Origin of the sequence: Nocardioides marinquilinus, from assembly GCF_039543705.1 — a bacterium.
GTDB lineage: Bacteria > Actinomycetota > Actinomycetes > Propionibacteriales > Nocardioidaceae > Nocardioides > Nocardioides marinquilinus.
In genome coordinates, this window is the sequence record NZ_BAABKG010000001.1 from 336,919 (window position 1) to 392,498 (window position 55,580).

Genomic DNA, 55,580 nt, shown 5'->3' on the forward strand with positions numbered 1-55,580 from the left:
CGTCGAGAGCAGCACCACCGTCGGGTTCACCGACGCGCTGGACGGCGTCACCGTCTCGCTGCGGCTCACCTCCGACGCGGCATGTCCCGACTGCCAGGGCACCGGCGGCAAGCCCGGCACGAAGCCGCGCATCTGCCCCGAGTGCGAGGGCGCGGGCTACGTGGTCTCCGGCGTGGGCGGGGCGTTCTCGATGAACGAGACCTGCCCGCGCTGCGGCGGCCGCCAGCTGATCTACGACGAGCGCTGCCCCACCTGCCAGGGCTCGGGCCGCGGCACGTCGGCGCGCACCATCCAGGCCCGCATCCCCGCGGGCGTCAAGGACGGTCAGCGCATCCGGCTGCGCGGCAAGGGCGCCCCGGGCGAGAACGGCGGCCCGGCCGGCGACCTCTACATCACCGTCAAGGTCACCCCGCACCGCGTCTTCGGGCGCAGCGGCGACAACCTGACGATCGACGTCCCGGTCGGCTTCGACGAGGCCGCGCTCGGCGCCGAGGTGAAGATCCCGACGCTGGGCGGCGCCCCGGTCACGCTCCGCGTCCCCGCCGGCACCCCCAGCGGCCGCACCTTCCGGGTGCGCGGCCGCGGCGCCACCCGCAAGGACGGCACCCGCGGCGACCTGCTGGCCACCGTCGAGGTGCAGGTGCCCGCGGTGCTGGACGCCGAGGCGCGGGCGGCCGTGGAGGCCTACCGCACCGCCGTCGCCGGCAAGCCGCTGCGGGCCGGGCTGTTCGAGGACGTGTCGTGAACGTCGGTCACGGCACGCCCCCGCCCGACGCCGCCATCCAGTGCACCCCACGACGTTCTCCGGCTCCCCCGCTTCGCTCCGCCGCCGGACAACGCTGCGGGGACCCCGCCGAGGGTGAGGTCCGGTCATGACGACACCTCCACCCGACGCGGCCATTTATGTGATCTCGGTGGCGGCCGAGCTGACCGGGCTGCACCCGCAGACGCTCCGCACCTACGAGCGGCTCGGGCTCGTGACGCCGGGCCGCACGGGCGGCGGTGGCCGCCGCTACTCGCTGCACGACATCGAGCGGCTGCGCTCGATCGCCGAGCTGACGTCGTCCGGCATCGGCCTGGAGGGGGTGCGTCGCATCCTCGAGCTGGAGCACCGCGTCGCCGCGCTCACCGCGCGCAACGACGAGCTGCAGGCCGAGCTGGCCGCGACCCGCGAGTCGCTGCGCGGCGCGCTCAGCGCGCGGCCCGCGACCGAGGTCGGCCGGCCCAACCGGCTGCCCGTGCCGCACCAGCCGGCCGTGCCGCAGTCGATCGTGGTCTGGCGCCGGGGCCGCTGACGCGCCGTCGGCGCCGCACCGCACGACGTCCCGTGCCCCGGCCTGCCGCCGTGGCGTGCAGGCCCGCGGCGGCGTCGGCCAGCACCGCGAACACCGGGTCGTCGCTGCCCACCAGCACGCCGTACCCGTCGGTGTCCTGCACGTTGAGCTGCCAGAGCAGGTAGCCCGACGCGCCCGCCGCGAACGCGGCGGCGATCTTGCCGCGGAACAGCCCGGCGCGGCGCTCCTCGCCGCCCACCTTGGCGGGGTCGAGGCCGGCCTCGCCGACGACGATCGGCAGCCCCAGCTGCTGGGCGATCGCGAAGGAGCAGCCGATCTCGGCGTCGAGGGCGTCGCAGTCGTCGGGGTCGGGCAGCGTGCCGTCGGCGTCCGCGCCGGGCATGGCCTCGTCGTCGGAGCCGTAGAAGCCCCAGTCGTGCACCTCGGCGAAGTCGACCCCGTCGACGCCGTAGACGTCGCGGAAGTCGGCCCCGCTCGTGCCGGGGGCGCCGTTTGACTGCGTGCCCACCGTGACGAGGTGGTGCGGGTCGGCCGCCCGCACGACCGCGGCCATGTCGCGGGCGAACCCGACGAGCACGCTGCGGCCGTCGGCGGTGCGCGCGTAGGTCTCGCCCTCGTTGAGCAGCGACCACCCGATGATCGTCGGGTCGTCGCGGTAGTGCCGCGCGACGGTGGCGGCGTAGTCGCGGTAGGAGACGGTGGCGGTGCCGTAGGGCACGCGGTAGCCCTCGGAGTACCAGTCGACCCCCGCCATCCGCAGCGGGACGGCGGGCTCGCCCGTCGAGCAGTTGCCCTGGCCGTCCTCGAGCACCGGCAGCACCCGCAGGCCGTGCGCGCGGGCGGCGTCGAGCACCCGGTCGACCCCGGAGAAGTCGGTGCCGCCCGCGGTGTAGGGCTGGAAGACCCAGAACCGGACGACGGTGCCGCCGGCGTCGGCGACGCTGCGCATGGCCTCGTCGAGGGCGGCGTCGTCGAGCCGGGTCGACGGTGAGCAGGAGTACAGGTCGGACGCGGCGGCGTCGTACAGGTTGAAGCCCACGAAGCGGAACGGGGCGCCGTCGACCTGCAGGGTCGTGCCCGACCGGGTCACGAACGCCTCGGTCGGGGGCGAGCAGCCTACGAGCCCGCCGAGCAGGCCGACGACCGCGGCGACCAGGGCCGACGTCACCGTGGTCGCGAGCCGCCGGGGGCCCTCAGCCACGGCGTCGCGCCAGCAGCCGCTCGTAGAGGTCGTCGAGCCGGGCGGCGGCCTCGCGGGCGCCGTAGGTGCGGCTCACCGACGTCGGTGCGCCGGCCCGCCCGTGGGCCGGGGACGACGCGAGCGCCGCGGTCACCGCGGCCCGCAGCCGCTCGGCGTCCAGCTCGTCGTCACCGGACGGCGGCACGCGGTGGGCGAGCTCCGGCACCTCGGGCAGCTCGTCGAGGGCGGGGCACTCGGCGTAGACCACGGGCAGCCCGGTGCCGAGGGCCTCGACGACCGCCATGCCGAACGTCTCGTCGGCCGAGGCGCTGACCAGCACGTCCATCGCGGCCAGCACCGGACCCATCTGCTCGCGCGGGCCCAGCCAGCGCACCGCGTGCGCGACGCCGAGCCGGTCGGCCAACGCCCGCAGGTCGGCCGCGAGCGGACCGTCACCGGCCACGACGAGCACGGTCCCGGCGCCGGCCCCGCCGGCCCCGTCGGCCCCGTCGGCCCCGTCGCGCAGCAGCGGCGCCAGGGCCCGGAGCACCACGTCGAGGCGCTTGACCGGCGCCAGTCGTCCCACCGCGCCGACGACGCGGGTGTCCGGGCCGACGCCGAGCTCTGCGCGCAGCCCGTCGCGGGCGGCGTCGTCGAAGGCGAGCGCGTCGAGGTCGACGCCCAGCCGGGTCACCGCGACCCGGTCGGGCCGCACCCCCCACCGGTGCAGCCGGTCGGCCGTGGCGGCCGAGACGGCGACGGTGTGGGTGGCGAGCCGCTCGACCGCGAGGTAGAGCAGCCGCAGCCACCACGTCAGGGGCCGGCCCTCGAGGGTGTCGGCCATCAGCGAGTGCTCGGTCGAGACGACGACGGGCACGCGGGCCAGGCGGGCGGCGGGGATGCCGATCACCTGCGCCGAGAGCAGGTGCACGTGCACGACGTCGGGCCGCAGGCGACGGATGTGGCGCGCCAGCAGCAGCGGCGCGAAGGGCTTGCGCCACCCGGTGGCCCGCAGCTCGGTGACCTCGACCCCGCCGGCGCGGATGGCGTCGGCGACCGGCCCGCCGGCGTACAGCGTGACCACCGCGCTGCTGTGGCGGGTGCGTGCGGTGACCAGCTCGAGCTGCCGCTCGGCCCCGCCGGTGGTGAGGGTGGTGATGACGTGCAGCACCTGCACCGGGCGGTGCGGCCGCAGCACCGCCGCGGCCCGTCGTCCGAGCGTGCTGGTCACCGTCGGCCCCGCAGCACCCGGCGGTAGACGGCGGCGACGCCCTCGGCGGTGGTCTCCCAGGTCGGCAGGTCGACGGCGCGGCGCTCGTGCGGGCCCGGGCGGGCCGCGGTGGCGCGCAGGGCGTCGACGAGGGCGTCGGCGACCGCGAGCGCCGAGGCGTCGGCCGGCACGCCGGTGACCAGGCCGTCGGCCACCAGGTCGCCGGTGCCGGCCACGTCGAGCCCGACGACGGGCAGCCCCACGGTGACCGCCTCCATGACGCCGACCGGGTGGGCCTCGTACGACGACAGCGCCGCCATCACGCCGGCGGTCGCGAGCTCGCGGGCCATCGCGGAGCGGTCGTGGGGCGGCAGGTGCCGGATGGTCACGGCGTCCTCGACCCCGAGCCGCGCGGCCATCGAGCGCAGCGCCGGCTCGTAGTCGCCGCTGCCGAGGATCAGCAGGTCGGCCTCCGGCACGACCTGGCGCACCAGCGGCAGGGCCTGGATGGCGCGGTGGTGGCCCTTGTAGTGCTCGAGGCGACCGGCCGAGACGATGCGGCCGGGTCGCGGCGAGACCGCCTCGGGCAGCAGCGGCAGGGCCCCGCCGTTGGGCACGACGCTGAACCGGGTCTCGTCGATGCCGGTGGCGCCGGCGAAGTGCGCCCGCTCGAAGCGGCTCACCGCGATCAGGTGCTCGGCGCGGCGCAGCATCGGGGTGAGGGCGCGCCACTGCAGCCGGCGCGCGTCGCGCCGGGCGGGTGAGGAGTGCCCGCCGCTGTGGAAGGTCACGACGTACGGCGTCCGCGAGGCGCGGGCGGCCGCCATCGCCACGGGCGGCACGAAGGTGTGCACGCCCTGCACGTGCACCAGGTCCCACCGCCCGCGCGCCACGTCGGCGGCCACGCCGGGGGAGAGGTAGTAGTCGCGCTCGGCCGGCCACGAGCGCCGCCGCAGCACGCGGTAGCCGTCCCGGGTCTCGGATCGGTCGAGGGCGCCGCTGCGGTCGGTGGCGAGCACGGTCACGTCGAACTCGCCGGCCGCGGCGAGCCGGGAGGCCACCTCGGCGACGTGGGTCTCGGTGCCGCCCATCTCGGGCAGGAAGCGCTGCGTCACCATCAGCACGCGCGGCCGGTCGGGGTTCGGGTCGGGGCTGGTCGGGCTGGTCGGGCTTGTCATGAGGATCACCTGTCGAGGACCAGCGTGCGCAGCGGCTGCGTCTGGTCGGGGTAGCTGAGGGTGACGACGAATCGTCCGGACGGTGGGAGCGAGACGGTCACGGTGGTCGTGCCGCCCGCGGCGACGTCGATGAGCGGGTAGCTGACCTCGTTGCCGTCGGTGGCGGTGCGCACCTCGAGCGGGCCGGTGCTGCCGGGGCCGGTGTCGCCGGTGTCGCCGGCGCTCACGACGACCTCGACCTGGCTGCCCGAGACCCGGCCGAACGACAGCTCGAGCGGTGCCCGGGTCGCCTCGGACTGCGACGTGGCCGAGGTGTTCACCGCGACGACGACCACCACGGCGGCGATCGCGACCCAGGGCACCAGGCGGACGGCGGTGCGCAGGCCGGGAGGCGGTCGCGGCGGCCGGTGGCGCTCGTCGGGCGGGACCGGCCGCCGCACCCCCCGCAGGGCGAGGACGGCGTGCCCGGCCAGCCCGGCGGCGGCGGCCGTGAGCAGGGCGAGCACCCAGGTGCGATGGCTCAGGCCGAGCCCGGTCGAGCCGAGCAGCAGGCCGACCAGCACCAGCGTCACGAGCAGGCCGCCGACGGTCACGAGCAGCCGGTCGGCCGGCCCGAGCCGGCGACGTCCGGCCAGGGCGTCGACGACGACGGCGAGCGCGAGCAGGGCCAGTCCCCCGACGACGGCGTCGGGGGCGCCGAGCAACGGCGCGAGCCCGGCCGCGAGCAGGACGGCGGACCGCGCGGCCAGGTCGGCGGCGGTGCGGGTCAGGTCACGGGGTCGGTCACGTGACAGGTCAGGGAGCAGGTCAGGGAGCAGGTCAGGGAGCACCGAGGGCCTCCAGGTCGTAGATCACCACGGAGCCGTTGTCGTAGATCGCCTGCACCCCGGGCACGTCGCCGAACTTGCGCAGCGCGGCGGCGGGCACGGGCGCGACCCGACCGTCCTCGCCGAACTCGCCCGACTCGACGTAGACGCCCTGGTTCGGCAGGCCGTTGGCGTCGCGGCGGTCGGCGATCAGGTAGCGGATGCCGGCCTCGCGCACGAGGGCGACGTCGGCCGGCCCGAACTCGGGGTCGAGCAGCAGCCGCGAGGCGTCGATGCCGGTGCCGACGTGGGTGACGACGTACTGACCGGCGTAGGGCCCGGCCAGGCGGCCGCCGACCCGGTCGCCGTAGACGACGCTGTCGGGGGGCAGGTGGGTCGCCATCCACGCCGTCGCGGCGAGGTTGTCGGCGTCGACGCTGCGGGCGTCGTCGGAGACCCGGAACGCGCCCGGCAGCTGGTTGACGACGCTGCCCGCGCCGAGCACGACGCTGCCGACGAACGCCACGGTCGCCACGGTCGCGAGCACCACCGTGCGGCCCCGGCCGGCCTCGCGCTGCCAGCACCACCACGCGACCACGAAGGCCACGCCGAGGAAGACGAAGCCGGCCGAGCGGTCGCCGACCTCGGCGGTGGCGACGGTGAGGTGCCCGGCGGGGATGAGGGGGTAGAGCAGCGCGACCAGCAGCAGCAGGACGACGACCGAGCTGCGCTGCGCCAGCAGCCGCCGCGCGCGCCACAGGGCCACCAGCAGCACCACCAGAGTGACGACGAGCGAGGCGAGGATGGCGTAGCGCTCCCACGCGGCGGTGCGCACGCCCGCGGCGTTCTCGAACAGCGGCCGCGACTCGCCGCTGCCGATCACGCCCTCGACGGCGCTCACCGACCCCCCGGCGATGTCGCCGAGGTAGCCGCCGAGCGGGTTGCCGGGGTTGAGGGCGAGCAGCGCGAAGGCGACCGCGCCGGCACCGGCCACCACCAGCATCGGGGCGACCGAGCGGGGTCGCCCGCGCCGCAGCAGCCACTCGAGCACCGCCCAGACGAGCAGGGCGATCACGAGCAGCGCGGTGGTGAGGTGGTGGCTGACCGCCACGGCCCCGACCGCCGCCACCGCGGGCAGCAGCGCGAGCCGGGTGCCGGGTCGCCGGCTGAGCACGAGGTAGACGGTCAGGGCGGCCAGCGGGAGCGCCATGGTCTGGTAGGAGTACTGGGCGTTGAAGGCCAGCAGCTGCAGGTTGCACGCGTAGAGGACGACGGCCGCCGCACCCACGCGCAGCGACCCGGTCACCCGGGCCACGACCAGCAGCACGGCCAGCGCGAGCACCAGCCGGCAGGCGAGCAGGACGGCGACGGCGCTGGCGTGGTCGCTCGCCCCGGTGAGGGTGCGCACCGCGTCCGTGGCCAGCTGCAGCCCGGGGTAGTACGACGTCACCGGCAGCAACGGGTTGTCGCCGAAGAGCCGGCCCGACTGCTCGATCAGCCGCAGGCCGTTGACGTGGGTCAGCTCGTCGTGGCGCACGAACCGCACCGGGTCGACCACGAGCCGGGTCAGCTGCAGCAGCATCAGCATGGTCACCGCGAGCACCGCGCGCGTCGAGGAGCGCAGCCGGGGCCAGAACACGCCGATCGCGGCCGGGGCGAAGATCAGCACGAGGCCGCCGACGTAGAGCGCCTGCGCGGTCGTGCCGCCGCTGCCGTCGGCGCGCGAGCGGGAGACGGCCTCGGCGATCGGCAGCAGCCCCAGGCTCATCAGCGCCACGGCCGGTCCGGCGCCGACCAGGCCGGCCAGCCGGCCCGGGGGTCGCTGCTCCTCCGGCCGGGCGACGGTGACCGCCGGCGCGAGGGCCGCGACCGGCGGGAGGGGCCGACCGGCCGCCGCGACCGCCGGCGTCGCCGTCGTCCGGGCGGCCACCAGCAGCGGCCAGCCGAGCACGAGCGCCTCGACGACGAGGGCGCCCAGCCACCACGTGCACAGTCCGACGACGCCGTCGGCGGCCATCCCGATCGCGGCCGCGGCCAGTTCGAAGCAGCCGGCCACGAGCAGCACGGCACTGGCCCGGCCGGCGCGGCCCTGCACGCGGCGCAGGGCCACGTAGTGGTCCTTGACCACGAAGGGCAGGCCGGCGAGGGCGAGCAGCCGCAGCACGTCGACGCCCTCGGCGGAGTACTGCGCGCCGAAGAGGGAGAGCACCGGCCCGGCGAGGGGGAGCAGCACCAGGTTGGCGCCGACGCTGACGGCCAGGCTGAGCGGCACCGTGAGCCGCATCCGGTGCAGGACGTCGCGCTCGCTGCCCGCGGCCGAGGCGAACAGGGCGACGCTGATGGCGAACGGGAGCGCGAAGACCGCGCCGGTGACCTGCAGGGCGGTGGAGAAGACGCCGTTGCCCTGGGCCGAGACGCCCACCAGCACCAGCAGCGGCAGCAGCTGCAGCGGCGCCTGCAGCGCGGTCGTGAGCGCGTGGTGCGACGCCGCGAGCCCGCCCAGGCCACGCAGCACGCCCCGGTCGACGAGCGGGCCGGGGTCGGCGAGCGACCGGCCGCCACGGGTGCGCCAGGCAACCAGCGGCAGCGAGACGGCGGTGCCGACCGTCCAGGCCAGGAAGATCGCCATGCCGCCGGTCTGGCCGCCAGCCGCCAGGGCGACGAGCGCGGCGAGCTTGACGACGCTGGCCAGCGTGTTGCGCTCAAGCTGGAGGGAGCCGTTGCCGAGCACCAGCACGGCCTGGTCGAGCACGACCGAGACCGACACCAGCCCGGCCCCCACCGCGAACAGCACGGCGAGGGCCGGCGTCCCGGTGATCGGGGCCAGGGCGGTGACGCCCACGAGGTGCACGGCGACCAGCGGCACGAGCGCGGCGAGGACGACGCCACCGGCGCCGGCGACCACGAGCGCCGAGCGGGTCAGCAGCCGTCGTCGGCCCTGCTCGGTCAGCGGCAGCCGGGCGATGAGCATCGTGCCCAGTCCGCAGGTGCCGAGCGTGCCGAGCAGCATCATCGCCGCGACCGCGGCACCCGCGACGCCCACGGCGCTGATCGGGAACTGGCGGGCGGCGACGAGCCAGAACACCAGGCCGAGGGCGCTGGTCGTGGCGTAGGTGCCGACCAGCGAGGTGCTGATCGCGGCGATCCGGCGCAGGCCGGACGGGCCCGTGGCGCCCATCGAGCCCGAGGAGCCCGTGGGCTCCTCGAGCGCCGTGGGCGCGGCCTCCGCCTCGGCCTGGTGCGGCAGCACGTCGGTCATCGGTGCTCCGCCCCCGCTCGCCGTCGTCGTCCCCGTGGTGCCCGGCTCACCGCTGGTAGTCGTCCTGGATCCGCTCGATGTCGTGCTCGTCGAAGTGGCCCACGGCGACCTCGAGGATCCGCGCCGGCTCGGTGCCGGCGTTGCCCATGCGGTGCGTGGCGCCCGCCGGCACCCAGACCCGCTCGCCGGCGTGCGCGGTCCAGGCGTGGTCGTCGACGACGACCTGCATCGGGCCGTCGAGCACCTGCCAGAGCTCGCTGCGGTGCTCGTGACGCTGCAGCGAGAGCCGGGCGCCGGGCTCGACGGTGATGACCTTCACGGTGCAGGCCTCGTTGAGGGCGAGCTGCTCGAAGCGACCCCAGGGACGCTCGGAGACGAGGGTCCTGCGGGTGCCCTGCCGGGTCCCGGCGGGGTTCTGGGTGGAGGTCTGGGTCATGGTCGTTCTCCTCGGGGTGTCGTGGTCCGCACGGGTGCGCTCGCGCCGGTGCGGGGCGTGCGCGTGGTGCGCTGAGCCGTGGGGGCGTCGGTGGGGGCGGCCAGCCGTTCGAGCACGGGGGCCATCCGGTCGAGCACGTGCGACCACAGGAAGCGGTCCTCGACGCGACGTCGGCCCTGCCGCCCCATCGAGGCGGCCGCCTCGGGGTCGCGCAGCAGCCGGTCGAGGGCGTCGGCGAGCCGGTCGGGCAGCGCCGCTCCGGGCGCGACGGTGAGGGCGGTGACGTCCTCGACCACGATCTCCGGGACGCCGCAGGTCGGGGTGACCACGCACGGCAGTCCGTGCGCCATCGCCTCGAGCAGCGCGCCGGGGAAGGGGTCGAAGTGGGCGGGCAGGCAGAACACGTCGGCCTCGGCGTAGAGCCGCGACATGGCCTCGCGGTCGTGCACCCGCCCGAGGTGGGTGACGCCGTCCTGGGCCGGCACCGGGTAGGGCGTGCCCACCAGCCGCAGCTCGGCGTCGGGGTGGCGGTGGCGCAGCAGCGCGAACGCCTGCAGCAGCTCCGGCCCGCCCTTGCGCTCGAAGTCGTTGCCGACGAACAGCACGACCGGGGCCCGGTCGGTGCGGGGCTCCCGCCGTGCGGGCGGCGGGGGCAGGGTGACGCCGGCGCCGACGACGCTCACCCGGGCCGGCGGCACGTCGTACTGCTCGACCAGGGAGCGGGCGGTCTCCTGCGAGAAGGCGAACAGGTGCGCGGCGCGGTGGAACTGCCGGTGCTCGCGGTCGAGCCACCGGGCGAGGCCGCGGCCCCGCAGCGGGTCCCAGGCCGGCCACTGCGCCTGCGACTGCCGGTGGGTGCAGTCGAGGTAGAGCACCGTGCGGGGGTCGGCCGTCTCGAACAGGGCGTGCGTCTGCAGCACCACGTCGGCGTCCCGGCCGGTGCCGGACAGACCGGTCTCGGCCCGGCGGCTGCGCAGCCCCACGGCCAGGTTGCTCTTGTGGAACCGCTCCGACCACGCCCGGCGGCCGGGGCGGAACGTGGTGGCGGCCACCAGCAGCCGCTCGGGCCGCGTCAGCTCGGCGTCGACCCGGTCGACGACGTCGAAGCGGTGCCGCACGGCCACCGACAGCGGGCCGGTCAGCGGGTCGCCGCGGTCGGCCAGCAGCACGCGCGGCAGGCGGTGCGGCGTCGGTGCGGCGCGGGGGCCGGGGGTGGTCATCTGCGGTGCTCCTCTCGGTCGGTCGGGTCGGTCGGGTCGGGTCGGTCGGGTCGGTTAGGTCGGGTCGGTCGGGTCGGTCGGGGGGTCAGGAGGCGTAGACCACGACGTTGGCCTGGTAGCCGCCGCGGGCGGCGTCGTAGTCGCCGCCGCAGGTCACCAGGCGCAACGCGGGGCCGGGCACGGGGCCGTAGACCGTGCGGGTCGGGAACCGGTCCTGGGGGTAGGTGCGCACGCCGTCGACGGTGAACCGCGCGGTGGTGCCGTCGCGCCGGGTGACGATCACGGCGTCGCCGACGTCGAGGGCGGCGAGCCGGTAGAAGACGGCGGGGCCGGTGTCGCTGTCGAGGTGCCCGGCCACGACGGCCGGGCCGCGCTCACCCGGCGCCGGGGTGGTGCGCAGCCAGCCCGCGTCGGCGGCGACGTCGGGCACCTCGATCCGGCCGCGGCGGTCGATGCCGAGCTCGGTCACCGGGGCGTCGACGCCGATCGCGGGCACCCGCAGCCGCACGGGCCGGAGCCGGCGCGGCGCGGTGGGTGCGTCGGTGACGGGCGTCAGCGCGGGCGGGGCCGGTGCGCGCGGGGCGGGGGTGGCCGCGGCGACCTCCGGTGCCCGGGCGCTCGGGGTCGGCGTCGCGGGGCCGGCGTCCGCCGTCCCGCCGGCGCCGCAGCCGGCGGCCAGCAGGACGACGGCCGCGACCACCGGTCCGGCCCGCAGGCGTGCGGGGGCGTGCGTCATCGGTGCACCGCCGCGGTGCCGCCGAGGCCGGTCCGCGCGCCGCCGCGGGGGGCGAGCGTCGCGCCGGCGGCGTCGGTCACGACCTCGAGCCGCACCCCGCCGCGCTGGTCGTCGAGCACGACGACGGTGTAGACGCTGCCACCGGCGAGGACGACCGCGTCGGAGTCGGACGCCGCGAGCTGCGGGCTCTCCAGGCGCAGGCTCCACGAGCCGGCCGGCACCGTGGCGTAGCCGGTGGTCTGGCCGAGGGTGGTGTCCTGCGCGAGCACAGGGCCGCCGAGCGCGGTCACGGTGACGGTGTCGGTGGAGCTCGCGGCGGCGAGCAGGCGCACCCTGGCCGCTCCCGCGTCGGGAGGCGTGAGGTCGTCGGTGAGCAGCACGAGCCGCGGCTCCTCGGCCGTCCCGACGACGGCGATCGTGCGGGCCGCGCCGGGGGTGACCTCGAAGCTGCGCGAGAGCAGGGGGGCCGCGCCGGTCGCGGAGCCGATCGCGCTCACCGTCGCCGTGTAGCCACCCGGCGGCAGCGTGCGGTAGACCGACGTGTCGCCGTAGGTCACGCCGTCGCCCTCGGTCATCGACATCGGGTCGCCGCCCACGGGCAGCAGGTCGATCCGGGCCGCGCCCATGCCGGGCACGAAGTGGCCGGCGCGCACCCAGGCCTTGCCGGGCGGGGTCGACCGGGGCCGCTTCCGCGGGCCGGCCGACGGGGCGGACGGAGCGGCGGACGGAGCGGCGGACGGGGCAGCGGACGGGGCGGCCGACCCGGGCGTGGCCGTCGCCGGGGCCGCCGCGGGGGACGCCGCCGTGCGGTCGACGTCGGCCCGCGCGCCGCCGGCGACGGAGAGCCCGATCAGCAGCACGGTCAGGGCGGCCAGGGCCAGGGCCGCCGGCACGATCGTGCGGCGGGCTGGGAGGTGACGGGTCATCGCGGGGTGTCCTTGGCTCGGGTGGTGCGCGGGGTCCGGCGGGCGGGGAGGTCAGGCGACATCGGCCAGCTCCTCGAACAGACGGCGGTAGGAGTCGACGGTCGTGGTCCAGCTGCGCGGGTCGGCGAAGCGGCGTCCGCGCACCTCGGGCAGCGATGCGAGGGCGGCGCTCAGCGCGGGCACGTCGGCGGGCGGCACGAACCGGACGCCGTCGTAGCCCGCCGTGGCCTCGACCAGGCCGCCGACCGAGCTGAGCACGACCGGCAGCCCGGCGGCCATCGCCATGTGCAGCGGACCGGACGACGACGAGCGCAGGTAGGGCAGCACGACCGCGTCGGCCGCGGCGAAGTGCCGCTGCGCCTCGGCGTCGGTCACGTAGCGGTTGACCACGGTGATCCGGTCGCGGGCGGGGCTGCGTCCGACCGCGTCGAGCGGCGCGTCCCAGCCCTCCCACGTCTCGCCGACGATGGTCAGGTGCAGGCCGGCGCGCACGTCGTCCGGCAGCGCCTCGAAGGCGGCGACGAGGTGCTCGAGGCCCTTGTAGGGCCGGATGACGCCGAAGTACAGCAACCGCACCGGCCCCTCGGCGGGGCCCGACGCGTCCGACAGCTCCGACGGCTCCGACGGCTCCGACGGCTCCGAGTCCGACTCCGAGGTGCGCACGTGGTCGTAGGGCCCGTGCGGGACGACCGTCACCGGGGCGCCGCCCGCCGAGATCGCGTAGGCGCGCTCGAGCAGCGCGAGGTCGTGGGCGGAGTGGACGACGTGGGCGTCGACGCGGCGCAGCAGCCGGCGCATCAGCCGCCGCACGTAGCGCTCGACGCCGGGCACGGCGGCCTCGCCGGTGTCCTGCACCTCGTGCCACTCCATGACCACCCGCGCGCCGCGGCGCTGGGCGGTGCGGGCGAGCCGGAGGTAGCTGTGCAGCACCGCGCCGGTCCACCACTGGAGCACCACCACGTGCGGTCGCTCGGCGCCCACGAACCGGGTGGCGCCGCGCATCGAGCGCCCCCACCACCAGTCGACGCCGTCGTAGACCTCGACCCCGTCGGCGTAGTCGAGGTCGTGGACCCGCAGCCCCACCCGCCGGCGTCCGGGGTACAGCACGGTCGGGAGCAGCTGTCGCATCAGCAACGCGTGGGTTGGCATCGACCCGGCCAGGGCGTTGACCAGCCGGCAGGTGTAGTAGCTGACGCCGGAGGTGAACCGCCAGCCGGGGCCGACGACGACCACCGTGGGGGCACCCGGGTCGTGGCTCACGCCGACTCCCGCACCGGGCTCGCCGACCGCACGGCCTGCGCGGGCAGCACGGTCGCCACGTCGTCGTGCAGGACGACGGCGGCCGGGGTGGGCACGGAGGTGCTGCCACGCCGGCGGTGCTCGACGAGGATCGTGCGCAGCACGCGGAACCCGTCGCGCCAGGCGTGCAGGTTGCTGCCGCCGTGGATCCGCTCGAACTCGACGCTGGGGACCTCGTGGATGCTCAGGTCACCGGCAGCCACCCGGGTGTTGATGAGGGTCTCGATCTCGAACCCGTCGCCCCACTGGGCGTCGGTGCTGCCGGAGTCGGGCACCGCCAGCACCGGGAGGATGTCGCGCCAGAAGGCGTTGTAGCCGTAGCAGAGGTCGGTGTAGCGGGTGCCGAACAGCAGGTTGGTGAGGGTGGTCAGCGCCCGGTTGCCCGTGCTGCGCAGCCAGGTGATGTCCTCGCTGCCGCCCCCCACGACGACGCGGCTGCCCTTGGCGAAGTCGGCGCCGTCGACCAGGGCGGCGACGAAGGCGGTGATCTCGCGGGCGTCGGCGGAGCCGTCGGCGTCGAACATGACGATGACGTCACCGGTGGCGGCCTCGAACCCGCAGGCCAGGGCGTTGCCCTTGCCGCGGCGCGTCTGCTGGATCAGCCGCGCGCCGGGTCGGGCGCGCCGCACGACGAGCTCGGTGTCGTCGACGGAGTCCCCGTCGACGACGAGCACCTCGTGCACGGCGGGCAGGGACGGGAGGATGATCTCGAGGTTGCGGGCCTCGTTCCAGGCCGGCACCACGACGGTGATCGTGGGCTCGGTCGAACGGCGTGCTGAGATGCTCACGGGCTGTCTCCAGACAGGGGGCAGCGACCGGACCGGTCGTGCCCCATGACGGACCGGTCCCCGCGGCTCGAGGGCCGGGGACGTGCGCGGTGAGATGCGCGACGTGGTGGTCACCGGCCGCGGACGGGCCGGTGCGGGAGGTGCGGGCCGGGGGAGTCCGGCTCGCCTCCGGTCAGCCGGGAGGCCTCACACGCGTCGGGCCCGCGACGATGCGGGCGGCGCGACGGCCAGGGTCGGCCGGGTGCCTGGACGAGATGGTGCTGGACATGCGAAGACCCCCACGAGCTCCGGTGAATGGAACGTCGTCGGGGTCCTGGACGATGTTGAAATCGACACTAACCGATGTCGCCAAGGGTCGGGGAGCGCTTCGTCCCCCCGGGTGAAGGCGTGCCGCAGCCGCCGGCCGCGGCACGCCCGTCTGCGCCGCGGTCGGTCAGCGGCTGCCACCCAGGGCGGCGGGCAGCCGGCCGCGCAGCTGCTGCGACGGGCGCTGCTGCTCGCCCTGCTGGGCACCCATGACGACCAGGACGCCGGTCATGGCCGGGATCGCCCACTGCGTCATCTTGAGCTGCTTCTGGGCCGCGGCCAGCTTCTTCGACGCGCCCTGGGCGGGCTCGGTGGCGCCCTCGGCGCCCTGCTCGCTCTCGGACTCCACGGTGCGTCCGAGGACGCCGCTGTAGGCCGTCAGGCCGGCCGCGGCCACCGTGACGGCGCCCTTGACCCACGTGTTGGCGGCGCTGCCGGCGTGCTGGTCGAGCCGGCGCCGGTTCGACAGGATCAGCCCGGCCCCGCCGATGCCGTGGGCGGCGACGGCCCCCGCGACCACGGGGGCCCAGAGCTTCCAGCCGAGCGACGAGAGCCGGGTGCGCTCCGTGGGGTCCTCGGCCCGGCCGGTGGCGCCGTTGAGACCGACGGCCCCCATGAGGGAGCCGCCGAACCAGGTGGCCAGGCCGAGGTCGTGGAGGCTGCGGATGACGGTGTTGCGTTCAGACATGGGGTTCCTCGCGTGGGTCATGGGTGGTCGAGCCGGCTCGCGCGGCGCGCGGCGGTCGCGTCCGGCGGTCAGCCCGACGGGTTGTCGGGCGGGACGTCGTCGGGGTCGTCGGCGCCGGGGTTCGGCGGCGGGTCGCTGCCTTCCGACGGCTGGTCGGTGGGCCGCGTGCCGGGCGGTCTGCGCCCGGCCCCGCGGACGAGACGGGGGGTGGTCGGTTTCATGGAGAACCTGACGTCGGGGCGAGGAGTCCGAAGCTCGGATCGCCCACGTCGAACGTAACCCCGGACCTAGCGAGCGGGGACCACCCGATCGGCATCACCCACCAGGGTGGAGATCGCCGCGATTGCGTGATCTCCCCCGGGTCACCCCTAGCCTCGGTCGAGGAGCCACCTCGGTGGTGTCACCCCGGTCCTCGGTGGCGTGCACGTCCCAGCCCCGCCGACCGGCCCCGGGCCTCAGGCCTCAGGCCTCAGGCCCCGGGCGCAGGCGGTCACCCGTCGACGTCCCGGCCCCGTGCCGGGCGCTGAGGGCTGCCTCCGCGCCCGACCCGCACGCGGCCCCGGTGCCGCAGGCGGTCGGCCGACGGCAGCGCCGACCCGGCTCCGCCACCTCGACCAGGAGAGAGACCCCCATGCTCACGACCGACCAGGCACGACAGATCCTCGACGGCGGCAACGTCGTCGGCACCGACGGCCAGAAGATCGGCGGCGTCGGTCAGGTCTTCCTCGACGACGCGACGGGCGAACCGGAGTGGGTGACGGTCAAGACCGGCCTCTTCGGCACCGCCGAGTCGTTCGTCCCGCTCACCACCGCGACCCTCGTCGGCCACGACGTCGAGGTGTCCTTCGACAAGGACACGATCAAGGGCGCCCCGCGGGTCAAGGACTCCGACGGCCATCTCGATCCCTCCGAGGAGGCCGAGCTGTACCACTACTACGGCCTCGGCGGCGACGCGTCCGGCGACCAGCAGGTCACCGACCCGACCACCGACCCGACCACCGACCCGGGCACCGACCGCGTGACCGGCACCGACAGCTACGTCGGCACCGACATCGACGTCACCGGCGGCACCGGCGGCGAGTCGCACGACCACGACCACGGGGCCGGCCACGACGCCTCGGGCCCGGACACCGACACCGCGATGACGCGTTCCGAGGAGCAGCTGCGGGTCGGCACCGAGACGGTCTCGGCGGGCAAGGCGCGGCTGCGCAAGTACGTCGTCACCGAGAACGTCACGCAGACCGTGCCGGTCAGCCACGAGGAGGTGCGGATCGAGCGCGAGCCGATCACCGACGCCAACCGCGGTGACGCGCTGAGCGGCGCCGACATCACCTCCGAGGAGCACGAGGTCGACCTCACCGCCGAGCGGGTGGTGACCGACAAGGAGGCCGTGCCGGTCGAGCGCGTGCGCATGGACGTCGACACCGTCACCGAGGACGAGACCGTGAGCGAGGACGTCCGCAAGGAGCAGATCGACACCGACGCGACCGACGCCGACGGCACCGCTGACACCTCGGGCACCACCCACAGCAACGGACGCACCTCATGACGTCGGGCACCGGCGCCGACCGGCTCGACCCGGTCGACCACGACGGGCACGACGGGGCACCGGGCACCACCGACCGCCGCAAGGCGGTGGTGGGCCGTGAGAAGGCGGAGCACGGCGGGGTCAAGGTCGGCTCGGCCTTCTTCGGCTGGCTGACCGCCACCGGGATGTCGATCCTGCTCGCCGCCGTGCTCGTGGCCGCCGGCACCGCGATCGGGCTGGCCTCGGTCGACGACGTCGAGAGCGCCACCGACACCGCGGCCGGCAATGCCGGGACCATCGGTCTCGTCGGGGCGATCGTGCTGCTGGTGGTGATCTTCGTGTCCTACCTGTGCGGCGGCTACGTGGCCGGGCGCATGGCCCGGTTCAACGGGCTGCTCCAGGGTCTGGCCGTGTGGATCTGGGCGGTCGCCATCGCGGTCGTCGTCGCGATCGTCGGCGCGATCGCCGGGTCGAAGTACGACGTCCTGGCCAACCTGAACAGCTTCCCGCGGCTGCCGGTCAACGAGGGTGACCTCGGCCTGGCCGGGGTGATCGCGCTCGCCGCGGTCGCCGTGGCCGCCCTGGCCGGGGCCCTGCTCGGCGGTCTCGCCGGGATGCGGTTCCACCGCAACGTCGACAAGACCGGCCTCGGCCGGTAGTCGACCCGCAGCACCGCCACGGGCGGCGGGGACGCGTCGTCCCTGCCGCCCGCCGCCCGCCGGCCGCCGGCCGCCGGCCGCCGCCGAACCGTCGCGCACCGAGCCGGATCCGCGGTACCGTGACGCCTTCGCACGCCATCTGATGGTGCTGCCCCGGACCCCGCCAGCACGCGAACCCGACGTCGTCGGTGCTGCCGTCCGGGCGCTTCGGCCGGTCCAGCCCCGCGCGTCGCGTTCACAGGTGGACGACTTCCCAGCGCAGCAGGAGTGCCGACCATGGCGCACGCACCCCCACTCCCCGACCGACGCGACCCCACGACCGCCCGCGACCGCAGCACGTCGCCGCTCGGACGACGCCCGGACCCGACGGCGGGCGACTCCCGGCTGCGCTCGACCGTGACCCGACCCGTGCGGGTCAGGCTGGTCGGCGCCGACACCCTGACGACCGTCGGACTGGCCGCGATGCTGCACCGGCACCGCGATCGCGTCGACGTGGACCCGCAGGTGCCGGCGACGCCCGAGCACGTCGACGTGGTGCTGGTCGACATGGCGACGTCCGTCGACGTCGCGGTCGAGCACGTGAACCGCCTGGTCGACCTGGGCGTGGCCTGCGTGGCCGGCTTCGGCTGGCACGTCGACCCGCGCCTCGGCTGTCGGGTGCTCGAGGCCGGCGCCTGCGGCGTGGTCTGGCCCGGTCTGGGGGCCGACGACCTGTGCACGCTGCTCGAGACCCTGCACCGAGGCTGCCGGCGCACGCGCCGACGGGTCCCGGCCGCGCCCGACTGGCAGACACCGGCGACCAGGCAGGCCGCCCTGAGCGAGCGCGAGGCCGAGACGCTGACGCTGATGTGCCGGGGTCTGAGCAACGCCGAGATCATGTACATCAGCCCCAGCGCGTTGAAGAACCACATCCGCTGGGTCCACGTGAAGGTCGGCTGCACGCGCCGCACCCAGGTCATGCTCTGGGGTCGCCGCCACGGCATCGGGAGCACGCCGTGGGACCTCGACTGACCCGCCGGGCGTGGACGGCGCCCGCCGCACCGGGGAGCCGACCCCCGCACGACCTCGCCACCGTGGCGGCCCCCGCAGGGGTGGTCTGCTGTCGAGCCCGTCGACGCGCGGCGGTCACCGGGCTACGGTGGTCGCTCGTCGTCCTGGACCCCGACAAGACTTCGACACGAAGCGAGGGTCCATGTCGACCTCGATCGACCGGTCGCCCGTCCCGGTCCGGGCGCACGCAGCAGGCCCTCTCGGGCTGCGAGCCGGTGAGCCGCACCACGCTGGTGCCCCGGCCGCGACGGCTTCCGCACTGCACGAGCACGACGGCCTGCTCTCGATGGCGCGCATCATCACCGGCAGCGACGCGACGGCCCGTGACATCGTCCTGCGGGTCGTCCGGGCCGCTCCTCCCGACGCCGGTCCCCCCGAGGGAGCGTCCGGAAGCGCCGGCACCGGTGTCGACCCGGTGCTCGTGTCGGCCGTCTTCGGGGCGTGCCGGGTCTGGCTGCAGTCCGAGGTGCGACCGACGGGGACGACCAACGAGGCGATCGACTGGGTTGCCCGCATCAGCGCCCAGCAACGGTGCGCCGTGGCGCTCTACCTCCACGGCGCGCAGTCGCCGCCGCGGATCGCCCGCCTCCTGGACGTGCCGACCCGAGCGGTCTGCCGGCTGCTCCTCGCCGCCATGGACGAGCTCGTCGGCTCCGACCGCACGGTCCGGCGGGGGAACCCGGGTCCCCCGACCGGCTCGGCGACCCGATGAGCCTCCGGGCCCACCGTCGCACCGCGGCGGGAGACCGGGCGACGTCGTCGGCGCAGGGCGATACCGTCCGGGGAGCCGTTGATGGCTCCGACAGCCCGAGCGCGGACGAGAGGAGTCGCATGACCGACACCCGCCCGCTCGACGAGCGCATGGCCGAGGCGGCTCGCGAGCTGCACGACCAGGCCGACGTCCAGCTGACCTACGACAGCGCCGTGCAGCTGGCGGTGGCCAACGTGACCGGCGCCGACGCGGCCGGCCTCACCATCGCGAGTCGGGGACGCAAGGCCGAGACGCTGGCGGTCACCGCCGGGTGGGTCACCACCGCGGACCGCCTGCAGTACACCCTCGACGAGGGTCCGTGCGTCGACGCGACCTGGGAGCACCACCTGGTGCACAGCCCGGAGCTGACCACGGACGCGCGGTGGCCGACCTGGGGGCCCCGGGTCTTCGCCGAGACCGGAGCGCGCAGCGTCCTGTCCCTCCAGCTGTTCACCCACCGCGACAGCCTCGGCGCGATCAACCTGTACTCGCGCACCGCCGACGCGTTCGACGCGCGCGACCGCACCGACGGCCTCACCGTGGCGGCGCACATCGCGATCGCCGTCGCCGCCGCGCAGTCGATCGCGCAGCTCGAGACGGCGGTGGCCTCGAGGACCGTGATCGGCAACGCCGTGGGCATGCTCATGGAGCGGTTCGCCTTCTCCGAGCAGCGCGCGTTCGCGGCCCTGAGCCGGATCGCGAGCGAACGGGGCCGCAAGGTGCGCGACGTGGCGCAGGAGGTGGTCTCAGACCACCGTGCGCGGCAGGAGACCGGGTCCGCGCCGCCGGGGCCGACGCCGCCGGGCGACGGGTGAGAGTCGGCCGGGGGCGTGGGGTCAGGTCCCCGGCGTGCCCGCAGGCCGTCGCGAGGGCGGAGGCACTAGTGTCGCCTCTGGCGGCCTCCGTCCGGCGCCCACCTCGACGAGACGGGACCGCCAGCAGCCGTGCACGGGGATGAGCAGCGCGCCGAGGGCGGGTCGGAGCGGGAGCGCCTGGAGCGCCTCGTCGCCGCCCAGCAGCCGACCGGACGCCGCGGGCGCGGACTGCTCCTCGACCGGCTCTGTGCCACGGCGGTCGCCGAGCTCGACCTGTGCGCCGCGGCCGTCTCGCACCCGCCCACCGACGGCACCCACCTGGTGGCGGCCGCCTCCGACGACGCGGCGCGCCGGCTCGAGGAGCTGCAGTTCGACGTGGGTGAGGGACCGACCCACGACGCGTGCCGCGAGCGGCGGCCCGTGCTGGTCCCCTCCCTCGACGACCGGGCGCTGCAGCGGTGGCCGGGCTTCGTGCAGGCGGCGGCCTCGGTCGGGGTGGCCGCGGTGTTCACGTTCCCGCTGCACGTCGGCGCGGCTCTGCTGGGCGCCCTGGCGCTCTACCGCGCCACCGCCGGCGGCCTGTCCGGCGCGGAGGTGCGCACCGCGCTGACCCTCGCCGACCTCACCGTCGAGGCGATGATCGACCTGACGCTGGACGACGACACCGACGCGCCCCCCTTCGTCGACGCCCTCGACGGCCAGGCGCACGTCTACCAGGCCCAGGGCATCGTGATGGTGCAGCTGGGCGTCAGCCTGACCGAGGCGCTGGCCCTGATGCGGGGCCGCGCCCACGCCGAGGGCCTATCGTTGGCCGACTTGTCGAGGGCGATCATCGACGGGACGGCGAGCTTCGGGCAGGACGGAACCGCACCATGACCCGCGACACCGCACAGATCGGACGTCATCCATGATCTCGACCAGCGAGCTCAGCACGGCCTTCGTCGGCATGGCAGACAGCCTGGTCGACGACTTCGACCTGGTCGACTTCCTGCACGACCTGACGGTCCACGCGGCGCACCTCAGCGGCGCCGACGCGGTGGGCATCGTGCTCGCCGACCACGCCGGCCGGGTGCGCTACATGGCCTCGAGCAACGAGTCGGGACGCCTGATGGAGCTGCTGCAGCTGCAGAGCTCCGAGGGTCCCTGCCTCGACTGCGTGCGCACCGGCGTCCCCGTCGTCAACGCCGACCTGGCCCACGCCGGCGACCGGTGGCCGGTGTTCGCACCCCAGGCGCGCAGCGCCGGTTTCGCGGCGGTCCACGCCTTCCCGCTGCGGCTGCGGCGCGACGTGCTCGGTGCGCTCAACCTGTTCAGCAGCGAGGCCATGACCTTCTCCGAGGAGGAGGTCGGGGTGGTGCAGGCGCTGGCCGACGTCGCGACCATCGCCATCATGCAGGAGCGGGCGATCGCCCGGGCCGAGGCGGTCACCGAGCAGCTGCAGGGGGCGCTCAACAGCCGCATCGTCGTCGAGCAGGCCAAGGGGGCGCTGGCCCAGGCGGCGGGCATCACGATCTCCGAGGCCTTCGAGCTGCTGCGCAGCCGCGCGCGCAGCACCCGGCGCAAGCTGGTCGACGTCGCGGGCGACGTCCTGGCCGAGATCGCGGACGAGGCCGGCCGCCCACCGTCCTGACGGCGCTCGGGGTGAGTCGGCCACCCGCTGCGGCGGGTAGCCTGCCGAGGCAACCATCTCGTGGTCCAGCCCCGGCCCCCGGCGACGCGAGTCCGCACGTCGCCTGCTGACCCCCGTGGGGGGCCGGCCCGGTGCCGTGGACGACGGACGTGCGTGACCCCGGGTACACCCGCCCTGACCGGAGCCACGCATGACCGCCCTGCAGCACAAGGCGCACCGCCAGACCGCCCACCTCGGCGCCGACGACGTCGCCGACATCGGACGCCGCCTCGACCGCATCCGCGACGAGGTGCTCGCCAGTCGCGGTGAGCGCGACGCCGCCTACATCCGGCGGGTGATCCGGGCGCAGCGCGCGCTCGAGCTCGGCTCGCGGGTGGTGCTCCTCGCCGGCCGGTGGCGCCCGGCGTGGTGGGTCGGCACGGCGGCGCTCACCGCCGCCAAGGTGCTCGACAACATGGAGATCGGCCACAACGTGCTGCACGGCCAGTGGGACTGGTTGCGCGACCCGGCGATCAGCTCGCGCACCTGGGAGTGGGACCACGCCTCGCCGCCCGAGCAGTGGCGCGAGGCGCACAACGTGCGCCACCACACCTTCACCAACATCCTCGGCAAGGACAACGACCTCGGCTACGGCATCTTCCGGGCCGACGAGGAGCAGGAGTGGCAGCCCCGCCACCTCGTCCAGCCGCTGTGGAACCTGGTCAACGCGTGCGTCTTCGAGTGGGGCATCGCGGTCTTCGACCTCGACCTCGGCTCGAGGCTAGGCGGGGGAGAGGGGCTGACCCCGGAGGTGCGCCGCGACCTCGGGCACATGCTGCGGCGGGCCGGCCGCCAGGTCACCAAGGACTACGTGGTGCACCCCCTGCTGGCGGGGCGGGGATGGCGGGCCACCCTCACCGCCAACGCCACCGCCAACCTGGTGCGCAACGTGTGGAGCCACTCGGTGATCATGTGCGGCCACTTCCCCGAGGGCGTCGAGACCTTCGAGCACGAGGCCGTGCCGGCCCACGAGACCCGCGGCGAGTGGTACCTGCGCCAGATGCTCGGCTCGGCCAACATCTCCGGCTCGCCGGCCCTGCACCTGATGGCCGGCAACCTGAGCCACCAGATCGAGCACCACCTCTTCCCCGACCTGCCGAGCAACCGCTACCGCAGCATCGCTCCCGCGGTGCGCGACGTCTTCGAGCGCCACGCGCTGACCTACCACTGCGCGCCGCTGCCGCACCAGGTCGGCAGCGCCTGGCACAAGGTGGTGCGGCTCTCCCTGCCCAACGGCTGGTGGCCCGCGCGCACGCGACGGCTGCGCGCGCGGTGGGAGGCGCTCACCCGACGGGCGGGCGCCCCACGCGGGGACGCCGTCACCGACGCTCGGGAGCCCCGGTCGTCGCACGACCGAGCGTGAGGGAGGCCGAGCACGTCGTCGCGACGGGGCGGTAGCCGAGGCGGGCGTTGACCGCCAGCATCGCGGCGTTCGCGTCGTCGTTGCCGGTGCCGCACGTGGTCACCCCGGCCGCGGCCATGGCGTGCAGCGAGGCCGCCTTGACCCGCAGCGCGAGCCCCCGGCCGCGGAGCCCGGGCCGCGTGCCGGTGAAGGCGTTCCAGGCCCGCTGTCCGTGCGCGCGGACGACGGCCAGCGCGGCCACCTCGCCGTCCGGCCCGAGCACGGCCCGGCCGAGGTCGGGGCGGTGGGTGGGCTCGCGCCAGTCGTCGTCGAGCCAGGTGCGCAGGTCGTGGGCGCGGCTGAGGCCCGACGGGTCGTCGTCGGCGGTCGCGACCGTGGCCGCCCAGACCGCCGCCGGGTCGACCTCGCCGAGCGGCACCGTCGGCCCGCCGGGCTCGACGGCGACCCGGCGCGGGTCGACGGCGGCGATGGTGTGCTCGCGCTCGATGGTGCAGTCCCACGCGGCCGCGGCGGCCCGGCTGCCGGCGTCGCCGTTCACGATGCCGCCGAGCACCGGCGGGTCGAGCCGCGCCACGACGGCGTCCAGCAGCGCCCGGCCGAGACCGCGGCGCCGGTGGTCGGGGTGCACCAGCAGCATCACCATCGTGCGGCCGCCGTGCCCGCGCACCCGCGCGAGGCCGGCGACGGCACCGTCGTCCTCCGCCACCAGGCGCAGCGAGGTGCGTCTCGACGTCGCCAGGTCGTGGCGCACCGCCTCGGGCGAGGTGACCAGGTAGGGCGTGGCCGCCTTCATAACGGCGGCGAGGGCGTCGGCGTCCGCCGGGGTCGCCTCGCGCACCGACACGGGGCGGAGGGCTACGACTTGCCCTTGAGCGCCTTCGGGATCTCCTTGCCCTGGCCGATGGCCTTCTCGGGCGGGCCCACCTTCTTGACCTTCTTGACGCCGAGGAAGGCGAGCAGGCCGGCGATCGCGAGGTAGAGCACGAAGACGATCAGGAAGGCCCAGTGCAGGTCGAGGCCGCTGCCGTTCCAGTGGATCAGGTAGGCGATCGCGACCGAGAGCATGATGATCGCGAGGACGGCGACGAACGCGGCTGCGGCGAAGAACGCGATGCCGAGGGCGCCGAACTTCACGCTCAGCTTCACCTCGGACTTCGCCAGCTGGATCTCCTTGCGCAGCAGCAGCGAGATGTCCTGGCTGGCGTCGTGGACCAGCCGGCCGATCGTCGGCTCGTCGGGCGCGGGCGTCTGGGTGGCCATGGTGTCCTCGGTGGGCTCGGGGGTGCTGGCACGCTGCGGGCGAGCGGCGTGGCCGACCTTACTGTCTGGCGCCCCCGGGCCTGTTCCTCCGGTGGGACGACCTGCTGCCGAAGGGCTGTGCGTGACGCCCGTCTCGTCCTATCGTTGTGCCCTTGTGATCCGACACCGCCCCCACCGGTTCGCCGCCACCGTCGCCGCCCTCGTCGCCCTCGCCGCGGCGCTGACCTCCCTCGCGCCCAGCGCGACGGCAGGCAGCCGCGAGGGCCCGGTCACGATCGTCCAGAGCGACGCCGGCACCGACCCCGTCGGGGCGGCCGCGGCCTACGCCCGGCTGATGACGATCCCCTCCCGCGACTCCGGCGCGATCTACCGCTCGCACGCCCCGCAGCAGACCGGCGCCGACGACTGCCCGGCCGTGCGGTGCCGCGACGTGCGCCCGCCGGTGCCGACCGGCGTCCGCATCATCAGCAACCGCACCCGCGTCATCCTGCCGGTGGGCTACGGCGACCGGGCCAACCGCAACAAGCGCTACCCGGTCGTCTACTTCTGGAACGGCGCCCGCAGCGACTACGCCGCGTGGACGTTCAAGACCGAGCTGCTGCAGATGTCGCGGCAGTGGGACGCGATCTTCGTGATGCCCTCGGGCGGCTACGACAGCCGCGCCGGGATGATGAGCGACTGGCACGACGGCAGCTTCCAGTGGGAGACCTGGCACACCGGCACCGTCGTGCCCTGGATCGACCGCCACTTCCGCACCATCCGCGGCGCGCGGGCGATGGTCGGGGCCTCGATGGGCGGCCTCGGCGTGTTCACCTACGCCGCCCACCACCCGGGGATGTTCAAGGCCGTGCTGAGCATCTCCGGCCTGGTCGACACGACCGCGCTGTCGGTCGCCGGCATCGACGAACGGCTCAACGACGCCCTCGACCTCCCCAAGCCCTACCTGCGCCGCATCTGGGGTGACCCGGTGCTCGACCGCGACGTGTGGAACGACCACAACCCCACCTGGCTGGCGCCGAAGCTGCGCGGCTTGAACAAGGTGCTGATCACCTCCGGCACCGGCTACCCGGGCACCACGACCGACATCCACAGCGGCGAGACCGAGCGCCGCGTGTGGGAGCAGCACCGCACCTTCCTCGCCGCCCTCACCGCCGCTCGCGTGCCGTACAGCGCCCGCGTCATGGAGGGCGGCATCCACAACTGGAACTTCTTCAACAACCCGCTGCGCTGGGCGATGCCGCAGCTGATCGCCGCCACCCGCTCCTAGACGCGCGGAGTCCGCGGGGCCGCCTCACGATGGTCGAGGTGCGAGCAGCCCTGGCGACGAGCCTCGAGACCACCGGCCCTGCACGCGGACGTCGGCGCGGGGGCCCTTCGACGAGCTCAGGGTTCGTGGGTGCGTTCGCGTGGTCGTTGCGGGGTCTCGAGGCTCGGCCGTGGCCGGCCTCGCACCTCGACCACCGTCAGGGCGATTCCACGATGGTCGAGGTGTGAGGAGCCCTGGCGACGAGCCTCGAGACCACCGGCCCTGCACGGGGACGTCGGCGCGGGGGCCCTTCGACGAGCTCAGGGTTCGTGGGTGCGTTCGCGTGGTCGTTGCGGGGTCTCGAGGCTCGGCCGTGGCCGGCCTCGCACCTCGACCACCGTCAGGGCGGTTCCACGATGGTCGAGGTGCGAGGAGCCCTGGCGACGAGCCTCGAGACCCCGGGGGCCCGGCTCAGTCCTCCTTGCCGGAGTCCATGCCCTTCGAGATCAGGTCCATGACGGAGGAGTCGGCGAGGGTGGTGACGTCGCCGACCTCGCGGTTCTCGGCGACGTCCTTGAGCAGGCGGCGCATGATCTTGCCCGACCGCGTCTTCGGCAGCTCGGCCACGACCATGATCTGGCGCGGCTTGGCGATCGGGCCGATCTGCTTGCGCACGTGGTTGCGCAGCTCCTCCACGATGTCGGCGCCGCCGTCGCCGGCCTCCTCGCGCAGGATGACGAAGGCGCACACGGCCTGGCCGGTGTCCTCGTCCTTCGCCCCCACGACGGCCGCCTCGGCCACCTTCGGGTGCGAGACCAGCGACGACTCGATCTCGGTGGTCGAGAGGCGGTGGCCCGAGACGTTCATGACGTCGTCCACGCGGCCGAGCACCCAGAGGTCGCCGTCGTCGTCCTTCTTGGCGCCGTCGCCGGCGAAGTACCAGCCCTGCTTGGCGTACTTGCTCCAGTAGGTGTCCTTGAACCGCTCGTCGTCGCCCCAGATGGTGCGCAGCATCGAGGGCCACGGCTCGGTGAGCACGAGGTAGCCGCCCGAGCCGTCGGGCACCGACTCGCCCTCGTCGGTGACGACGTCGGCCGCCACGCCGGGGATCGGGATCATCGCCGAGCCGGGCTTGCCGTGGGTGACCCCGGGCAGCGGGCTGATCATGATGGCGCCGGTCTCGGTCTGCCACCAGGTGTCGACGACGGGGGTGCGGTCGCCGCCGATGACGTGGCGGTACCAGACGTAGGCCTCGGGGTTGATCGGCTCGCCGACCGAGCCGAGGATCCGCAGGCTGCCCATGTCGTGCCGGTCGGGGATCTCGCGGCCCTGCTTCATGAACGAGCGGATGGCGGTGGGCGCGGTGTAGAAGAGCGTCACCTTCTTCTCGGCGATGATCTGCCACCAGCGCCCGCGCTCGGGGGAGTCGGGCGTGCCCTCGTAGAGCACCTGCGTCGCGCCGTTCGCGAGCGGGCCGTAGACGATGTAGGAGTGCCCGGTGACCCAGCCGATGTCGGCGGTGCACCAGTAGACGTCGTCGTCCTTGAGGTCGAAGACGGCCCAGTGGGTGTACGACGCGCCGGTGAGGTAGCCGCCGGTGGTGTGCAGGATGCCCTTGGGCTTGCCGGTGGTGCCGGAGGTGTACATGACGTAGAGCGGGTGCTCGGCGTCGAAGGCCTCGGGGGTGTGCTCGGTCGAGGCCTGCTCGACCGAGTCGTGCCACCAGACGTCGACGTCGTCGTCCCACGCCTCGACCTCCTGGCCGGTGCGACGCACGACGAGCACCTTCTCGACCTCGAAGCCGTCGTCCTTGGCCTTGGCGCGGGCCTCGTCGACGGCGGGCTTGAGGGCGGACGGCGCCCCCCGGCGGTAGCCGCCGTCGGCGGTGACGACGACCTTGGCCCCGCAGTCGACCAGGCGGGTGGCGAGGGCGTCGGAGGAGAACCCGCCGAAGACCACGGTGTGCGGGGCGCCGAGGCGGGCGCAGGCCAGCATCGCCACGATCGCCTCGGGGATCATGGGCATGTAGATGGCGACCCGGTCGCCGGTCTGCACGCCGAGGTCGACCAGCGCGTTGGCGGCCTGGCAGACGAGGTCCTTCAGCTCGGCGTAGGTGATCGTGCGCTCGTCGTCGACCGGCTCGCCGACGAAGTGGAACGCCACCTTGTCGCCGCGACCCTCCTCGACGTGCCGGTCGACGCAGTTGTAGGCCGCGTTGAGCCGGCCGCCGACGAACCACTTCGCGAACGGCGGGTTGCTCCAGTCGAGCACCTGGTCCCAGCGCGTCTCCCAGCTCAGCCGGTCGGCCTGCTCGGCCCAGAACGCGTCACGGTCGGTGCGCGCCCGCTCGTACGCCTCCTCCTGCAGGTTGGCGTTCGCCGCGAGGTCGGCCGGCGGCTCGAACCGCCGGTCCTCCTTGAGCAGGTTCGACAGGGTCTGGTCGGTCACGTTCTCTCCTGGTCGCTGGGGGCGGTGCTGCTCGTCACATTAGGTCTGTCCGGGTTGCCCATCCGTTGCCGACCCGTCAGACATGTCTGACGGGTCGACGAACCTGACGCTGACCCGTCAGACATGTCTGACGGGTCAGCGTGGTGTCAGTGCCCGGAGGCCTTCTCGGAGCCGGCACCGGTGAGGGCGCGGACCTCGAGCTCGGTGTAGCGGTCCTCGGCCGACTGCTCCTTGCTGGTCACGGTGCCGAGCCAGCCCAGGAAGAACCCGAGGGGGATCGAGACCAGGCCGGGGTTCTCGAGCGGGAACCAGTGGAAGTCGACCCCGAGCGGGAACAGCGCCGCGGTGATGGTGTTGCCCTCGGCGTCCACGCCGGTCTTGCCCGAGACGACCGGGCTGAAGAAGACCAGCACCAGCGCCGAGGTCAGGCCGCCGTAGATGCTCCACACCGCGCCGCGGGTGTTGAACCGTCGCCAGAACAGGTTGTAGACGAGCGACGGCAGGTTCGCCGAGGCCGCCACCGCGAACGCCAGCGCCACCAGGAAGGCGATGTTGAGGTTGCGGGCCGGGATGGCGAGCGCGATGGCCACGATGCCGATGCCGGCGGCGGCGAACCGCGTCATCCGGATCTCCTCGCGCTCGGTCGCCGTCCCCTTGCGCAGCACGCTGTTGTAGATGTCGTGCGCCACCGAGGTGGACGACGTCAGCACCAGTCCGGCGACCACGGCCAGGATCGTGGCGAACGCGACGGCCGAGATCAGCGCCAGCAGGATCGCGCCGCCGGTGGAGCCGGCGCCGCCGCCGACCTCCTCGGCCAGCAGCGGCGAGGCCAGGTTGCCCTTGCTGGTGGCGACCCCGGAGTCGGGTCCGGTGTTGAGCAGCGCCGCGGCGCCGAAGCCGAGCACCAGCGTGAAGAGGTAGAACACGCCGATGATCCCGATGGCCCAGAGCACCGACTTGCGGGCGTCGCGCGCCGTCGGGACGGTGTAGAAGCGCACCAGGATGTGCGGCAGGCCGGCCGTGCCGAGCACCAGCGCGAGCCCGAGGCTGAGGAAGTCCAGCTTGCTGGTGAACGTCTTGCCGTACTGCAGGCCCGGGTCGAGCAGCGGCTTGCCCGAGTTGCTCTGCGCGGTGCCGAGCATGTCGCTGATGTTGAAGTTGAACTTCACCAGCACCAGCACCACGATCAGCGCCGAGCCGGTCATCAGCAGCACGGCCTTGACGATCTGCACGTACGTCGTGCCCTTCATGCCGCCGACGGTCACGTAGAAGACCATCAGCGCACCGACGGCCGCGATCACCGCGCTGACGCCCAGGGTGTTGTCGGCGTCGATGTCGAGCAGCAGCCGCACGAGCAGGCCGGCGCCGACCATCTGCGCCAGCAGGTAGAAGATCGAGACGACCACGGTCGAGGTCGCGGCCGCGGTGCGCACCGGCCGCTGCTTCATGCGGTAGGCGAGCTGGTCGGCCATCGTGAACTTGCCCGAGTTGCGCAGCATCTCGGCCACCAGCAGCAGCGCGACGAGCCACGCCACCAGGAACCCGATGGAGTAGAGGAAGCCGTCGTAGCCGTAGAGCGCGATGGCGCCGGAGATGCCGAGGAACGAGGCGGCCGACATGTAGTCGCCGCCGATGGCCAGGCCGTTCTGCACGCCCGAGAACGAGCGGCCGCCGGCGAAGTAGTCGCCGGTGCCGGACGTCGTCCGGCTGGCGCGCACCGTGACGGCGACGGTGATGCCGACGACGATGGTGAACAGGATGACGGTCAGCACGGTGTCGTTCACGCCCGGCGCTCCTTCTCGTACTCGTCGTTGAGCTGGCCGGCCAGCGGATCGAGGCGCTTGATCGAGTAGCCGCTGTAGAGGTAGGCGATGAGGAACGTGGTCACGAACTGCAGCAGCCCGAAGACCAGCGCGACGTTGAGGTTGCCGACCACCTGGGTCTTCATGAAGCCCGAGGCCCAGTTCGACATGACCACGAACAGCAGGTACCAGGTGAGGAACGCGATCGTGGCGGGCAGCACGAAGCGACGGTGTCGTCGTCGCAGCTCGACGAAGTCCGCCGACTCGCTCATCCGCTCGTAGAGGGGGTCGTGGCGCGCGGCCACGTCTTCCGGTTCGCCGGTCTGCGCCATCGCGCCGCCGCCTTCCGCTCGCTGGGAGTGACGGCGGTCACGTTAGGGACGGCGCCCCGCGCGCGGCAGGTGGGCGACGCCGTCGTGCGACGGGCGGGGACGGCGGTGCGACGAGCGGTCGGAAACCGACGACGAGCGGTCACGATGCCGCGCGGCGTCCGAGGCGTGACACCCTGGCCGGGTGGCCACTCTCGTCACGGTCGCCCACGGCACACGCCAGGCGCCCGGCAACGACGTCGCCCGCCGACTCACCGAGGCCGCGGGCGCGCGTCTCGGCGTCCGCGCGGTCTCGACGTTCGTCGAGCTGGCCGAGCCGCTGTTCGCCGACGTGGTGGCCGGGCTCGAGCCCGACGACGGCCCGGTGGTCGCCGTCCCGCTGCTGCTCTCGACCGGCTTCCACATGACCACCGACCTGCCCGAGGCGGTGGCGCAGGCCTCGGTGCCGGTCTCGCTCGGGCCGGCCCTCGGGCCCGACCCGCTGCTCGCCGCGGCCCAGGTCGCGCGGCTGCGCGAGGCCGGCGCCCGGCCCGGGCAGCGCGTGGTGCTGGTGGCCGCCGGCTCGTCCGACGAGGCCGCCACCGGTGACCAGCTCGGCGCCGTCGCGCTGCTGGCCCGGGCCTGGGACGGCGCCGTCGAGCTCGCCACCCTGTCGGGCAACGGCCCGCGCCCGGGCGACGTCGTCCGCCCCGACGACGCCGTCTCGCCCTACCTGCTCTCGCCCGGCTTCTTCCACGACCGGGTGCGCCGCGAGGTGCCGGACGGCGTCGTGGTCGCCGACGTGCTCGGCGTCCACGACCGCGTGGTCGACCTCGTCGTCGAGCGCGCCACCGCCCTCTCCCTCGTCTGAGTCCCGACCCTCCGACGCAGACGCCCCCACACGGACCCTGAGCTCGTCGAAGGGCACGGATCCTGAGCCTGTCGAAGGGCCGCACGCCTCGAGGCCCCCGGCCCTTCGACGCAGATGCCCCCACACGGACCCCGAGCTCGTCGAAGGGCCACCCGCCGCACGCCTCGACTCCACCCACGCGTCGGACGGGGTCCCTACCCTCGGTCCATGCCTCGCCGCCTCGCCGTCGTCGTCGCCGCCCTCGTCGCGCTGCTCCTGCTCGCGCCCACCGCCACCGCGGTCGCGCCGGCCCCACGGCCGCTGCCGCCCGAGTCGCAGTGGCGGGCCGCCGTGCACGAGGTGATGGACGGCGGCCGCGCCTACCTGACCCGCCGCGCCGAGCGCGCCCCGCGCGGCGCCCGGCTCGCGATCAACCTCGACATCGACAACACGATGCTCGCCACCCACTACGCCGAGGGCCGGCCGATCCGCGCCGTGCGGTCCTTCGTGCGCCACGCCCGCGACCTCGGGATGCTGGTCTACGTCAACACCGCCCGGCGCCCCGACCGCCGCGCCGAGACCCACGCCGAGCTCGCCCGCGCCGGCTACGACGTCGACCGCATCTGCATGCGCCCGCGCAAGGGCCTCGCCCGCAGCAAGGCCACCTGCCGCGCCCGCCTGCACGATGCCGGCTTCACGATCGTCGCCAACCTCGGCAACCGTCCCACCGACTTCGAGCTGAACCGCGGCCGCGCCGCCTACGAGCGGGCGTTCCGGCTGCCGCACTACGGCAAGCAGCTGGGCTGAGGGGGCGTCCTCACCCCCGGTCGAGCTCGACGACCTCGGGGGTGTGGAGGCGCACCATGAACCGGCGGGCGTGGGCGGGCGTCGTGCCGGGGGTGGCGCGCGAGACGCCGACCATGGTGGCGAAGGCGAGGGGCACCGACCAGGCGGCGGGCTGGGCGACGACGGTGTCGAGCCAGCCGGTGCCGGCGTCGTGGGCGAGGGTCCAGGCGACGGCGCCGAGGGAGCCGGCGCCGCCTACGACGAGGCCGGCGATCGCGCCTGCGGGGGTCAGGCCGCGCCACCAGATGCCGAGCAGGAGCAGCGGGCAGAAGGTCGAGGCGGCGACCGCGAAGGCGAGGCCGACGGCGCGGGCGACGCCGAAGTCGGGCAGCGCCAGCGCGGCCGCCAGCGGGACGCCGACCGCGACGACGGCCGCTACGCGGAACGCCGTCACGTCGGGCAGCCGACGCGACGTGACGTCCTGAGTGACGACGCCCGCCACCGCGACGGCCAGCCCGGACGACGTCGACAGGAACGCCGCGAACGCCCCGGCCGTGACGAGCCCGGTGAGGACGTCGCCCCCGAGCCCGCCGAGGATCAGTCGCGGCAGCTCGAGCACCAGCCCGTCGGCCTGGGCGGGGTCGGCGCCGTAGGCCCGGCCAAGCGCGGCGTAGACCGGCGGGAGCACGTAGAACGCGCCGAGCAGGGCGAGCACGGCGAGCGTCGTCCGGCGGGCGGCGCGGCCGTCGGGGTTGGTGTAGAAGCGCACCACCACGTGCGGCAGCCCCATCGTGCCGAGGAACGTCGCCAGCACCAGCGAGTACGTCGTGTAGAGCCCGGTCAGCCCCCCGTCACCCAGTGGCACCGACCAGCCGCCGCCGGTCGCGCTGGGCCCGCGCACGTCGTCCCCGGCCCACACCACGAGCAGCACCGCCGCCGGCACGAGCATCGCGGTGAGCTTGAGCCAGTACTGGAAGGCCTGCACGAACGTGATGCTGCGCATGCCACCCGAGCCGACGTTGACCAGCACGACGAGGCCCACGACGAGCGGGCCGACCCACCGCGGCGCGTCGAGCGCGGCGGCGAGCGTGAGGCCGGCGCCCTCGAACTGCGGCAGCAGGTAGAGCCACGCGACCGCCACCACGAACACGCTGCAGACGTGCCGCACGGTGCGCGACTCGAGCCGCGCCTCGGCGAAGTCGGGCAGCGTGTAGGCGCCGCTGCGGCGCAGCGGCGCGGCCACCAGCACGAGCAGCACGAGGTAGCCCGCCGTCCAGCCGATCGGGTACCAGAGCATCTCGGCGCCGAAGGTCAGCAGCAGCCCGGCAACACCGAGGAACGACGCCGCCGACAGGTACTCCCCGCCGATCGCACTCGCGTTCAGGCCCGGCCGCACCGTGCGCGAGGCGACGAAGAAGTCGCTGGTGGTGCGCGAGAACCGCAGCCCCCACGTGCCGATCGCGAGCGTCGCGAGCGTCACCGCGACGACGGCGACGAGCCCCGGCGCCGAGCTCACGAGATCACCGCTCTCGTTCCTCCACGAGCTCGGCGAAGTCACGCTCGTTCCGCTCCGCGCGCCGCACGTAGCGCCAGCCGAGGAACACCAGCCACGGGTACACCAGGACGCCGAGCACCAGCCACACCAGCGGCAGCCCCAGCACCCGCGTCTCGTCGAGGCCGGGCGCGAGGTGGAAGACCAGCGGCAGGCTCCCCACCGTCAGCGCGAGGACGACGAGCACCCGCCCCGCCAGCAGCAGCTGCTCGCGCAGCAGCGAGTCGAGGTAGACCCCGCCCAGCGAGGTCTGCTCGTCGATGTCACCCGTGCGCGGCCGGGGCCGCGCCCGCCGGTCGGGCCCGGTGACCCGCACCCGGCGCGGCGGATCGGCGTCCTGCGCGCTCACGGCGACATACGATCACACCTCCTCACTCCCAGGAGGCCCGTATGAGCCGTCGGCTCGCCGCCCCGCTCGCCGCCGCCCTGGTGGCCTCGGCCCTCGCCGCGCTGCCGGCCGCGCCGGCCGGCGCCCAGCCCCGCCTGTGCCAGGGGCAGCCGGTCACGAAGGTGGGCCGGCCCGGCACCACGCTCGTCGGCACCGAGCGGCCCGACGTGCTCGTCACCAACGGCGCCGCCCGGGTGCGGGCGCTCGGCGGCGGCGACCGCATCTGCGTCACGAGGACGAGCGGCCGACGCGTCCGGGTGCTCGCGGGAGCGGGGTCCGACCGCGTCGCCGTGCAGGTCGACGGCGAGGCGCACGTCACCGCCTTCCTCGGCACGGGCGGCGACCTCTACCGCGGCCACGACGGCGTCGACCGGGTCTACGGCGGCGACGTCGAGGACGCCGTCCAGGGCGTGGGCACCGACGACCAGCGGGACTACATCGAGACCCGCGGCGGCGACGACACGGTCACCGTGGGCGGTTCCCGCGGGATGCTCGACCGGCTCGACCTCGGCTCGGGCGACGACCTGGTCGCGCTGCGGGCCGACCCCACGCGCGGTGAGGGCTACATCGCCGCCGGCCTCGGCCGCGACGAGCTGAGGGTGCTCGGCCCGATCGCCGCCGACCTCCACCTCGACCTGCCGCAGGACCGGGCGACCAGCGGTGACACCGACGTCCTCTGGCTCCTGAGCCTCGAGGACTTCCAGCTGCGCACGCCGACCGCTGCCGCCGTCCGCTTCACCGGCACGCGCACCGACGAGACGCTCGACGTCAACACCGTCGGCAGCCTCGACGCGCGGCTCGGACGCGGGGACGACGCCGTCGAGGTCGACCGGCTCTCCGGGGCGGCCAGCCGGCTGAACGGCGGACCCGGTGTCGACGCGATGCAGCTCGGCGGCCGCTACGACGACAGCACCGTCACCATCGACGCGGCGCGCGGCACCGCCTCGACCACCGCGGGCGACCCCGACCACATCGCCGTCGCCGGCTTCGAGTCGCTCACCGGACGCGGCGAGACGGTGGCCGTCCAGGGCTCCGACGCGCCGGAGATGCTCGCGGCCCTCGGCTGCGACCTGACGGTGCGCGGCGGCGCTGGCGCCGACCTGGTCGACGTGGACGCCGAGTTCGGCTACGACGAGCTGCGCTGCGACGCGCGAACCACGCTGGGCGACGGGGAGGGCGGCGCCGACAGGCTCGTCGGCAGCCGCGTGGACGACGTCCTGGTCGGTGGCCCGGGCACCGACCGCGCCGACGGCGGTGGCGGGGACGACGTGTGCGACGCCGAGACCGTCGTGCGCTGCGGCTGAGGGAGAGGCACGAGATGCGCACACCGATCGCCTTGGTCACGACCGCCCTGGTCGCCACCCTGCTCGCCGTCGTCCCCGGCGCGCCGACGCTGGCGACACCGGTCCCGGCCGTGGAGCGGCTCTGCCTCGGGCAGCCCGTGACGATCGTGGGAACGCCCGACCGAGCGCTCGACGGCACCGGCGGTGACGACGTCATCCTCACCAACGGTGCGCGGGACATCCGGGGTCGCGCGGGTGCCGACCTGTTGTGCGTCACCGGCCCGCGTACCGGCGACATCACGATCGACGCCGGCCCGGGCGACGACCGGGTCGTCGTGCAGTCGCGGGCCGGGGCCGACATGCTCGTCGAGCTCGGGGAGGGCGCCGACCTGTTCCGGGGCGGTTCCGGGGACGACGAGGTGCTCAGCGGCGAGCCCGGCGAGGACGACGACATCAGCACCGGGCCCGGTGACGACCGGGTGTCGGTCGCCGGCTCGGGACGGGTCGCCGGCGGACCCGACCGGGACTCGGTGCAGGTCGCCACGGCCGACGGCGACGTCACCGTCGACCTGCCCGCGGGGACAGTGACCTCGGCGGGTCGCGCCCTCCGCCTGGACGACGTCGAGACGGTCTCGACCGGCAGCCGCGAGGGGACCACCACGGTGATCGGCACACCGGGTGACGACGCCGTCGGGGTCTTCGGACGGGTCTCCACCCGCCTGGGTGCCGGTGCCGACTCCCTCAGTCTGGCCCTGCCATACGAGGCGAGCCCGTTCGAGGTGGCCGGCGGACCGGGTCGTGACCGGCTCTCGATGTCGGACGGCTACGACCCCGACACCGAGGTCCCGCTCGCGATCGACGCCCTTGAGGGCCTTGCCACGAGCCCCACCGGGGTGCGCGTCGACTTCTCGGGGTTCGAGACCTACCGCGGCGACGCGCCGCGCCTCGACATCACCGGCACCGACGCCGACGACGACCTGTCCGCCTTCGGCTGCGAGGTGACGCTGCGCGGCGGCGGCGGGGACGACGACCTCGAGCTCGTGCAGGGTCCGGTGGTCGACGCCTGGGGCTGCTACCCGGAGGACTACCTCGTCTACGGCAACGCGGGGGACGACGTGATGCTCGGCACCGCGAAGCCCGACCTCCTCGTCGGCGGCGGAGGGCGCGACGTGGCCGATGGCCGCGGCGGCTACGACGAGTGCCGGGCCGAGGTGAGGCGATCGTGCGAGCGGTAGTCGACGGTGCCCCGGCCACGACCCCAGACCCCAGACCCCAGACCCCGAGGAGTCACCTGTGACGCACCGCGCGCTCGGTAGGACCCTCGCCTGCGCCGCCCTCGTCGCGGCCTGCCTCGCCGCGCTGCCGGCCGCGCCGGCCGGTGCAGCGCCCCGCCTGTGCCAGGGGCAGCCGGTCACGAAGGTGGGCCGGCCCGGCACCACGCTCGTCGGCACCGAGCGGGCCGACGTGCTCGTGACCAACGGCGCCGGCCGGGTGCGGGCGCAGGGCGGCAACGACCGCATCTGCGTCACCGGGTCGCGCGGCGAGCGGGTGAGAGTCTCCGCCGGCGCGGGCGCCGACCGGGTCGTCGTGCAGGTCGACGGCGAGGCCGTCGTCGTCGCCCACCTCGGCAGCGGGTCCGACACCTATCGAGGCGGCGACGGCCCCGACCGCGTCTCGGGTGGCGAGGAGCAGATCTCGGACCAAGGACCGGGTGCCGACGCGGCGCCCGACGACATCCGCACCGGCGCGGGTGACGACGCGGTGGTCGCGGGTGGACCTCGCGGACTCCTCGACCGGATCGACCTGGGTGCCGGGAACGACCTGCTGCGGCTGCGCTCCGACCCCACGGTCGGCACCGGAGTGATCGCCGGGAGCGGGGGCGTCGACCAGGTCGACGTCGTGGGCCCGGTCGTCGCCGAGCTGCACCTCGACGCGTCACGCGGGCGGGTCGTCTCCGGCGGTGCGACCACGCTGCGGCTGTCGGGCTTGGAGACCTATCGCGTGCAGACGCCGACCGACGTCGACCTCCGCTTCACCGGCACCGCCGCCGACGAGACGCTCGACGTCAACAGCGCCCGCAGCCTCGACGTGCGCCTCGGCGACGGGGACGACGCGGTCGAGGGCGCGCGACTCTCCGGGGCGGCCAGTCGTCTCGACGGCGGGCCGGGCGACGACGCGATGGCGCTCGGCGGCAAGTACGACGACAGCGTCGTCGCCATCGACGCCCCGGGTGGCACCGCCTCGACGACCCCGGGCGACCCCGACCACGTCGCGATCGCCGGGTTCGAGTCGCTCAGCGGCCGCGGCGAGACGGTGACCGTCCAGGGCTCCGACGAGCCCGAGGCGCTCGCGGCCTACGGCTGCGACCTCACGGTGCGCGGCGGCGGTGGCGCCGACGACGTCCTGGTCTACGGCGAGCTCACCGGTGAGGACGTCAGGTGCGACGTCAAGAGCCACCGCGCCGACGGCGAGGGCGGGGACGACGTCCTCACCGGCAGCCGCACGGACGACGTGCTGATCGGCGGCCCCGGCACCGACCGGGCCGACGGTGGAGGCGGCGGCGACGACGTGTGCGAGGCCGAGACCGTCGTCCGCTGCGGCTGAGGGCGGGCTGACGCTCAGTCGGCGCGGCCCAGCAGCAGCTCGCGCAGCTCGCGCGTGTTGCGGCGGCTGACCAGCAGGTCGACGGGGGCGTCGGGCGGGCCGACCCGCACGGTGCAGCGGCCGCCGTCCATGCGCACCTCGGTCACGTGCGCAATGGCGACGAGCATCGAGCGGTGGATGCGCACGAAGCCGGCGTCGGCCCACTGCTCCTCGAGCGCGGTGAGCGGGGTGCGCACCAGGTGGCTGCCGGACGGCGTGTGCAGGCGCGCGTAGTCGCCCTGCGCCTCGACGTGGGTGACGTCGGCGCGCGCCACGAACCGGGTGACGCCCCCGCGCTCGACCGGGATCTGCACCTCGTCGCCGGACGCCGGCCGGTCGCGGTCGTCGATGACCCGCCGCACGGCCTCGGCGAGCCGCTCGGCCCGCACCGGCTTGAGCACGTAGTCGACCGCCCGCAGGTCGAAGGCCTCGACGGCGTGCGCCTCGTGCGCGGTCACGAACACGACCGGCGGCGGGTTGCGGAACCGGGTGAGCACCTCGGCCAGCTCGAGCCCGCTCAGGCCGGGCATCTGGATGTCGAGGAAGACGACGTCCACGTCGCCGTCGCGCAGCACGCGCAGCCCGTCGGTGGCCGAGTCGCAGGTGCGCACCTGCGCCACCCGTGGGTCGCGCGAGAGCAGGAACTCCAGCTCGTCGAGGGCCGGGCGCTCGTCGTCGACCGCCAGCACCCGCAGCCCCGCCGACGAGCCCGTCACGCGCTCACCCCCGCCGCGAACTTCGGCACCCGCACGACCACCTTGGTGCCGGCGCCGGGCGCGGTCTCGACCACCAGCCCGTAGTCGTCGCCGTAGGTGGCGCGCAGCCGCGCGTCGACGTTGCCCAGCCCCACCGAGTCGAGCTCGGCGTCGCCGGCGAGGGCGCGGCGCACCTTCTCGGGGTCCTCGCCGACGCCGTCGTCCTCGACCTCGATCAGGCACTCGTGGTCGCGGTCGAGCGCGGTGATGGTGACGTGACCGGCGCCCGAGACGCCGGCGAGCCCGTGCCGCACCGCGTTCTCGACCAGCGGCTGGATGCACAGGAACGGCACCGCCACCGGCAGCACCTCGGGCGCGATGCTCAGCCGCACCTGCAGCCGCTCGCCGAAGCGCGCCTGCTCGAGCAGCAGGTAGCGCTCGATCGAGCGCAGCTCCTCCGCGAGCGTGGTGAAGTCGCCGTGGCGCCGGAAGGAGTAGCGGGTGAAGTCGGCGAACTCGAGCAGCAGGTCGCGGGCCCGGTCGGGGTCGGTGCGCACGAAGCTGGCGATGGCGCCGAGGGAGTTGTAGACGAAGTGCGGGCTGATCTGGGCCCGCAACGCGCGCACCTCGGCCTCGGCCAGCCGGGTGCGCGACAGCTCGAGCTCGGCCAGCGCCAGCTGCCCCGAGACCCAGGTGGCCACCTCGTCGGTCGCGCGCGCCAGCCCCGCGGTCGGGTAGGGCGAGAAGGCCGCCAGCGTGCCGACGATGCGCTCCTCGACCACCAGCGGGCTCACCACCGCGGTGCGCACCTCGCAGCCGGACGTCGTGCACGGCAGGTCACCGCGCTCGACGTGCCGGGTGCGGCCGCGCTCGAGCGTGGTCGCGATCAGCCCGGGCAGCTGCGCGGCGTGGTGGGACGAGCCGCCGTCCCAGGCCAGGCAGTCGGCGGTGTCGGTGAGGGCGAGCGCCGGGGTGCCGAGCAGCGCGCGCAGGTGCCGCACGGCCCGCTCGGCGCTGCTCGCCGTCAGGCCCTCGCGCAGCGCCGGCGAGGCGAGCGAGGCCTGGTGCAGGGTGCGGAAGGTGGCGCGGTCGGCCTCCGACCCCAGATGGGTCCGCCGCCACACCCGCGCCATGGCGTCATCCGACCACACCCGCACGCGCGGGCGCGGCTACTCCGAGCCGCCGAGCTCGAGCTCGACCTCGTCGTAGGCCAGGTCGCGCATGCGCTGCACGTGGTGGTGCACGTCGACGACGAGCCGCGCCACCTCGGCACGCACCGCCCCCACGTCGGCGTCCTCGAGCGCGCGCGAGCCGAGGACGCCGAGCCGCGTCAGCAGCGCGTGCCGCTCGCGGATCGCCGCGCCGCCGCGGGCCGCGAGCCAGCCGTCACCGGCGTGGACGTCGTGCTCGGCGAGCAGCGCGTCGCGCACCGCGGTGAGCCGCTGCCGCAGCGTCCAGCGCCAGCCGCCGAGCGCCGCCCCCTCGCGCCGGGGCAGGTCGTTGGCAGCCGCCAGCCGGCGCAACGCCACCTCGACGTCCGCTGCTGCCGCCATCGTGCCCTCCGACCTCCCGAGACTGCTGACCTGCCTGTGACCTGCGTGTGACCCCGACCACGAAGCATCCTGCCGCACCGGCCACCGGGGCAAGGCCCGTGCCCGGCGTGGGGGCGGGTGCGCGACGATGAAGGCGTGGACGACGCCCCGCCCGACCCCGCCCCGCGCCCCGCCGGCGTGGCCACCTACCGGCTGGCCCCGGCCTTCGCGGCGCGGCTGGTCGGCTTCGGCGTCGTGGTCACCGCGGTGGTCGTGCTGCTGGTCGCGGTGCTGGCCTGGGCGCTGTCGTGGCCGGCCGTGGTCGTCGTGGTGGTCGGGGTGGTCGGCGTCCTCGCCGTGCTCGGTGCGGCCACTTGGCTGCGCCGGCGCTACGTCGTCCGCCTCGACGACGTCGGCTACCACGTGCGCATGGTGCGCGGCGCCGGCGTGACGCGGGGCCGGTGGACCGAGGTCGAGTCGGCCGCGGCGGCGTCCCCGCACGGCATCGCCTGCGTGGTGCTGCGCCGTCACGACGGCGCGGCGACCTCGATCCCGGTGGCGATGCTGGCCACCGACCGCGAGCGGTTCGCCGACGAGGTGCGGGCCCGGCTGGAGCGCGCGGCGATCTGACCGCATCTGATTGGCCGCGCCCGCCACGGGCCTTGTACGGTACGCAGCGAGGAGGCGTCGCCTAGTCCGGTCTATGGCGCCCGCCTGCTAAGCGGGTTGAGGAGTGATCCTCCTCTCGCGGGTTCAAATCCCGCCGCCTCCGCGTTCGACAGGTCCGGTGCTCGCCCCCGTGGCGGGCACCGGATCCTGCGTCTGCGGGGTGGTCGGGCCGCCGGCAGCCACCCGGTCGGCCCCTGGCGGGTCGCAGGCCCACCCGTTAGGGTGTGAGGCAGCCGAGTACTGCAATCTGGTGCAGGTCATCGCGATTGCACGAACCTGCAGCGGGAATCGTCTGACAGGACCCGGCCCCGGCTCGACAATGCTCACGACGGGTCATTCCGTGGACCCGAGACGAGAAGGTGCTCATCCCATGACGTTCGTTCGCAAGGCCGGCCTGGCCACCGCTGCGGCCGCGCTCGGCGCCTCCCTGGCCGGCATGTCCACCCCCGCCTTCGCCGGTGACTCCGGCTGGGGCTGCGGCGGTCCCTGCGCCACCGAGGCCCCCGAGCCGCCGTCCGACGACTCCGGCGACACCGAGACCGACAACACCGCCGGCTTGGCGGCGTCCCGCACGAGCGGTGCGGTCTCCTACCGCTTCGCCGACTCCGGCTGGGGCTGCGGCGGTCAGTGCTGACCGCCTGACCCCTCAGAACCCCCGAACCACGATCGAGCGACCCGCACCGCGGGTCGCTCGGTCGTTGCTTGCCACCGACGTCGTCCGCGGGCCTACACGGTGGTCGAGGTGCGAGGCCGGCCACGGCCGAGCCTCGAGACCCCGCATCGTCAACGCGAACGCAGCCCACGGACCCTGAGCCTGTCGAAGGGCACCCGACGCGAACGTCCCCACGGACGGCCGGAGGTCTCGAGGCTCGTCGCCAGGGCTCCTCGCACCTCGACCATCGTGGGATGACGGTGGTCGAGGTGCGAGGCCGGCCACGGCCGAGCCTCGAGACCCCGCATCGTCAACGCGAACGCACCGGCACGGACCCTGAGCCTGTCGAAGGGCACCCGACGCGAACGTCCCCACGGACGCCCGCTCTCAGTCGTCCTCGACGGCCTCCTGGCCGGTCACGCCGGCCCGTCCCATCGCGTAGCCGAGCTGGAAGCGCGTCTCGGCGTCGTACTCGCTCTTGAGGTCGGCCACGTAGCCGGCGTAGGTGCGCGGGCTGACGCCGAGCCGCTTGGCGCTCACCGGGTCGGAGTGGCCCTCCACGAGCATCCGGATCGTCATCGCCCGCTGCTCGCCGGCGATGTTGCGCAGCGTGGTCGACTCGCGGTTCACGAACGGCCGCGCCCGCTCGAAGGAGCGGTCGAAGACGTCGGCGAGGAACGCCACCACCGACGGCTCGCGCACCACCACGGCGCTCTTGTAGTCGTCGCTGGCCGGGATGACGGCCACCCGCCGGTCGATGACGATCATCCGGTGGAAGAACTCGTCGAGGGTGCGCACCTCGGCACCGCGGGCGGTGACCGCCGAGACGTACTTCATCGTCACGGTGCTGCGCCGCGCGCTGTGCTGGTAGAGCGTGCGCTGGGCGACGCCCCGCTCGAGCATCGCGATGTCGCGCAGGGCCGCCGCGGCGATGGACGGCGCGTCGCGCCCCGACTGCGGCTGCGCGGTGAGCATCTCCTCCTCCGCCTCGGCCACCAGGCCGTCGAGGAACGGCCCGATCGCACCGAGGTGCAGGTAGGTGAACGGCCCGCGGGCCTCCGACATCGGTGAGCGGCGCCACGACTGGCTGAGCGAGCCGAAGACCCGCGCCCAGTGCGTCGACTCCTCCAGCAGCTGGGTCGCCTGCTGGCTCAGCGGCGAGACCACGCGCGACTGCACGGTGCTGGGGTCCTCCGGCATCCAGGTGCCGCTGACGGCGTCCAGCTGCACCAGCCCGAGGTCGACGAGCAGGTCGAACGCCGGGCGCTCGGGGGCGTCGTCCGCCAGCCGCGGGTCGTCGGTGGCGATGCCCTCGGCTGCCAGGACGGCGTCGTAGAGGTCGGCGGCCTGGGACTCGAAGAGCGCGCGCTCGTCGGGGCCGTGGGTCACGTCGCCCACGGTAGCCACCGTGGGCGACGTGCGAGGCCCAGTTGGTCGGTTGCCGTGCTCAGCGGCCCTCGGCGGCGTCGTCCAGGCGCGCCTTGAGGGTGTCGAGCTCGGTCCAGAGGACGGCGGGCAGGTCGTCGCCGAACTTCTCGAACCACTCCTGGATCTGCGGCACCTCGGCGCGCCACTCGTCGGGGTCGACGGCGAGCGCGCGGGCGAGGTCGTCGTCGGTGAGGTCGAGGCCGTCGACGTCGAGCGAGCCCGGGGCCGGCACGTGGCCGATCGGGGTCTCCTCGGCGGCGGCGGTGCCCTCGATGCGCTCGACGACCCACTTCAGCACGCGGCTGTTCTCGCCGAAGCCGGGCCACAGGAACCCGCCCTCGTCGTCGCGGCGGAACCAGTTGACGTAGAAGATGCGCGGCAGCTTGGCGGCGTCGTTCTGCTTGCCGACGTCGATCCAGTGGCCGAGGTAGTCGCCGGCGTTGTAGCCGATGAAGGGCAGCATCGCCATCGGGTCGCGGCGCACGACGCCGACCGCACCGGTGGCCGCGGCGGTGGTCTCGCTCGACAGCGTGGCGCCGAGGAAGGTGCCGTGGGCCCAGTCGCGCGCCTCGAAGACCAGCGGGACGGTGGTCTTGCGGCGCCCGCCGAACAGGATGGCGTCGATCGGGACGCCGCGCGGGTCGTCGTACTCGGGCGCGAGGATGTCGCACTGCTTGATCGGGGTGCAGTAGCGGCTGTTGGGGTGGCTGGAGGGGAAGTCGGACTCCGGCGTCCACTCCTCGCCCTTCCACGACGTCGCGCGGGCCGGCGGGTTCTCCAGGCCCTCCCACCACACGTCGCCGTCCTCGGTGAGCGCGACGTTGGTGAAGACCGAGTTGCCCTTGTCGATGGTGCGCATCGCGTGGGGGTTGGTGTGGCGGTTGGTGCCCGGGGCGACGCCGAAGAAGCCGAACTCGGGGTTGACCGCCCACAGCCGGCCGTCGTCGCCGATGCGCATCCAGGCGATGTCGTCGCCGAGCGTCTCGACCTTCCAGCCGGGGATGGTGGGCTCGAGCATCGCGAGGTTGGTCTTGCCGCAGGCGCTCGGGAAGGCGGCGGCGACGTACTTCACGCTGCCCTGCGGGCTGGTGAGCTTGAGGATGAGCATGTGCTCGGCGAGCCAGCCCTCGTCGCGGGCCATGGCCGAGGCGATGCGCAGCGCGTAGCACTTCTTGCCGAGCAGGGCGTTGCCGCCGTAGCCGGAGCCGTAGGACCAGATCGCGCGCTCCTCGGGGAACTGCACGATGTACTTGGTGTCGTTGCACGGCCAGGCGACGTCGTCCTGGCCGGCCTCGAGCGGGTGGCCGACGGAGTGGACGGCGTGCACGAACTCGGCGCCGGTCTCCTCCATGCGGCGCAGCACGTCGGTGCCCATGCGGGCCATGACGCGCATGGACGCCGTCACGTAGGCCGAGTCGGTGACCTCGACCCCGAACATCGGCTTCTCGGCGTCGAGGTGGCCCATGACGAACGGGATGACGTACATCGTGCGGCCGCGCATCGAGCCGGCGTACAGGCCGCGCATGATGTCCTTCATCTCGCGCGGGTCCATCCAGTTGTTGGTGGGTCCGGCGTCGCGCTCGGCGACCGAGCAGATGTAGGTGCGGTCCTCGACCCGGGCGACGTCGGTGGGGTCGGACGCCGCGTGGAAGCTGTTGGGCTTCAGCGCGGGGTCGAGGCGGGTGAAGGTGCCCGTGGCGACCAGCGCGTCGGTGATCTCGCCCCACTCCTCGTCCGAGCCGGTGCACCAGTGCACGCGGTCGGGCTGGGTGAGGGCGGCGACCTCGGCGACGAAGTCGAGCACGCCCTGGTGGGTCGTGGGGGAGCTGCTGGTCGCGCGATCCTGGGTAGCGGTCATCGGTGTCCTCCTCGCGGTGGGGCCGCGTTGCGGCCTCCTGCGGTGGCTCGCCCGACGTCGTTGCCGGCGACTGATTTCGCGAGGCTAGCCACCCCGATCGGGCTTCTGAATTGGATCGTGCCAAGGGTCGTGGCCCAGATCACAGAGCCCTCGTTTCAGGCCGCTTTTGCCGTCTGACCAGGCAAAACTCTCATCCGGTGCGCGAGATTTCTGCTGGGCGGCCGACGTTGTGCCGACCCGCGTCCGTCGAGCCGGTCGAGGGGTCGTCCGCCGGGGCTCCTTGCCGAGCGGGTGGGGTGGGTGCGTCGACGAGGCGGCCCTCACTCAGCTCGACCCGGTGGTCGGCGAGCGCGACGACGGCCGGGTCGTGGCTGACGCCGACGACGGTGATGCCGCGGGCGACCTGGGCGACCACGGCGTCGCGGATGCGCTCGGACGTGGCGGCGTCCAGGCCGGTGGTGGGCTCGTCGAGCAGCAGCAGGTCGGCGCCGCGGGCGAGGCCCTGGGCGAGGAGCGTGCGCTGCCGCTCGCCACCGGAGAGCTCGCCGAAGGGACGACGGGCCAGCGGCCCCAGGCCGAGCAGGTCGAGGGCCTCGGCCACGCGGCGTCGTCTGTCGCGTCCGACGGGCCGCCAGAGGCCGGCCTCGCCCCACGCGCCGACCGTGACCACCTCGCGCACGGTGACCGGCAGCCGGTCCGACGTCGCGGCGCGCTGCGGCACGAAGGCGACCCGGTCGACGTCACGACGCACCCGGCCGGCCGTCACCGGCCGCGTGCCGGCGATCACCTCCAACAGCGTCGACTTGCCGGCGCCGTTCGGTCCGGTGAGCACGGTCAGACGCCCGGCGGGCACGGCGAGGTCGACGCCGACCAGCGCGGGGTGGCCGTCGAGGACGACGTCCACCCGCTCGAGCAGGGCGGCGGGCTGGTGGGAGGTGGTCACCCCGGCACGCTACCGCCCTACTCGTGTTGAGAATCATTCGCAGTAACGCTAGCGTCCCGGATCGTGTCCTGGCTCGCCGAACCCTTCGCCCTCGACCTCGTGCAGCGCGCCGCGCTGGGCGGCGGCCTGGTCGCCGTGCTGTGCGGCGTGGTCGGCACGTGGGTCGTGGTGCGCGGCATGGCCTTCCTGGGCGAGGCCCTGGCGCACGGGATGCTCCCCGGCGTCGCGGTCGCGACGATCGCGGGCCTGCCGGTGCTGCTCGGCGCGGCGGCGAGCGCGGGCGCCATGAGCGTCGTCCTCGGTCTGCTGCAGCGGCGCGGCCGGCTGTCCTACGACACCAGCATCGGCCTGCTGTTCGTCGGCATGCTCGCGCTCGGCGTCGTGGTGATCTCGCACTCGGGCACCTTCGCCACCGACGCCACCGCGGTGCTGTTCGGCGACGTCCTGGCCATCTCGGACGACGACCTCGTCGTGCTGGCCGTGGCGACGGTGGTCGGGCTGGTGCTGGCGGCGGTCGCGCACCGCCCGCTGGTCGCGCTGGCCCTCGACGCGCGGGTGGCCGCCGTCCTCGGGCTGCGGCCCACGCTCGCGCAGGGGCTGCTGGTCGGTCTGGTGACGCTCGCGGTGGTCGTCTCGTACCAGGCGGTCGGCTCGCTGCTCGTCGTCGGGCTGCTGCTGGCGCCCGCCGTGGCCGCCTCGCACTGGACCCGCCGCATCCCCACGACGATGGCGCTCGCCGCCGTGATCGGCGTGGTCGCGGTGCTCGGCGGCCTCCTGCTGAGCTGGTACGGCGCCACCGCGGCCGGCTCCTCGATCGCCCTCGTCGCCATCGCCCTCGCCGTCGTGTCGTGGCTGCTGCGCAGTGCCGTCCGGCCGCGGCGGACGACGCCGCGCCGGCCCGAGCACGCCGGCCAGCCCGCCGTCTGACCCCGATCCGTCTGGAGACCCCCGTGCCCACCCGTCTCGCGGCCGTGCCCGCCCTCGCCCTCGCCACGTCGCTCGCCGTCGCCGGCTGCGGCGCCGACGAGCCGCCCGCCTCGAGCGCGCCGCCCGACGGGCCCGCCGCGTCGGCGTCCGACGACCACGGCGAGGTCGCCGGTGCGGTCGAGGTCGACGAGCCACCCCTCGGGCTGACGACGATCGACCGGGCCGGCGTCGTCCGGCACCTCGACCTGCTCGACGAGACCGCCACCGACCTGGCCGACCTCGGTCGCGCGCGGGCCGTGCACACCGACGGTCGCTTCGTGTTCGCGCAGACCCCGCGCGGCGTCGAGGTCGTCGACAGCGGCGTGTGGACCTGGGACCACGTCGACCACTTCCACTACTACCGCGCCGAGCCGCGCCAGGTCGGCCGCGTCGTCGGCCGCGGCCCGGTGACGGTCGCGACCACGTCGTCGTCCACCAGCGGCGGCAGCGGGCTGTTCTTCGGCTCGGGCGAGGCGGTGATGCTCGACACCGGGGCGCTGGCCGACGGCGAGGTGGTCGAGCGCTACCGGCTCGACGTCGCGCCGCACGACGGCATGCTCGTGCCGGTCGGGGACGCCGCGCTGCTGACCGAGCCGGGCCCCACGGGCCGGGCCGCGCGGGTCGTCGTCCTCGACGCCGAGGGCCGGCCGACGGGCGAGGAGCACCCGTGCCGCCACGCCGCGAGCACCGTCACCACCCGGGTCGGGGCGGTCGTCGGGTGTGCGGACGGCGCGCTGCTGGCCACGGTGGAGGACGACGTGCTGCAGGTGCGGCGCATCGACCTGCCGCCCCGCGCCGACGCCCCCGCGCCGACGTCCTTCGCCGGCCGTGACGGCCGCCCGACCGTCGCCGGGCTCGCGGACGCCGGCCGCGTCTGGCTGCTCGACACCCGCGAGGAGTCGTGGCGGCTGCTCGACGCGCCGGTGCCGCTGGCGCAGGTGACCGCGGTCGACGACGACGACGAGCACGTGGTCGGCCTGACCACCGACGGCCGCGTCGCGGTGATCGACGGCGGGAGCGGCGACCTGCTCGCCACCACCGGCCCGCTCGCGGGCCGCTCGCTGCGCGACGGCGTCGGCGTCCCGACCCTGGTCGTCGACCAGCAGCGCGCCTACCTCAGCGCCCCGGCCGAGCGCCGCCTGCACGAGATCGACTTCGCCGACGACGCCCGGGTCGCCCGCACCTTCCGGACGCCGACCCCGCCGCTGCTGCTCGCCGGGACCGGCCGGTGAGCGCCCTGCGGCGCGGGGTCGCGCTCGTGGTGCTGGCGGTCGGCGCGCTGACCGGCGCTGGCTGCGCGGCCGACGACGACGGCCGGCCGCTCGTGGTCGTCTCGACCAACATCCTGGGCGACGTCGTCGAGCAGGTCGTCGGCGACGAGGCCGAGGTCGTCGTCCTGATGCGGCCCAACGCCGACCCGCACTCCTTCGAGATCTCGGCGCGGGAGGCCGGACGGATGCAGGGCGCCGACCTGGTCGTCTCGAACGGCCTGGGCCTCGAGGAGGGGCTCCAGCAGCACCTCGACGCCGCGGCCGACGAGGGCGTGCCGACCTTCGTGGCGGGCGAGGTGATCGAGGTGCTCGACTACGCCGAGGGCGATGCCGCCGGCACCCCCGACCCGCACTTCTGGACCGACCCCGCCCGCATGGTCGACGTCGTCGAGGGCCTCGAGGCCGCGCTCGTCGAGCTGGACGGCGTCGACGCCGACGCTGTCCGCGCGCAGGCCGAGGCCTACCTCGGGCGGGTGCGCGAGCTCGACGCCGAGCTGACCCGCACCTTCGAGGCCATCCCCGCCGAGCGGCGCGCGCTGGTGACCAACCACCACGTCTTCGGCTACCTGGCGCAGCGCTACGACTTCGAGGTCGTGGGCGCCGTCATCCCCGGCGGCACCACGCTCGCCGCACCCAGCGCCTCCGACCTCGCCGACCTGGTCACCGCGATCGAGACCACCGGCGTCGGCGCGGTCTTCGCCGAGTCGTCGTCGCCCGACCGGCTGGTGCGGGCGCTGGCCGAGGAGGCCGACGTCGAGGTCGACGTCCTGCCGCTGTTCACCGAGTCGCTCACCGAGCCCGGTGGCGGCGCGGAGGACTACCTGACGCTGATGCGCGTCAACGCCGAGCGCATCGCCGCCGGTCTCGCCTGACAAGGCCGACGGGCACCACCCACCGATGAACGACGAGAGGGAACGAACGATGCGCTCCAACCAGATCCGGGGGGCCGCCCTGGTGGCACTGGCCCCCGCCGTGCTGCTCGGCCTGGCCGCCTGCTCCTCGGGCGAGGACGACGAGGCGGGCGGCGACGACGCCAGCCGCGCGGCGTCGTCCACGACCGGACCGCGCCTGGCGGTCTCGTACGAGGGCGGGGTGATGGTGCTCGACGGGCAGAGCCTCGACGTCGTCGCCGACCTGGACTCCGAGGAGTTCACCCGCCTCAACCCGGCCGGCGACGGCCGCCACGTGATGGTCACGGTGGCTGACGGCTTCCAGCTGCTCGACACCGGCGCCGGCACCGACGGCGGCGACGCCGTGCTCACCGACACCGTCTTCGAGGCCGACACCCCCGGCCACGTCGTCACCCACGCCGGTCGCACCGTGCTCTACGCCGACGGCACCAGCGACACCACGATCCTCGAGAGCGCCGACCTGGCCGAGGGCGACGACGCACCCACCGAGACCGTCGAGGGCACCGAGGCCCACCACGGCGTCTCGATCGTGCTCGAGGACGGCACCTTCCTCACCACGGTCGGCGACGACGAGAGCCGCAGCGGCGCGGTGGCCCTCGACGCCGACGGCGCGACCGTCGCCGAGAGCGACGAGTGCCCCGACATCCACGGCGAGGGCACCGCCGCCGACGAGGCGGTCGTCTTCGGCTGCGAGGACGGCGCCCTGCTCTACCGCGACGGCGAGTTCACCAAGCTCGACGCGCCCGACCCCTACGGCCGCATGGGCAACGCGTGGGTCAGCGAGACCAGCCCGCTCGTCGTCGGCGACTACAAGACCGACCCGGACGCCGAGGGCTACCTGCTCGAGGCCGTCACCGTCATCGACACCGACGCGGCCACGCTCGACGTCGTCCCGCTGCCCGACGGCGTGGAGTACACCTTCCGCGACGTCGCCCGGGGCCCGGGCGACCTCGCCTACGTGCTCGCCACCGACGGCTCGCTCCACGTGCTCGACCCCGAGACGCGTGAGCTCGTCGACGCCTACCCGGTCATCGAGCCGTGGGAGGGCCCCGCGGAGTGGCAGGACCCCCACCCCACCCTGCGCGTGCACGGTGACGTCGCCTACGTCACCGAGCCCGCCGCGGACGCCGTCCACGCCGTCGACCTGACCACCGGCGAGGTGCTCACCACCGCCACCCTCGACGCCACCCCGAACGAGATCGCCGTCGCCGGCTGATCCGGCCCGTGCCGGGCGGCCCGGCTACGGATTGGTGAGGCCCCCACGGGGTCGGCTATCCTCGCCGGGTCGCCCAGCGACGAGCGCCTGTAGCTCAACGGATAGAGCATCTGACTACGGATCAGAAGGTTTGGGGTTCGAATCCCTACAGGCGCGCAGAGCAATACGTGCCACACGCGTCCGCTCGTTCGACGCGATCCGACGGCCGTTCGGCCCGAGGCGATGCCACCGTGCGGCGTCCAGCGAGTAGGGCAGGGTCCCAGCCCTCCGACTCACTGCGGCGCGGCCGGACCATCGACCGATCGCAGGAAGTCGAGCACTACGTCGGCCAACGCGGCGGGCGCCTCGAGGGCGACGTGGTGCCCGACGCCGGCCAGCTCGACCGTGGTGACCTCCCCAGCCACGACCTCACCGAGGGTCGCCGCGGTGAAACCGCCGCCGTAGGCACCGACGGCGAGCGCGGGGAGGTCGAGCCGGCGCTGGTCGCGCATGGACCTGAGCTCGTCACCCTCGCGCAGCAGCGAGCGGTAGAGGCCCATGGCGCCGCGCCAACCGCCGGGGCGTGCGTAGCCGCGGGCCATCTCGGCCACGTCGTCGGCGGTGACCGCGTCGGCGACCGTGGTCATGGTCGGGAAGGCCCACTGTCCCAGCAGCTCGCGCTCGTGGCCGGTGAGCAACAGCTCGGCGACGGCGGGCGGAGCGGCCAGCAGCCCGATGTGCCACGACCCGCCGTGGGTGACGTCGGCGAAGCCCTCGAGCCCGAATCCCGCCAGGCCCGCCTCGACGGCGGTCAGGCTGCGGACGTCGTCCGGGTGCGCGTGCGCCAGGCGGTACGCCACGCCGCCGCTGACGTCCTGGCACAGCAGGTGGACCGGTCCCAGGTCGAGGTGCCGGAGGAGCTGATGCAGGTCCTCGGCCGCCGTCGCGCTGTCGTGGTCGGGTCCGGCGACCGCGGAGTCGCCGAAGCCGCGCAGGTCGACGGCGACGACGCGGTGGTGCTCGGCGAGCAGGGGGATCAGCCGGTGGAACGCCCACCAGCTCTCGGGGAAGCCGTGCACGAGCAGCACGGGCGAACCGGACTCGCCGGCGCTCACGTGGTGCAGCTCGGTGGCGGCGAGGCTGGTGTGGTGATGGTTCAGGTGCATGGGCTCTCCTCAGGGTGAACTCGACAATGACATTGTCTATCACGACAATGTTGTTGTCGATCTCGCGGAGCACCTAGGCTGCCGCCATGTCACGCTCGGGAGCTGAGCTGGCCCTGCTGCTGCTGGGTGGGTACCGCCGCCTGGTGGGCGTCGCGATCGAGGAGTTGGCTGTCCGGGGGTACGACGTGACGCCGACCCACGACTACGCGATGCGGGCCATCGACGCGGGCGCGTCGAACGCCTCCGACCTCGGCCGTCGTCTGGCGGTGTCCAAGCAGGCTGCGCTGCGCACGATCACGGTGCTCGTCGAGCGCGGTTGGGTCGAGCGTGCCGACGACCCCGTCGACGGGCGACGCATGGTGCTGCGCGTCAGCGAGGAGGGTCACCGGGTGCTGGCGGTGGGGGAGCAGGTCTTCGACGACCTGCGTGCGCAGTGGGAGCGTCGACTCGGCCGAGACGAGCTGGCGCACCTCGAGGAGCTGCTCGCTCTCCTCGTCGGTGACGACCCGGTGCGCCCCGACGCGCCGGGTTGGATCGCGGGCAGCGTCTGACACGGGGCCTCGGATCCCTGCAGGTGGGCAGGGCCCGTCCGCGAGGCGAAGCCTGGGTCGTTCCCGCTCGCCGGTCAGGGCAGGACGACGTCCAGCCGGCTGATCCGGTCGCCGTCGAGCGTGAAGCGGTAGTCGAGGTCGACCTGGCCGCCGGGGAAGTCGCCGTCGAGGTGGTGGCGCACCACCCAGACCTCGCCGTCCTGCCGGATGTCGGTGATCTCGGTGGTGTAGGTGAACTCGGTGCCGGCCTCGACGACGAAGCGCCGCAGGCCGTCCTCGCCGCGGAACTCCTCGCCGCCGTCGGCGACGTCGACGATGACGGCGTCCTCGGCCAGGAGCGGGAGGGCTCGCTTCTCGTCCCGCGCGGTCTGGGCCTCGAGGAAGGCCCGGATCGTGGCGGGGAGCTGCTGGGTGATGTGGGTGTCGGTGTCCAGGCCCTCGAGCGTGGTCGCTCGCCCACCGGGAGAGGCAAGGGCGGATGTCTCTCCCCGGGAGAGGGCCGGTCTACAGGCCGTACATCGCCTTGAAGGAGCCGCCCAGCTCGATGTCGGGGTCGGTGTTCGGGTCGACCCACGGCACCTGGCTCTTCTTCTGCATGAAGTGGTCCGGCACGGGGGTGACCGGCGCCGGGCGGCTGCCGTCGAGCGCGCCCTGCACGTCCTCGATGAAGCGGCCGAGGGCCTTCTGGTTGGCGCGTCCGTCCATGAGCGCCCTGGACGACCGGTCGTCGGAGCCCACCTGCACGTGCAGGTGGCTGGGTCCGGCGGTCGGCTCCACGTAGACCTGCACGAACTTCGGGTTCGACATCTTCGCCTTCTGACGGACAACCAGCTTGCGACCGCCGTTGTGCACCGCCAGCACCGTGGACGCCTTGTCGTTCTGGACGACGCCCAGGGCGGCCTGGAAGACGTGGTCGGGGGGCAGGTCGAAGGTCACCGTCTGCTGCTTGACGTCGCGCATGGTCGAGACTCCCGTGTCGGCGTGGCTGGTCGCGCGCCAGCCTAGGCAGACGGGTGCTGGGCCGACGGGGCCGGTGACGGCAGGGCCGCGAGGGCGGACGCCGCGATGCCGAGCAGCTCATCGAGGGTGCCGCCGTCGCGGGCGTGGCCCGACATCCCGCGCATGACCGCGACCAGGAACCGGGCGAGGGCGGTGGTGTCGGTGCCGGGCGGCAGGTCGCCGTCGCGCACGCCGCGGTCGAGGCGCTCGACGATGGTGGCCTGGACGGCGTCGCGCTGGGCGGCCAGGCGCGGCTCGGTGAGCAGCATGCAGCCGGGCGGGGTGCCCGGGGCGGCGTGGGCGCGGGCGGTGTCGTCGAGCATGCGGGCGACCGCGTCGCGGGCGCCCGGCAGGGCCATCGCCCGGTCGACGCCCTCGCAGGTGCGCGCGAAGTAGAGCGCCGAGGCCTCCTCGAAGAGCCGGTGCTTGTCGCCGAAGGCGGCGTAGAGGCTGGGCGGTGTGACGCCCATGGCGGCGGTGAGCGAGGCGATCGACGTCTCGTCGTAGCCGTGCCGCCAGAACTGCTCGACCGCCACCGCGAGCGCGGTGTCGCGGTCGAAGCTGCGGGGTCGGCCGGCCATGTGACCGAGCATACCGTAGTGATCGCTACAGAACGTGCTAGCGTCGTCACGTCAATCAATAGTGATCGCTACAGAATGAGGTCGTCATGGAGATCAACGGGGCCGTCGCACTCGTCACGGGAGCCAATCGCGGCATCGGCGCGCAGCTCGTCGAGCAGCTGAAGCGTCGGGGTGCGGCCAAGGTGTACGCCGCCGCGCGCGACATCGGCACGATCCGGGCGGACGGCGTGCACCCGCTCGAGCTCGACGTCACCGACGACGTGCAGGTGCGCGCGGCGGCAGCCGCGGCGGGCGACGTCACGCTGCTGGTCAACAACGCGGGCATCTCGACCGGCACCCCGCTCGTCACCGGCGACGAGGCCGAGATCCGTCGCGAGATGGAGACCAACTTCTTCGGCCCGCTGCGCACCACGCGCGCCTTCGCGCCCGTGCTCGCCGCGAACGGCGGCGGCGCCATCGTCAACCTCGTCTCGGCGCTTTCGTGGTTCGCCACCCCGGGCAGCGGCGCCTACTCGGCCTCGAAGGCCGCGGCGTGGCAGCTCAGCGACAGCACCCGGCTCGAGCTGGCCGGTCAGGGCACGCACGTGGTCGCCGTCCACATGGGTCTGGTCGACACCGACATGGTGCGTGGGTTCGACGCGCCCAAGCTGTCGCCGGCGGTGCTCGCGAACGCCGCCCTGGACGCCGTCGAGTCGGGTGAGCGCGAGGTGCTCGGCGACGACTGGGCGCGGTTCGTCAAGGCCGGGCTGACGCAGGACCCGCGGTCGCGCTACGACGCGATCCTGGGGGCGCTCAGCGCCTGAGCCTCACCCAGGCTCGAGCGTGCCCTCGGCCGCCACCTCGTGCAGCGCCCGCACGAACGCCTCGGCGCCCGGGCTGCGCTCCGGCGCGGTGACCACCACCGTCTCGCGGTCGACCTCGAGCTGCGGGTCGCGGATCGGCACCCAGGTGACGCCGCGCGGCACGATGGCGGCCGACGCGGCCGGCACGAGGGTGACGCCGAGGCCGGCGGCGACCAGGCCGAGGCGCGTCGTCCAGCTGGGCACGCGGAACGCGATGCGCGGCTCGGCGAGGGTCGGCCAGGCCCCGAACTGCGGGCCCTCGCCCGCGCCCGCGACCCACGGCTCGTCGGCGAGGTCGTCGGCCTCGACCTCGCTGCGTCGGGCCAGCGGGTGGGCGTCGGCCACGGCGACGCCGAACCGCCCGCGCGAGAGCGTCTCGGCGCGCAGCGGCGCCAGGTCGTGGGCGGGCAGTCCGGCCCCGCGGGCGACGACGGCCACCTCGATGCGGCCGCGCTGCAGCTGGCGCAGCTGGGCCGGGCTGCCCGCCTCGCGCAGCTCGACGGCGAGGCCCGGGTGCGCCTCGCGCAGCCGGGCGATCGTGCGCGGCACCCAGGTGGCGGCCGCGACCGGGAAGGCGCCGACGACGAGCCGCCCGGCCAGCCGGTCGCGCAGGCCGGCGATCTCGAGCTCGGCCGCGGCCAGCTGGTCGAGCACCCGCCGGGCGTGCCGCGCCAGCACCTGTCCGGCCTCGGTGAGGGCGACGCCGCGCGGACGCCGCTCGAAGACCGGGCTGCCGACCGCCGCCTCGACCGCGCCGACCTGGCGCGAGACCGCCGACTGCGTGTAGCCGAGCTCGTCGGCGGCCGCGGTGAAGGAGCCGCTGCGCGCCACCTCGAGGACGACGTGCAGCCCGGCGAGCGTGAGGTCGGGCACGGCCGCACCCTAGCAACTGCCATGCGCTCAGTGCATGGCTGCTGTGCGTGATCCTCGCTTGTGCGCATGGCTCGACCGGCGGAGGGTGGAGCCATGGACGAGAGCACGAAGACCTGGCTGATCACCGGCGCGTCGCGCGGCATCGGCCGCGAGCTGACCGAGCAGCTGCTGGCCCGCGGGCACCGCGTCGTCGCGACCCTGCGGCGTCCCGAGCAGCTCGACGACCTCGCGGCGCAGCACGGCGACCGGCTGCTGCGGCACCGGCTCGACGTCACCGACACCGGCCGGCTCTCCGAGGTGGTCGACGCCGCCTGGGCCGAGGCCGGTCGCGTCGATGTCGTGGTCTCGAACGCCGGCTTCGGCGTGATGGGGGCCGCCGAGGACCTCACCGACGACCAGGTGCAGCGCTCGATCGACACCAACCTGACCGCGGCGATCCAGCTGGCCCGGCGCGTCGTCCCGCACCTGCGCGAGCAGGGCGGCGGCACGCTCGTGCAGATGTCGAGCATGGGCGGGCACCTGACGTTCCCCGGCTTCGGGATCTACCACGCCACGAAGTGGGGCATCGAGGGCTACCTCGAGGCGCTGGCCGCGGAGGTCGCACCGTTCGGCGTCCGCACGGTCCTGGTCGAGCCCGGCATGGTGCGCACCAGCTTCTACGACGCCGCCGAGCGCGTGGCGCCGAGCGCGCCGTACGTCGGCGGACCGGCCGACACCGCC

At 74.5% G+C, this 55,580-nt stretch carries 56 protein-coding genes and 2 tRNA genes (2 of these 58 only partly in view); 27 read left to right on the top strand and 31 right to left on the bottom strand.

The window, feature by feature from the left end:
- Positions 1–745 carry the 3' portion of a molecular chaperone DnaJ gene (gene dnaJ, locus ABEA04_RS01645; protein WP_345453805.1) on the top strand. It extends 446 nt beyond the left edge of the window, so 745 of the gene's 1,191 nt are visible here — the last part of the coding sequence; its start codon lies off the left edge, out of view; its stop codon occupies positions 743–745.
- Between the two features lie 127 nt (positions 746–872).
- A complete protein-coding gene (locus ABEA04_RS01650) occupies positions 873–1,295 on the top strand; it encodes a heat shock protein transcriptional repressor HspR (RefSeq protein ID WP_345453807.1) in 423 nt (140 codons plus the stop codon).
- Here the strand turns inward: ABEA04_RS01650 and ABEA04_RS01655 are convergent.
- The 13 genes from ABEA04_RS01655 to ABEA04_RS01715 all read right to left on the bottom strand — a co-directional run bounded on the left by ABEA04_RS01655 (position 1,192) and on the right by ABEA04_RS01715 (position 15,548).
- Positions 1,192–2,496, bottom strand: coding sequence for a cellulase family glycosylhydrolase (locus tag ABEA04_RS01655; protein WP_345453808.1), 1,305 nt, complete (start codon positions 2,494–2,496; stop codon positions 1,192–1,194). The two genes, ABEA04_RS01650 and ABEA04_RS01655, sit on opposite strands and share 104 nt — an antisense overlap.
- Complete coding sequence (locus ABEA04_RS01660) at positions 2,489–3,706, bottom strand: glycosyltransferase (protein ID WP_345453810.1); 1,218 nt, start codon at positions 3,704–3,706, stop codon at positions 2,489–2,491. Before ABEA04_RS01660 ends, ABEA04_RS01655 begins: the two co-directional genes overlap by 8 nt.
- A complete protein-coding gene (locus ABEA04_RS01665) occupies positions 3,703–4,863 on the bottom strand; it encodes a glycosyltransferase family 4 protein (protein WP_345453812.1) in 1,161 nt (386 codons plus the stop codon). Before ABEA04_RS01665 ends, ABEA04_RS01660 begins: the two co-directional genes overlap by 4 nt.
- A gap of 5 nt (positions 4,864–4,868) precedes the next feature.
- A complete protein-coding gene (locus ABEA04_RS01670) occupies positions 4,869–5,693 on the bottom strand; it encodes a hypothetical protein (RefSeq protein WP_345453815.1) in 825 nt (274 codons plus the stop codon).
- Positions 5,683–8,928, bottom strand: coding sequence for a hypothetical protein (locus tag ABEA04_RS01675; RefSeq protein ID WP_345453818.1), 3,246 nt, complete (start codon positions 8,926–8,928; stop codon positions 5,683–5,685). Before ABEA04_RS01675 ends, ABEA04_RS01670 begins: the two co-directional genes overlap by 11 nt.
- A 46-nt stretch (positions 8,929–8,974) precedes the next feature.
- Entirely contained in the window at positions 8,975–9,364 is a 390-nt protein-coding gene (locus ABEA04_RS01680; protein ID WP_345453821.1) for a phosphomannose isomerase type II C-terminal cupin domain, read from the bottom strand.
- Positions 9,361–10,584, bottom strand: coding sequence for a glycosyltransferase family 4 protein (locus ABEA04_RS01685; RefSeq protein ID WP_345453824.1), 1,224 nt, complete (start codon positions 10,582–10,584; stop codon positions 9,361–9,363). The genes ABEA04_RS01680 and ABEA04_RS01685 overlap by 4 nt, the downstream gene beginning before the upstream one ends.
- A gap of 85 nt (positions 10,585–10,669) precedes the next feature.
- Positions 10,670–11,320, bottom strand: a complete 651-nt coding sequence (locus tag ABEA04_RS01690) for a class F sortase (RefSeq protein ID WP_345453827.1) — start codon at positions 11,318–11,320, stop codon at positions 10,670–10,672.
- Positions 11,317–12,246: a DUF4397 domain-containing protein gene (locus ABEA04_RS01695; RefSeq protein ID WP_345453830.1), complete on the bottom strand. Its 930-nt coding sequence runs from the start codon at positions 12,244–12,246 to the stop codon at positions 11,317–11,319. Before ABEA04_RS01695 ends, ABEA04_RS01690 begins: the two co-directional genes overlap by 4 nt.
- A gap of 51 nt (positions 12,247–12,297) precedes the next feature.
- Positions 12,298–13,506 carry a glycosyltransferase gene (locus ABEA04_RS01700; protein WP_345453833.1) on the bottom strand — a complete coding sequence of 403 codons (1,209 nt, stop codon included), beginning with the start codon at positions 13,504–13,506 and terminating at the stop codon, positions 12,298–12,300.
- Positions 13,503–14,333, bottom strand: coding sequence for a glycosyltransferase family 2 protein (locus ABEA04_RS01705; protein WP_345453836.1), 831 nt, complete (start codon positions 14,331–14,333; stop codon positions 13,503–13,505). Before ABEA04_RS01705 ends, ABEA04_RS01700 begins: the two co-directional genes overlap by 4 nt.
- A 433-nt stretch (positions 14,334–14,766) precedes the next feature.
- Positions 14,767–15,327, bottom strand: coding sequence for a hypothetical protein (locus ABEA04_RS01710; protein ID WP_345453838.1), 561 nt, complete (start codon positions 15,325–15,327; stop codon positions 14,767–14,769).
- 68 nt (positions 15,328–15,395) lie between these two features.
- Complete coding sequence (locus tag ABEA04_RS01715) at positions 15,396–15,548, bottom strand: hypothetical protein (protein ID WP_345453841.1); 153 nt, start codon at positions 15,546–15,548, stop codon at positions 15,396–15,398.
- A gap of 410 nt (positions 15,549–15,958) precedes the next feature.
- On the opposite strand from ABEA04_RS01715, the gene ABEA04_RS01720 reads away from it, so the two are divergent.
- The 8 genes from ABEA04_RS01720 (at position 15,959) to ABEA04_RS01755 (ending at position 23,162) form a co-directional block, all read left to right on the top strand.
- Positions 15,959–16,876 (top strand): PRC and DUF2382 domain-containing protein, encoded by a 918-nt coding sequence (locus ABEA04_RS01720; RefSeq protein ID WP_345453844.1) that lies wholly within the window; start codon positions 15,959–15,961, stop codon positions 16,874–16,876.
- Positions 16,873–17,514 (top strand): hypothetical protein, encoded by a 642-nt coding sequence (locus tag ABEA04_RS01725; RefSeq protein WP_345453847.1) that lies wholly within the window; start codon positions 16,873–16,875, stop codon positions 17,512–17,514. The genes ABEA04_RS01720 and ABEA04_RS01725 overlap by 4 nt, the downstream gene beginning before the upstream one ends.
- 276 nt (positions 17,515–17,790) lie before the next feature.
- Entirely contained in the window at positions 17,791–18,525 is a 735-nt protein-coding gene (locus ABEA04_RS01730; protein ID WP_345453850.1) for a helix-turn-helix transcriptional regulator, read from the top strand.
- 325 nt (positions 18,526–18,850) lie between these two features.
- Positions 18,851–19,276 (top strand): hypothetical protein, encoded by a 426-nt coding sequence (locus tag ABEA04_RS01735; protein ID WP_345453853.1) that lies wholly within the window; start codon positions 18,851–18,853, stop codon positions 19,274–19,276.
- A gap of 119 nt (positions 19,277–19,395) precedes the next feature.
- Positions 19,396–20,130 (top strand): ANTAR domain-containing protein, encoded by a 735-nt coding sequence (locus tag ABEA04_RS01740; RefSeq protein WP_345453856.1) that lies wholly within the window; start codon positions 19,396–19,398, stop codon positions 20,128–20,130.
- A gap of 129 nt (positions 20,131–20,259) precedes the next feature.
- The gene (locus ABEA04_RS01745) at positions 20,260–21,006 is read left to right on the top strand and encodes an ANTAR domain-containing protein (RefSeq protein WP_345453858.1); all 747 of its coding nucleotides are present in this window, start codon (positions 20,260–20,262) and stop codon (positions 21,004–21,006) included.
- A 31-nt stretch (positions 21,007–21,037) separates the two neighbouring features.
- Positions 21,038–21,760 (top strand): GAF domain-containing protein, encoded by a 723-nt coding sequence (locus ABEA04_RS01750; RefSeq protein WP_345453860.1) that lies wholly within the window; start codon positions 21,038–21,040, stop codon positions 21,758–21,760.
- A 190-nt stretch (positions 21,761–21,950) separates the two neighbouring features.
- Positions 21,951–23,162, top strand: coding sequence for a fatty acid desaturase family protein (locus tag ABEA04_RS01755; protein ID WP_345453862.1), 1,212 nt, complete (start codon positions 21,951–21,953; stop codon positions 23,160–23,162).
- Here ABEA04_RS01755 and ABEA04_RS01760 read toward each other — a convergent pair.
- Positions 23,119–24,006, bottom strand: coding sequence for a GNAT family N-acetyltransferase (locus ABEA04_RS01760; protein ID WP_345453864.1), 888 nt, complete (start codon positions 24,004–24,006; stop codon positions 23,119–23,121). The two genes, ABEA04_RS01755 and ABEA04_RS01760, sit on opposite strands and share 44 nt — an antisense overlap.
- Before the next feature lie 11 nt (positions 24,007–24,017).
- Positions 24,018–24,422, bottom strand: coding sequence for a phage holin family protein (locus tag ABEA04_RS01765; protein WP_345453865.1), 405 nt, complete (start codon positions 24,420–24,422; stop codon positions 24,018–24,020).
- 154 nt (positions 24,423–24,576) lie between these two features.
- On the opposite strand from ABEA04_RS01765, the gene ABEA04_RS01770 reads away from it, so the two are divergent.
- Positions 24,577–25,689: an alpha/beta hydrolase gene (locus tag ABEA04_RS01770; protein WP_345453867.1), complete on the top strand. Its 1,113-nt coding sequence runs from the start codon at positions 24,577–24,579 to the stop codon at positions 25,687–25,689.
- Positions 25,690–26,139: 450 nt separating this feature from the next.
- Here the strand turns inward: ABEA04_RS01770 and acs are convergent, their stop codons facing one another.
- The 3 genes from acs to ABEA04_RS01785 form a co-directional block, all read right to left on the bottom strand.
- Positions 26,140–28,116: an acetate--CoA ligase gene (gene acs / locus ABEA04_RS01775; RefSeq protein ID WP_345453869.1), complete on the bottom strand. Its 1,977-nt coding sequence runs from the start codon at positions 28,114–28,116 to the stop codon at positions 26,140–26,142.
- 146 nt (positions 28,117–28,262) lie between these two features.
- The gene (locus ABEA04_RS01780; protein WP_345453871.1) at positions 28,263–29,900 is read right to left on the bottom strand and encodes a solute symporter family protein; all 1,638 of its coding nucleotides are present in this window, start codon (positions 29,898–29,900) and stop codon (positions 28,263–28,265) included.
- Positions 29,897–30,250, bottom strand: coding sequence for a DUF485 domain-containing protein (locus ABEA04_RS01785; RefSeq protein WP_345453874.1), 354 nt, complete (start codon positions 30,248–30,250; stop codon positions 29,897–29,899). Before ABEA04_RS01785 ends, ABEA04_RS01780 begins: the two co-directional genes overlap by 4 nt.
- Before the next feature lie 181 nt (positions 30,251–30,431).
- Between ABEA04_RS01785 and ABEA04_RS01790 the strand changes: the two genes are divergently transcribed.
- Complete coding sequence (locus ABEA04_RS01790; RefSeq protein WP_345453876.1) at positions 30,432–31,097, top strand: sirohydrochlorin chelatase; 666 nt, start codon at positions 30,432–30,434, stop codon at positions 31,095–31,097.
- 207 nt (positions 31,098–31,304) lie between these two features.
- The gene (locus ABEA04_RS01795) at positions 31,305–31,883 is read left to right on the top strand and encodes an HAD family acid phosphatase (protein WP_345453879.1); all 579 of its coding nucleotides are present in this window, start codon (positions 31,305–31,307) and stop codon (positions 31,881–31,883) included.
- Positions 31,884–31,893: 10 nt separating this feature from the next.
- Here ABEA04_RS01795 and ABEA04_RS01800 read toward each other — a convergent pair whose 3' ends face one another.
- Positions 31,894–33,378, bottom strand: coding sequence for a sodium/solute symporter (locus tag ABEA04_RS01800; protein WP_345453881.1), 1,485 nt, complete (start codon positions 33,376–33,378; stop codon positions 31,894–31,896).
- Between the two features lie 4 nt (positions 33,379–33,382).
- Positions 33,383–33,763, bottom strand: coding sequence for a hypothetical protein (locus ABEA04_RS01805; RefSeq protein ID WP_345453883.1), 381 nt, complete (start codon positions 33,761–33,763; stop codon positions 33,383–33,385).
- A gap of 41 nt (positions 33,764–33,804) precedes the next feature.
- Between ABEA04_RS01805 and ABEA04_RS01810 the strand changes: the two genes are divergently transcribed.
- From ABEA04_RS01810 to ABEA04_RS01820, 3 genes are read left to right on the top strand one after another with little or no spacing between them, the layout of a single operon-like run.
- Complete coding sequence (locus tag ABEA04_RS01810; RefSeq protein WP_345453885.1) at positions 33,805–35,106, top strand: hypothetical protein; 1,302 nt, start codon at positions 33,805–33,807, stop codon at positions 35,104–35,106.
- A 14-nt stretch (positions 35,107–35,120) separates the two neighbouring features.
- On the top strand, positions 35,121–36,320 hold the full coding sequence (locus ABEA04_RS01815; protein WP_345453888.1) for a hypothetical protein: 1,200 nt from the start codon (positions 35,121–35,123) through the stop codon (positions 36,318–36,320).
- A gap of 58 nt (positions 36,321–36,378) precedes the next feature.
- Positions 36,379–37,689, top strand: coding sequence for a hypothetical protein (locus tag ABEA04_RS01820; protein ID WP_345453891.1), 1,311 nt, complete (start codon positions 36,379–36,381; stop codon positions 37,687–37,689).
- 14 nt (positions 37,690–37,703) lie between these two features.
- Here the strand turns inward: ABEA04_RS01820 and ABEA04_RS01825 are convergent, their stop codons facing one another.
- The 3 genes from ABEA04_RS01825 to ABEA04_RS01835 are packed head-to-tail and all read right to left on the bottom strand — an operon-like array spanning position 37,704 to position 39,976.
- Positions 37,704–38,444: a LytR/AlgR family response regulator transcription factor gene (locus tag ABEA04_RS01825; RefSeq protein ID WP_345453894.1), complete on the bottom strand. Its 741-nt coding sequence runs from the start codon at positions 38,442–38,444 to the stop codon at positions 37,704–37,706.
- The gene (locus ABEA04_RS01830) at positions 38,441–39,556 is read right to left on the bottom strand and encodes a sensor histidine kinase (protein WP_345453897.1); all 1,116 of its coding nucleotides are present in this window, start codon (positions 39,554–39,556) and stop codon (positions 38,441–38,443) included. Before ABEA04_RS01830 ends, ABEA04_RS01825 begins: the two co-directional genes overlap by 4 nt.
- A 36-nt stretch (positions 39,557–39,592) precedes the next feature.
- Complete coding sequence (locus ABEA04_RS01835) at positions 39,593–39,976, bottom strand: hypothetical protein (RefSeq protein ID WP_345453900.1); 384 nt, start codon at positions 39,974–39,976, stop codon at positions 39,593–39,595.
- A gap of 135 nt (positions 39,977–40,111) precedes the next feature.
- On the opposite strand from ABEA04_RS01835, the gene ABEA04_RS01840 reads away from it, so the two are divergent.
- The 3 genes from ABEA04_RS01840 (at position 40,112) to ABEA04_RS01850 (ending at position 41,258) form a co-directional block, all read left to right on the top strand.
- Entirely contained in the window at positions 40,112–40,585 is a 474-nt protein-coding gene (locus ABEA04_RS01840; protein WP_345453903.1) for a hypothetical protein, read from the top strand.
- A 50-nt stretch (positions 40,586–40,635) separates the two neighbouring features.
- Positions 40,636–40,727: transfer RNA gene (locus ABEA04_RS01845), tRNA-Ser, on the top strand.
- A 267-nt stretch (positions 40,728–40,994) separates the two neighbouring features.
- Positions 40,995–41,258 carry a hypothetical protein gene (locus ABEA04_RS01850; protein ID WP_345453906.1) on the top strand — a complete coding sequence of 88 codons (264 nt, stop codon included), beginning with the start codon at positions 40,995–40,997 and terminating at the stop codon, positions 41,256–41,258.
- Between the two features lie 405 nt (positions 41,259–41,663).
- Here ABEA04_RS01850 and ABEA04_RS01855 read toward each other — a convergent pair whose 3' ends face one another.
- The 3 genes from ABEA04_RS01855 to aztA form a co-directional block, all read right to left on the bottom strand.
- Entirely contained in the window at positions 41,664–42,665 is a 1,002-nt protein-coding gene (locus tag ABEA04_RS01855) for a LuxR family transcriptional regulator (RefSeq protein WP_345453909.1), read from the bottom strand.
- A gap of 58 nt (positions 42,666–42,723) precedes the next feature.
- Positions 42,724–44,562 carry a phosphoenolpyruvate carboxykinase (GTP) gene (locus ABEA04_RS01860; protein ID WP_345453912.1) on the bottom strand — a complete coding sequence of 613 codons (1,839 nt, stop codon included), beginning with the start codon at positions 44,560–44,562 and terminating at the stop codon, positions 42,724–42,726.
- Between the two features lie 190 nt (positions 44,563–44,752).
- Complete coding sequence (gene aztA / locus ABEA04_RS01865; RefSeq protein ID WP_345453915.1) at positions 44,753–45,505, bottom strand: zinc ABC transporter ATP-binding protein AztA; 753 nt, start codon at positions 45,503–45,505, stop codon at positions 44,753–44,755.
- 63 nt (positions 45,506–45,568) lie between these two features.
- Between aztA and aztB the strand changes: the two genes are divergently transcribed.
- The 5 genes from aztB to ABEA04_RS01890 all read left to right on the top strand — a co-directional run bounded on the left by aztB (position 45,569) and on the right by ABEA04_RS01890 (position 50,025).
- Positions 45,569–46,432 carry a zinc ABC transporter permease AztB gene (gene aztB, locus ABEA04_RS01870; RefSeq protein WP_345453918.1) on the top strand — a complete coding sequence of 288 codons (864 nt, stop codon included), beginning with the start codon at positions 45,569–45,571 and terminating at the stop codon, positions 46,430–46,432.
- A 23-nt stretch (positions 46,433–46,455) separates the two neighbouring features.
- Positions 46,456–47,703 carry an ABC transporter gene (locus ABEA04_RS01875; protein ID WP_345453921.1) on the top strand — a complete coding sequence of 416 codons (1,248 nt, stop codon included), beginning with the start codon at positions 46,456–46,458 and terminating at the stop codon, positions 47,701–47,703.
- Positions 47,700–48,614 carry a zinc ABC transporter substrate-binding protein AztC gene (gene aztC, locus ABEA04_RS01880; protein ID WP_345453924.1) on the top strand — a complete coding sequence of 305 codons (915 nt, stop codon included), beginning with the start codon at positions 47,700–47,702 and terminating at the stop codon, positions 48,612–48,614. The genes ABEA04_RS01875 and aztC overlap by 4 nt, the downstream gene beginning before the upstream one ends.
- A gap of 49 nt (positions 48,615–48,663) precedes the next feature.
- Complete coding sequence (gene aztD, locus ABEA04_RS01885) at positions 48,664–49,869, top strand: zinc metallochaperone AztD (RefSeq protein WP_345453927.1); 1,206 nt, start codon at positions 48,664–48,666, stop codon at positions 49,867–49,869.
- Between the two features lie 83 nt (positions 49,870–49,952).
- Positions 49,953–50,025, top strand: a tRNA-Arg gene (locus tag ABEA04_RS01890).
- Between the two features lie 116 nt (positions 50,026–50,141).
- Here the strand turns inward: ABEA04_RS01890 and ABEA04_RS01895 are convergent.
- Positions 50,142–51,014, bottom strand: coding sequence for an alpha/beta fold hydrolase (locus ABEA04_RS01895; RefSeq protein ID WP_345453930.1), 873 nt, complete (start codon positions 51,012–51,014; stop codon positions 50,142–50,144).
- A gap of 86 nt (positions 51,015–51,100) precedes the next feature.
- On the opposite strand from ABEA04_RS01895, the gene ABEA04_RS01900 reads away from it, so the two are divergent.
- Positions 51,101–51,565, top strand: coding sequence for a MarR family winged helix-turn-helix transcriptional regulator (locus ABEA04_RS01900; RefSeq protein ID WP_345453933.1), 465 nt, complete (start codon positions 51,101–51,103; stop codon positions 51,563–51,565).
- Positions 51,566–51,639: 74 nt separating this feature from the next.
- Here ABEA04_RS01900 and ABEA04_RS01905 read toward each other — a convergent pair whose 3' ends face one another.
- The 3 genes from ABEA04_RS01905 to ABEA04_RS01915 all read right to left on the bottom strand — a co-directional run bounded on the left by ABEA04_RS01905 (position 51,640) and on the right by ABEA04_RS01915 (position 53,145).
- The gene (locus tag ABEA04_RS01905) at positions 51,640–51,999 is read right to left on the bottom strand and encodes a nuclear transport factor 2 family protein (protein WP_345455608.1); all 360 of its coding nucleotides are present in this window, start codon (positions 51,997–51,999) and stop codon (positions 51,640–51,642) included.
- Between the two features lie 70 nt (positions 52,000–52,069).
- On the bottom strand, positions 52,070–52,525 hold the full coding sequence (locus ABEA04_RS01910; protein ID WP_345455640.1) for a hypothetical protein: 456 nt from the start codon (positions 52,523–52,525) through the stop codon (positions 52,070–52,072).
- Between the two features lie 41 nt (positions 52,526–52,566).
- Positions 52,567–53,145, bottom strand: coding sequence for a TetR/AcrR family transcriptional regulator (locus tag ABEA04_RS01915; RefSeq protein WP_345453936.1), 579 nt, complete (start codon positions 53,143–53,145; stop codon positions 52,567–52,569).
- An 86-nt stretch (positions 53,146–53,231) separates the two neighbouring features.
- Here ABEA04_RS01915 and ABEA04_RS01920 point away from each other — a divergent pair, with 86 nt between their 5' ends.
- Complete coding sequence (locus ABEA04_RS01920; RefSeq protein ID WP_345453939.1) at positions 53,232–53,948, top strand: SDR family oxidoreductase; 717 nt, start codon at positions 53,232–53,234, stop codon at positions 53,946–53,948.
- Positions 53,949–53,951: 3 nt separating this feature from the next.
- On the opposite strand, the gene ABEA04_RS01925 is transcribed toward ABEA04_RS01920, so the two are convergent.
- Positions 53,952–54,860 carry a LysR family transcriptional regulator gene (locus ABEA04_RS01925; protein WP_345453942.1) on the bottom strand — a complete coding sequence of 303 codons (909 nt, stop codon included), beginning with the start codon at positions 54,858–54,860 and terminating at the stop codon, positions 53,952–53,954.
- 93 nt (positions 54,861–54,953) lie between these two features.
- Here ABEA04_RS01925 and ABEA04_RS01930 point away from each other — a divergent pair, with 93 nt between their 5' ends.
- Positions 54,954–55,580: the 5' portion of an SDR family oxidoreductase gene (locus tag ABEA04_RS01930; protein ID WP_345453945.1), read on the top strand. The gene runs 201 nt beyond the window's last position; only the first 627 of its 828 coding nucleotides appear in the window; its start codon is at positions 54,954–54,956; its stop codon lies beyond the right edge, outside the window.

Coding starts and splice junctions, on each gene's coding strand:
- ABEA04_RS01650 (WP_345453807.1), top strand. CDS start 873: ATGACGACACCTCCACCCGACGCGGCCATTTATGTGATCTCGGTGGCG.
- ABEA04_RS01665 (WP_345453812.1), bottom strand. CDS start 4,863: ATGACAAGCCCGACCAGCCCGACCAGCCCCGACCCGAACCCCGACCGG.
- ABEA04_RS01675 (WP_345453818.1), bottom strand. CDS start 8,928: ATGACCGACGTGCTGCCGCACCAGGCCGAGGCGGAGGCCGCGCCCACG.
- ABEA04_RS01680 (WP_345453821.1), bottom strand. CDS start 9,364: ATGACCCAGACCTCCACCCAGAACCCCGCCGGGACCCGGCAGGGCACC.
- ABEA04_RS01685 (WP_345453824.1), bottom strand. CDS start 10,584: ATGACCACCCCCGGCCCCCGCGCCGCACCGACGCCGCACCGCCTGCCG.
- ABEA04_RS01690 (WP_345453827.1), bottom strand. CDS start 11,320: ATGACGCACGCCCCCGCACGCCTGCGGGCCGGACCGGTGGTCGCGGCC.
- ABEA04_RS01695 (WP_345453830.1), bottom strand. CDS start 12,246: ATGACCCGTCACCTCCCAGCCCGCCGCACGATCGTGCCGGCGGCCCTG.
- ABEA04_RS01710 (WP_345453838.1), bottom strand. CDS start 15,327: ATGTCTGAACGCAACACCGTCATCCGCAGCCTCCACGACCTCGGCCTG.
- ABEA04_RS01715 (WP_345453841.1), bottom strand. CDS start 15,548: ATGAAACCGACCACCCCCCGTCTCGTCCGCGGGGCCGGGCGCAGACCG.
- ABEA04_RS01720 (WP_345453844.1), top strand. CDS start 15,959: ATGCTCACGACCGACCAGGCACGACAGATCCTCGACGGCGGCAACGTC.
- ABEA04_RS01725 (WP_345453847.1), top strand. CDS start 16,873: ATGACGTCGGGCACCGGCGCCGACCGGCTCGACCCGGTCGACCACGAC.
- ABEA04_RS01730 (WP_345453850.1), top strand. CDS start 17,791: ATGGCGCACGCACCCCCACTCCCCGACCGACGCGACCCCACGACCGCC.
- ABEA04_RS01735 (WP_345453853.1), top strand. CDS start 18,851: ATGGCGCGCATCATCACCGGCAGCGACGCGACGGCCCGTGACATCGTC.
- ABEA04_RS01740 (WP_345453856.1), top strand. CDS start 19,396: ATGACCGACACCCGCCCGCTCGACGAGCGCATGGCCGAGGCGGCTCGC.
- ABEA04_RS01750 (WP_345453860.1), top strand. CDS start 21,038: ATGATCTCGACCAGCGAGCTCAGCACGGCCTTCGTCGGCATGGCAGAC.
- ABEA04_RS01755 (WP_345453862.1), top strand. CDS start 21,951: ATGACCGCCCTGCAGCACAAGGCGCACCGCCAGACCGCCCACCTCGGC.
- ABEA04_RS01765 (WP_345453865.1), bottom strand. CDS start 24,422: ATGGCCACCCAGACGCCCGCGCCCGACGAGCCGACGATCGGCCGGCTG.
- ABEA04_RS01785 (WP_345453874.1), bottom strand. CDS start 30,250: ATGGCGCAGACCGGCGAACCGGAAGACGTGGCCGCGCGCCACGACCCC.
- ABEA04_RS01795 (WP_345453879.1), top strand. CDS start 31,305: ATGCCTCGCCGCCTCGCCGTCGTCGTCGCCGCCCTCGTCGCGCTGCTC.
- ABEA04_RS01810 (WP_345453885.1), top strand. CDS start 33,805: ATGAGCCGTCGGCTCGCCGCCCCGCTCGCCGCCGCCCTGGTGGCCTCG.
- ABEA04_RS01815 (WP_345453888.1), top strand. CDS start 35,121: ATGCGCACACCGATCGCCTTGGTCACGACCGCCCTGGTCGCCACCCTG.
- ABEA04_RS01830 (WP_345453897.1), bottom strand. CDS start 39,556: ATGGCGCGGGTGTGGCGGCGGACCCATCTGGGGTCGGAGGCCGACCGC.
- ABEA04_RS01835 (WP_345453900.1), bottom strand. CDS start 39,976: ATGGCGGCAGCAGCGGACGTCGAGGTGGCGTTGCGCCGGCTGGCGGCT.
- ABEA04_RS01850 (WP_345453906.1), top strand. CDS start 40,995: ATGACGTTCGTTCGCAAGGCCGGCCTGGCCACCGCTGCGGCCGCGCTC.
- ABEA04_RS01860 (WP_345453912.1), bottom strand. CDS start 44,562: ATGACCGCTACCCAGGATCGCGCGACCAGCAGCTCCCCCACGACCCAC.
- aztD (WP_345453927.1), top strand. CDS start 48,664: ATGCGCTCCAACCAGATCCGGGGGGCCGCCCTGGTGGCACTGGCCCCC.
- ABEA04_RS01895 (WP_345453930.1), bottom strand. CDS start 51,014: ATGCACCTGAACCATCACCACACCAGCCTCGCCGCCACCGAGCTGCAC.
- ABEA04_RS01900 (WP_345453933.1), top strand. CDS start 51,101: ATGTCACGCTCGGGAGCTGAGCTGGCCCTGCTGCTGCTGGGTGGGTAC.
- ABEA04_RS01910 (WP_345455640.1), bottom strand. CDS start 52,525: ATGCGCGACGTCAAGCAGCAGACGGTGACCTTCGACCTGCCCCCCGAC.
- ABEA04_RS01915 (WP_345453936.1), bottom strand. CDS start 53,145: ATGGCCGGCCGACCCCGCAGCTTCGACCGCGACACCGCGCTCGCGGTG.
- ABEA04_RS01920 (WP_345453939.1), top strand. CDS start 53,232: ATGGAGATCAACGGGGCCGTCGCACTCGTCACGGGAGCCAATCGCGGC.